The sequence below is a fragment of the Streptomyces sp. NPDC088157 genome (assembly GCF_044741545.1).
In the GTDB taxonomy this organism is placed as follows: domain Bacteria; phylum Actinomycetota; class Actinomycetes; order Streptomycetales; family Streptomycetaceae; genus Streptomyces.
The window spans coordinates 266,013-322,427 of sequence record NZ_JBIUSU010000007.1 but is presented as its reverse complement, the minus strand read 5'-3'; the positions used below and the strand labels follow the sequence as shown (position 1 = coordinate 322,427).

Sequence of the window (56,415 nt, the reverse complement as noted above, 5' to 3'; positions counted from 1 at the left end):
ATCGACGGCACGGCGCAGTCCGCTGCCCGTCTGCTGCTGCCGCGCGCACGCGAGGAGGCACTGCGCCTCCGCGAAGAGCCAGTCGAGGGCCTGTGTCCGCTCACCGAAGGAGAGACCCCGGTACGACGTGGGCTCCAGGTGGACGACCGTGCGGTCGCCGGGCCGTTCGATCGCGTAGACCCCGGCCGCCGTCGCCAGATAGAAGTCCAGCAACCGCGACAGCGCAGCCCCGCGCTCGGTGGGTGGCCACTCGTCCCGCTCCGCGCACGCACGCGCGTAGAGCCGTACGAGATCGTGGAACCGGTAGCGGCCGGGGGCCGCCGACTCCAGCAGGGAGGTGTCCACCAGGGACTCCAGCAGGTCCTCGGTGTCCTCCACCGGCAGGTCCAGGACCGCCGCGGCCGCCGCCAGCGAGGTGTCCGGGCCGTCCGCCAGGCCCAGCAGCCGGAACGCGCGGGCCTGGGCGGGCTCCAGGGCGCCGTAACCGAGTTCGAACGTGGCCTTCACCGCCAGGTCGCCCGCCTGGAGCTCGTCCAGCCGGCGCCGTTCGTCCGCCAGCTTGGCGGCGAGGACGGAGACCGTCCACGTCCGCCGGGCCGCCAGCCGGGAGGCCGCGATACGGATGGCCAGCGGCAGGAAACCGCACGCGGCCACCACGTCCAGCGCGGCCTTGCGCTCCGACGCCACCCGTTCCTCGCCGACGATCCGGGTGAAGAGGGCGAGAGCCTCGTCGGGGGACATCACGTCCAGGTCGACGAGATGCGCTCCCGCCAGGTCCACCATCCGCACCCGCGAGGTGACCAGCGCCGCGCAGCCCTCGGTGCCCGGCAGCAGAGGGCGTATCTGGGCCGCGTCCTTCGCGTTGTCCAGCAGCACCAGCACCCGGCGGCCGTCCAGCACCGAGCGGTACAGCGCCGCCCGTTCCTCCAGCGAGTCGGGGATCGCCGAGTCCGCCGTGCCGAGGGCGCGCAGGAACGACCCGAGGACCGTCTCCGGCTCGGCCGACCGCGGTCCGGCGCCCTGCAGGTCGACGTACAGCTGGCCGTCGGGGAAGGCCGGACGCGCCTGGTGGGCCACGTGCACGGCGAGGGTCGTCTTGCCCACGCCCCCGATGCCCGCGAGCGCGGACACCGCCATCACCCGGCCGCCCACGCCGGTGCCGTCACCGGCTCCCGCCAGCACCTCGCCCAGTTCCCGCACGAAGGCCGAGCGGCCCGTGAAGTCGGGCACCGTGGCGGGGAGTTGGGCGGGACGCACCTGCACCATCGCCGGTTGCGCCGACGGCGCCGACGGCTCCGCCAGCTCCGGGTCGGCCTGGAGGATGCGGCGCTGCAACTGCCGCAGCCCGGCCCGCGGATCCACCCCCAGCTCCTCCGCCAGCAGCCGCCGGGTGTCCGCGTACACCGCGAGCGCCTCCGCCTGCCGGCCGCTGCGGTACAGCGCCAGCATCAGCAGTTCGCGCAGCCTCTCGCGCAGCGGGTACGCCGCGGTGAGCGCGGTGAGTTCGGAGACCGCCTCCGCGTGGCAGCCCTGCTCCAGGTCCATGTCCAGCCGGGATTCCAGCAGCCCCAGCCGCCACTCCTCCAGCCGGACGCGCTGCGCCTCCGCGTACGGCCCGGGGACGCCGGCCAGGGCCTCCCCGTCCCACAGCCCCAGCGTCCGGTTCAGGACCTCGCGGGCGTGGGACAGGTCCCCGGCGGACCGTGCCTTCTCCGCCTCCGCCGTCCATTCCTGCGCCACCGCCAGATCCAGCGCGCCGTCGGCCGGCACCCGCACCGCGTAGCCGCCCGACTCGCTCACCAGGACGCCCGGGTCCAGCACCTTGCGCAGCCGGGAGGCGTACGTCCGTACCGCCGCCAGCGCCTGCGACGGAGGTTCCTCGCCCCACAGCGCGTCGATCAGCTCGGCGGCCGTGGCCGTACGGCCCTCGCGCAGCAACAGAGCTGCCAGCAGGGCGCGTTGCTGAGGTGAACCGGTGGCCAGCCGCTCGTCGCCGCGACATGCGCGCACCGGCCCGAGCACGTCGAAGCGCAGCGCCGCCGGCTCCTCGGGGGAACCGGGACGCCTCTGCTCCGGCACACGCGGGTCGCGGTGTCCTACCCGGTCGTCCATCAGGGCTCCCCTTAGGCATCCGAATTACCTGTTCAGTTTGCCCTGTCCATGCCGGAACCGTCAGCCTGCCCGGGAGGTGCGCGGGAGTCCACACGTCCCACACATCCGATCCGCACACATCCCCACAGAGCCGATCGGCCCCGGCCCGCACCGGTAGCTGACGATCCGTCAGATCAGCGCTACCGTGCCCCCATGGAGAACTCATTGGAGACCGCGAAGGCCACAGAGAACCTCCCGCTGATCATCTCCGTCGACGACCACACCGTGGAGCCGAGCACCGTCTGGCAGGACCGCCTGCCGAAGAAGTACCTCGACACCGGGCCCCGGGTCGTCCGCGCCCCGCTGAAGGAGATGACCTTCCTCGGCGGCCGCTTCAAACCCGTGATGGGCGAGCCCGGCGACGACGGCCCCATCGGCGACTGGTGGGTCTACGAGGACCTGCACCGCCCCCTCACCCGGCTGGACACCGCCGTCGGCTTCAGCCGGGACGAGATCAAGCTGGAGGTCATCACCTACGAGCAGATGCGCCCCGGCTCCTACGACGTCCCGTCCCGCCTCGCCGACATGGACGTCAACCACGTCCAGTCCGCCGTCTGCTTCCCCACCTTCCCCCGCTTCTGCGGCCAGACCTTCACCGAGGCCGCCGACCACGACCTGGGCCTGCTGTGCGTGCGCGCCTACAACGACTGGACGGTGGAGGAGTGGTGCGGCCCGCAGGCGCGGGGCCGGCTGATCCCGCTCACCCTCATCCCGCTCTGGGACGCCGAGCTGGCGGCGGCGGAGGTCCGGCGCAACGCGGCCCGCGGGGTACGGGCGGTCGCGTTCTCCGAGATACCCCCGCACCTCGGCCTGCCCTCCGTCCACACCGACTACTGGGACCCCTTCCTCGCGGCCTGCGACGAGACCGGCACGGTCGTGGCCATGCACATCGGCTCCTCGAGCCGGATGCCCTCCACCTCCGCCGACGCCCCGCCCGCCGTCGGCTCCACCATCACCTTCGCCAACTGCTGCTTCTCGATGGTCGACTGGCTGATGAGCGGCAAGTTCGAGCGCTTCCCCAACCTCAGGGTGATGTACGCGGAGGGCCAGATCGGCTGGATCCCCTACATCCTGGAGCGGGCCGACGTGGTGTGGGAGGAGAACCGGGGGTGGGGCGGGGTCGCGGACAAGGTCCACCGCCCCCCGTCCGAGCTGTTCGCCGACCATGTCTACGGCTGCTTCTTCGACGACGCCTTCGGCCTGCGCAACCTCGACTCCATCGGCGTCGGGAACGTCCTCTACGAGACCGACTACCCGCACTCCGACTCCACCTGGCCGAAGTCGCGGGAGGTCGGCGAGGCGCAGATGGGCCACCTGACACCGGACGTGGTGGAGCGGATCGTACGGGGCAACGCGATCGAGCTGCTGGGGCTGACCCCGGACGGCCTCTGGAGCCCGCGGTGAGGCTCGACTACGGCATCCAGCTCCCGGTCCAGTCCCAGTCCACGATCTACGCCGAACCCTGGGAGGCGGACGCGGGCCCCGCCGACCTCGTCGCGGTCGCCCGCGCCGCCGACCGCGCGGGATTCGCCTACGTGGCCGCCTGCGACCACGTGGCGATCCCGCACCGGCTGGCGGACGCCATGAGCACGGTCTGGTACGACCCCGTGGCCACCCTCGCCCACCTCGCCGCCGTGACCCAACGCGTCCGGCTGCTCGCGCACGTCGCCGTCGTCGGCCTGCGCCACCCCCTTCTCACCGCCAAGCAGTACGCCACCCTCGACCACCTCAGCGGGGGCCGGCTGATCCTCGGGGTGGGCGCCGGGCACGTACGGGAGGAGTTCGAGGCGCTGGGGGTGGACTTCGAGCGGCGCGGGGCGGTCCTGGACGAGACGATCGACGCGCTGCGCGCCGCGCTCGGGCCGGACGAATACCCGTCCCACCACGGCAAGTCGTTCGACTTCGAGGGCCTCGGGCAGCGGCCGAGACCGGCCCAGGCGCAGGTGCCGCTCTGGGTCGGCGGATCCTCCCCGGCCGCCGTCCGCCGGGCCGCCCTCAAGGGGGACGGCTGGCTGCCCCAGGGCGACCCGAGGGACCGGCTGCCCGCGCAGATCGAGATCCTCCGGCGGCTGCGCGGCGACGCACCCGCGCTCACGATCGGCGCCATCACCGAGCCGCTCTACGTCGGCACCCCCGGCTGGGACGTCGGCCGACGGACCCTCACCGGGCCGCCGGAGGCCCTCGCCGAGTCGCTGAGCGCCTACGGGGCGATGGGCGTGCACCAGATCCAGGTCCGCTTCCGCTGCCGGAGCCTCGGCGAACTCAGCGACCAGATCGAGAAGTTCGGAACGGAGGTGGGTCCGCTGCTGGCCGCTTCACGGGACAATTCTTCTTGAAGGTTTGAACAAGTCCCCGCCGGGCCGCGTACGTACGGACGTACGGACGTGATGGTGCTCCGGCGGAAGGACCCCGTAAGTGCGATCCTCCCAGCGACTCTCCGTCGCCCTCGCCTGCGCCGAGGGCGACTGGCCGCACGACGGCTGGCCGGCCCCGGACGACCCCTACGTGGGCCGGATCGTGCCGCTGTCCCCGCCCTTCCGCCTTCCCAAGACCGAATCCGTGGACGTGGTCGTCCTGCGCTGCGAGGACCCCGCGACGGTGCTCAAGGACCTGGCGGGGCTCGGCGCCCCGGTGATCGTCATCAGCCCCCGCCGGGACACCGACACGGTGGTCGAGGTGTTCCGTAGCGGGGCCGGCTACCTGGTCGAGGGCGACTACTGCTCCCACATGCTGTCCTCGGCGGCGATGGCGGCCACCGTGGGGCACACCTATCTCTCGCCGACCGCGTGCGCCGCCCTGCGGGAGGGCGCCCGGCGGATGCCGGTGGCCGGCGACGCGATCGAGCGGCTGCGCGCGCTGCTCTCGCCCCGCGAGCGGGAGGTCATGGAACTGCTGTCCACCGGGCTGGGCGCGCAGGAGATCGGGCTGCGATTACGGCTGAGCGAGAAGACCGTCCGCAACAACCTCAGCAACATCTACGCCAAGCTGGACGCCCGGGGCGGCACGGACGCGGTCCTGCGGTGGCTGGGTGCCACCCCGGCCGCGCCCGTGCTTCGCACCTGAGAAGGCGTCGGAGCGCTGTCAGGGCGCGGGCACCTCGGAGAGCGGGACTTCCACGTCGGTGACGTTGCCTCCGCCCTCATCGAATCCCGGTTCGGCGCGCACGCTGTTACCCGAATTCAGAATTCCGTTGGCCTGGGGCGTCCCGCATTTCACGTTGCGCAGCCACAGCCGGCCGTCGGGCGTGCCGTTCTTCAGGATCTGCGGATAGAAGACGTGCACGGTCGTGGCGCCCTCGCTCGGCGCGAAGAACACCTTCTGGCCGTCCTGCGCCTCCTTGTAGGTCGCCCGCAGGAATCCGCTCACGTCGGTGCGCTTGGCGGACCACATGAAGAAACCGATGCTGTCCGGCTGGACCGTGTCGGAGCGGCTGAACGCCAGGCCGGTCGCCTTGTCGTCACGGGTGATGTTGAATTCCGTGCTGTTGAACTTGATGCCGATCTCGAAGAACGAGCTGCCCAGCTTCGTGTCGGCGGCGGCGGTGAATCCGTCCTCCAGCTGGATGGTCCGGGTGACGGACGTGCTCACCGCGAAGGTGTTCGTCGCCCCGGTCGTCGATCCGCAGTTCTCCGTCACCGGTGAGACGCGCTGGTTGGGGCCGAGGCTGTTCGCCTTGAACTGGACGTCGACGAATTCGCAGTTCTCCAGTTTGTCCGAGTCGGCGGAACAGTCGGCGGTCACCTCGGAAGGGGTGGCGGCGCCCGCCTGGTTCATCAGCGGGACGATGACCGCGAGGGCCGCCACGGGGGCCAGGACGAGGGTGACACGCCTCTTCCTGCTGCGGTGTCCTCTGGCGCGGGGGGTGCGGGTGGTCATGGGTTCTCCTGTGGGGGAATGTGTGATGAGCTGGGGTTCTCTGTCGCCGCTACCGGTCAGCAGTCCTCCAGGACCGCCTTGGACGTGCCGTCCACGACGCCCGGCGCGCCCGCCGCGCCCGGCAGGATCACGGGACCCTCGACGACGTCCGGCGCCACGAAGTTCTGCTCGGGGGAGGGGTTCACGGCGAAGCTTCCTTCGCTGGCGTCGATACGGACCCGCCATTCGCCGGTCATGCGCTGCAGTTTCGGCGTGAACTCCATGTGGAGCACCTTGCCGACCGGCACCTCCCGCTGTTCCGTGGCGCCGGCCGTGGCCGACTTCACGGTCATGTCGAGGGTGCCCTTGTGCTTGAGCCAGGATCCGCTGAGGAATCCGAAGAGGCCACCGCCGCCGCCCTGCTGGGTCGCCTTGTAGGTGCCCTCGCCCTGGGCCGCCGTGGCCGACCAGGTGACGGATACCTTCGCCGGGTCGGTGGCGTTCGGCTCGCAGTTCGGGAAATCGATGGACGCCTTCTCGACGGGGCCGTCGAAGGTCTCGAAATTCGTCTCGACGTAGTCGCAGTTGTCGGCCTCGAAGCCGTCCGCGAAGGCGCCGCCGAAGTCGCGGACCGAGCGCTGCTTGCCGCTGACGACCGCCGACCTCTCGCACAACCTCATGATCTGGTCCGGCGTCTTCGCGTCCGCGGCGTTGGCCGAGGGAAGCAGGGCGACGATTCCCCCACAGGTAGCCAGCGCCGCCCCGATCGCCACGTACCGGACTTTCCTGTTCCGCAGTCTCCGCTTGGCCATTCCGGACTCCGTTTCTTGGTGGGGAATTTACCTGGCTGTGAAGGATTATTGGGGTCGCTTACAGCCGGTGGACAGAGTCAAATGTCCCTACTTACCAGTCACTTGATGTGTGCTTGTGCAATCGCGACTCGCTGCCTGACGCATCGTCAGATACGGCGCTACGATGCGGAGTCCCAGCGATGCGAGGCGACTTCGACGCGATGGAGGCCGGCATGGGCAAGCTCGACGGACGGGTGGTCCTCGTCACCGGATCGGCGCGCGGCCAGGGCGAACAGGAGGCGCGGCTGTTCCGGGAGGAGGGCGCCGAGGTGGTCGTCGCCGACGTGCTCGACGAACAGGGCCGGGCGCTCGCGGAGGAGATCGACGCGCTGTACGTCCATCTCGACGTCGGCCGCGAGGAGGAGTGGACCGCCGCCGTCCGCGCCGCCAAGCAGGCGTACGGCCATCTCGACGGCCTCGTCAACAACGCCGGCATCCTGCGCTTCAACGCCCTCGTCGACACCCCCCTCGACGAGTTCATGCAGGTCGTGCAGGTCAACCAGGTCGGCTGCTTCCTGGGGATCCGGACCGTCGCGCCGCAGCTGTCCGACGGCGGCACCATCGTCAACACGGCGTCCTACACCGGGCTCACCGGCATGGCGGCCGTCGGCGCCTACGCGGCGAGCAAGCACGCCGTACTCGGTCTCACCCGGGTCGCCGCCCTGGAGCTGGCGCCCCGCCGTATCCGGGTCAACGCGGTGTGCCCCGGAGCCATCGACACCGCGATGTCCAACCCGGCCCGGCTGGACCCGGACACCGACCCCGAGGAGACGACCCGCGCCCTCGACTCCCTCTACCGCAAGCTGGTCCCGCTGGGCCGGATCGGCCGCGCGGACGAGGTGGCCCGGCTCGCCCTCTTCCTCACCTCCGAGGACTCGTCGTACATCACCGGGCAGCCGTTCGTGATCGACGGCGGCTGGCTGGCGGGCGTTTCGGTCATCTGACTGACCGTCAGCTATTGACCATCCAGGTGGCCGGTGCCACAGTCGGCGGCATCCGCTGAACCTGACGATCCGTCAGTTAATCGCGATCCAAGGAACCGGGACGGTGAACCTCCGTGGAATTCGGGCTCTTTGTACAGGGATACGTGGGCAAGCGCGCCGAGACCGACCCGCTCGCCGAGCACAAGGCGCTGATGGAGGAGACCGAGTACGTCATCCAGGCGGACAAGTCCGGCTTCAAGTACGCCTGGGCGTCCGAGCACCACTTCCTGGAGGAGTACTCGCACCTCTCCGCCAACGACGTCTTCCTCGGCTACCTCGCCCACGCCACCGACCGCATCCATCTCGGCTCGGGCATCTTCAACCCGCTGGCCCAGGTCAACCACCCGGTGAAGGTCGCCGAGAAGGTCGCCATGCTCGACCATCTCACCGAGAACCGCTTCGAGTTCGGCAGCGGACGCGGCGCCGGCTCGCACGAGATCCTCGGCTTCCTCCCCGGCATCACCGACATGAACTTCACGAAGGAGATCTGGGAGGAGACCATCGCCGAGTTCCCGAAGATGTGGCTCCAGGACGAATACGTCGGCTTCCAGGGCAAGCACTGGCAGCTGCCGCCGCGCAAGATCCTGCCGAAGCCGTACGGGAAGTCGCACCCGGCGATGTGGTACGCGGCCGGTTCGCCGCCCTCGTACGCGATGGCCGCCCGCAAGGGCCTCGGGGTACTGGGCTTCAGCATCCAGAAGGTGTCCGACATGGAGTGGGTGCTGGAGCAGTACAAGACGGCGGTGGTGAACGCCGAGCCGATCGGGGACTTCGTCAACGACAACGTGATGGTGACGACGACGGCGATCTGCGCGCCGACGCACGACGAGGCGATCCGGATCGCCGTCGAGGGCGAGCTGCACTATCTGCCGTCGCTGGTGTTCCGGTACCACGACACCTTCCCGCGGCCCGAGGGCTTCCCCGTCTGGCCGGAGACGCTGCCCGAGTACAACGCCGAGTTCGTCGAACTCCTCGTCGAGGAGGAGCTGCTGATCTGCGGCGACCCGGACGAGGTGACGCGGCAGTGCAAGCGGTGGGAGCAGGCGGGAGCGGATCAGTTGTCCTTCGGACTGCCGGTGGGGGTGCCGAAGGAGGAGACGCTGCAGACGATCCGGCTGATCGGCGAGCACGTGATCCCGAAGATCGACACGGATCCCGTGCATCGCACCACGCGGTTCCGCCAGGGCGCGTAGTCGCTGTCGCGGACTCGCGGTTGCGTAATCACCGTAGAGATGAGGGTTGTTCGGCGACTGCGGGTCCGTGGGGGCTGGTCGCGCAGTTCCCCGCGCCCCTTTGGGCGCGCCCTGCGCACCGGAACTTGAGGAGGCAAGGTCCATGCTCGATCACGTCATCAAAGGGGCGACCGTCGTCGACGGGACCGGCGCGCCCGGCCACACCGCCGATGTCGGTATCCGGGACGGGCGGATAGCCGTGGTGGGGTCGGTCACCGAGGAGTCCCGTACCGCCGAGGACGCCGCCGGGCTCGTCCTCGCCCCCGGGTTCGTCGATCCGCATACGCACTACGATGCCCAGCTCTTCTGGGATCCGTACGCCACGCCCTCGCTGAACCACGGGGTGACCACGGTCGCGGGCGGGAACTGCGGGTTCACCCTCGCGCCCCTCAACCCCGCCCGCCCCGAGGACGCCGACTACACCCGTCGGATGATGTCCAAGGTGGAGGGGATGTCCCTGGTCGCGCTGGAGGAGGGGGCGCCCTGGAGCTGGCACGGCTTCGGGGAGTACCTGGACGCGCTGGAGGGGCGGATCGCCGTCAACGCGGGCTTCATGGTCGGGCACTGCGCGCTGCGGCGGTACGTGATGGGGCCGGACGCGGTGGGCGGACAGCCGAGTGAGGAGCAACTGGCCGAGATCGTCGGGCTGCTGCACGAGGCCATGGACGCCGGCGCCTGGGGATTCTCCACGACGCAGTCCTCGACCCACTCCGACGGGGACGGCCGGCCCGTCGCCTCCCGGCACGCCCGCCCGGAGGAACTGCTCGCGCTGTCGCGGGCCGTCGGCGAACACGAGGGCACCCAGATCGAGGCGATCGTGGCGGGCTGCCTGGACCAGTTCAGCGACGCCGAGATCGACCTGTTCGTGGAGATGAGCGCGGCCGCCGGACGCCCCCTGAACTGGAACGTCCTCACCATCGACGCGGCCGTCCCGGAACGCGTGCCCCGGCAGCTGATGGCGAGCGAACGGGCGCGGAAGGCCGGCGGCCGGGTCGTCGCGCTGACCATGCCGATCCTCACGCCGATGAACATGTCCCTGGGCACGTTCTGCGCGCTGAACCTGATCCCGGGATGGGGGCCGGTCCTCGCCCTGCCGGTTCCGGAGCGGATCGAGCGGCTCCGGGACGCGGAGGTGCGGGCGGAACTGCTGAGGCGGGCGCACTCCAAGGAGGCGGGCGTCTTCCGGCGGCTGACGAACTTCGGGCGGTACGTCATCGGCGACACCTACAGCGCGGCGAACGAGGGCCTCACCGGGCGCGTCGTACGGGACATCGCCGCCGAACGCGGCCTGGACCCCTTCGGCTGCTTGGTCGAGATCTGCGCGGCGGACGACCTGCGTACGGTCCTGTGGCCGATGCCGACGGACAACGACCCGGACTCCTGGGCCCTGCGGGCGGACACCTGGACCCACGAGGACGTCCTGCTCGGCGGCTCCGACGCCGGCGCGCACCTGGACCGGATGTGCGGGGCGCCGTACACCACGCGGTTCCTCGGCGACTGTCTGCGCGGCCGGAAACTGGTCGGCCTGGAGCAGGCGGTGAAGATGCTGACGGACGACCCGGCACGGCTGTTCGGCCTCCGGGAGCGGGGCCGGATCCAGGAGGGATGGCATGCCGACCTGGTCCTGTTCGACCCGGAGCGCATCGCCGCCGACAAGGCCACCCTGGTGCACGACCTGCCAGGTGACAGCCCGCGGCTGGACTCGAAGGCGCTCGGCGTGCGGGCGGTCTGGGTCAACGGGGTGGCGGCCATCCGGGACGACGTGGTGACGGGAGCCATCCCGGGCCGGGTACTGCGCTCGGGTCGGGACACCAGGACGGTGAGCACCAGGTGACGGACGGGGCCGACGGGGCCGACATGGCCGGTGGGATCCATGGCTCCCATGCGACCGATGGGACCCATGCGACCGGCGGTGCTGGTGAGACCGGCGTGACCAAAGGGACTGGCGGGATCGACGGGACTGGCGCGATCAGCAGGGCCGGCAGGGCCGGGATGACTGAGGGGACCGACAGGGCCGGTGCGGCCGGTGGGGTCAGTGCGGCCGACAGGGCCCGCGCGGCTGGGAAGTCTCATGTGGCCGACGGGCAGAAGCTGTTCGTCGGGGGTGCCTGGGTGGAGCCCGACGGCGGACACTACGAGGTCGTCGATCCGGCGACCGAGGGGACCGTCGGCTGGGCGCCGGAGGCGTCCCGGGATCAGGTGCGGGCGGCCTGCGCGGCGGCCCGGGAGGCGTTCGGGCCGTGGTCGCGCACCCCGCCGGAGGAACGGGCCGCGACGCTGGCCCGGGCGGCCGACATCATGCGCGCCCGGCTGCTGCCGTACGCCGAGCTGGCCCAGGCGGAGACCGGCGCCACGACCGGGACCGCGCGCGGGATGCAGGTCGGGGTGGGCGTGGCCCGCTTCCGGCGCTACGCGCGGGTGGAGCCCGCCGAGTGGCCGATCGCGCCGCAGATCAACGAGGCCGGACCGATGGGGCGGGCGGGGGTGATGGGTGCGGTCGCCGTACGGCAGCCGGTCGGGGTCGTCACCTGCGTCACCTCCTACAACAACCCGTGGGCGAATCCGGCCGGAAAGGTCGCCCCCGCCCTCGCCATGGGCAACACCGTGGTCGTGAAACCGGCCCCGCAGGACCCCCTGTCCGTCTACCGGATGGCGGAGGCACTGGAGGCGGCCGGCGTGCCGCGCGGGGTGGTGAACATCGTCTCCGGGCGCGCCGTCGGGATCGGCGAGACGGCGGTGTCGTCGCCGGACGTCGACATGGTGAGCTTCACGGGCTCGACGGCGGTCGGACAGCGCATCGCCGAGGTGTGCGGCCGGGACATGCGGCGCCAGCTGATGGAGCTGGGCGGCAAGGGCGCGGCGGTCGTCCTCGACGACGCGGACCTCGCCTCGGCGGTGGCCGGCATCGGCACCACCTTCTCCTTCTACAGCGGCCAGATCTGCACGGCCCCGACGCGGGTGCTGGCGCAGCGCGGGGCGTACGACCGGCTGGTGGAGCAACTGGCCGCCTACGCCCGCCGGTTGAAGGTGGGCGACCCGCGGGAGCCGGACACGGTGGTGGGCCCGGTGATCTCGTCCGCCCACCGGGACCGGGTGGAGTCGTACGTCGAACTCGGCAGGAAGGAAGGGGCGGTGGTCGTCGCGGGCGGCGAACGCCCCTCCCTGGAAAGGGGGTTTTATGTCGCCCCCACGCTCCTCGCCGACTGCACGAACGACATGCGGGTGGCGCGGGAGGAGATCTTCGGCCCGGTGGTGACGGTCACCCCCTTCGACGAGGAGGAAGAGGGAGTCGCCCTGGCCAACGACAGCGACTACGGCCTGATCGACTATGTGTGGTCCGGGGATGTGGCGAGGGCGTTCCGGGTGGCGCGGCAGTTGCGGGCCGGGGGCGTCGGGATCAACACCGTCGGCCGCAACATGGAGGCGCCGTTCGGCGGGTTCAAGAAGAGCGGCGTGGGCCGGGACGTGGGGTCGTACGCGCTGCACGCCTACAGCGAGGTGCAGGCGATCGTCTGGCCGGGCTGAGGTGCCCTTCGGCACCACGGGCACCGTCCTCGGCGTGCAGACCGTGCGGTGCCGGAGGCCCAAAACCGGCCCACCGCCCTTGAATCGGCGGGGACTGCCCGTAGCGTCCGGGCGCAGGGAGACACGGACATCGGTTCCGTCGACCCGCGAAAGACACCCGGAAACGTTCTGGAGACCAACTTGAAGCTCGCCAAGCGTCTCGTCCTCACCACGGCGGCCCTCGCCACCGCCACCGCCGGCACGCTCCTGACCACGACGGTCGGTCATGCGACGCCCGCCCAGTCGGCCCCCACCCACGTCGACGCGCCCGCCACCCTCAAGGTGCCCGACGGCAACCGCCTCACCGGCGTCTTCGACGCCCGCGGCGTCCAGACCTACACCTGCGCCGACGGTGCCTGGAAGCTCCTGGAGCCCGCCGCCACCCTCTCGTACAAGAGAGACCGGGCCCACCGGCCCGTCGCCCTGCACTCCCGCGGCCCGGTCTGGGTCTCCACGGTGGACGGCAGCGCGGTGAACGCCGCCGCGCTCGTCACCTCTCCCAGGACCGGCACGATCCCCGAGCTGCTCCTGAAGACCACCGCCACCCGCGGCACCGGCGTCTTCGCGGACGTCTCCTACATCCAGCGCCTGAAGACCTCCGGCGGCGTCGCGCCCACCACCGCGTGCACCGGAGCCGACCAGGTCGGCGTCCCCTACTCCGCGACCTACGCCTTCTACAAGCCCGCCAAGTGAGCGGAGCCGAGCGGTAGGCGGGACGGCGGCGGCCCCCGGACGATCCCGAGGGGCCGCCGCGATGCCCCGCCTCCACCGTGCTCCGGCCGACGTGCTGTCTGACCGACGCGCTCCGTGACTGACGTGCTGTGCGGCCGAGGTGCTGCGTGACTGACGCGCTCCGTGACTGACGTGCTGTGTGACTGACGTGCAGTACCGCTCGTGTGACCCGAGGTCCGTGTGGTCGGGGGCCGTCCGTCAGTCGGCCAGGTCCACCCGGATGGTGAGCAGCCCCGTCCCCAGTGCCCTCACGGCAACGCTGTTGCCCCGGGGGAGGGTGCGCAGACGGGCGACCGGGTCGTCGTCGGGCATCAGGTGGGCCGTACCGGAGTGCCACCGCCCGCCGAGCCGCACCCGCACCCGCGGATCGGCCTGGATGTTGCGGACGTACTGCGACCGTTCGCCGAACTCCGAGACCAGCCAGAAGGCGTCGCCGACCCGGCGGCCGCCCAACGGGGTGCGCCGGGGCAGTCCGGAGACGCGGCCGGTGGTCTCCAGGAGCGTGTGGAAGGGCAGACGGCGCATGAGCGGATTGGCGACGTACCGCTGCAAGGCGGTCGTCGCGCGGAAACGGAGGTCGGTGGGGCGGGACTCGGCGGGGCGGGACATCGTCCGCAAGGCTCCTTCGATCCAGGCGCTGTTGCTTCAATGGTCCCCTGACGCCTTGGGCGGGACGAGAGCGGGTGCAGCACATGCGCGTGGTGACGTGGAACCTGTGGTGGCGGTTCGGCCCCTGGCGCGAACGCCAGAAAGCGATCCTCACGGTGCTGCGCGAACTGGACCCCGATGTGGTCGGCCTCCAGGAGGTGTGGGCGGCCGGCGCCGAGAACCTCGCCGAGTGGCTGGCCGACGAACTGGGCCTGCACCGCGTATGGGCCCCGTCACCGGCCCCCGAACGCTGGCGGAAGCGGATCACGGACCCCGACGCCGGCTCGGTCGACATCGGCAACGCGGTGCTGAGCCGCTGGCCGGTCGTGGAACAGGAGGCGCTGCTGCTGCCCGCGCCCCCCGAACTGGCCGACGGCCGCGCGGCCCTCTACGCCCGAGTGGCCGCGCCCGCCTTCGACATACCCTTCTTCACCACCCACCTCACCTCGGCCCCGCACGCCTCGGCGGTGCGCCGCGCCCAGGTCACCGCCCTCGCGGAACTCGTCGACCGGCACCGCGACGGCACCCCCTTCCCGCCCGTCGTCACCGGCGACTTCAACGCCTGGCCGGACTCCGACGAGATCCGCCTCTTCGGCGGGACGAGGACCGCGCCCGCCGTCCCCGGCCTGGTCCTCCACGACGCCTGGGACTACGCCGACCCGACCGCCCCCGCCGCCACCTGGACCCCCGAGAACCCGTACGCGGCCCGCGTGCTGGAACCCGCCGCCCGCATCGACTACATCCACGTGGGCCCGCCGGGCCCGATCGGCGAGGGGCACGTCCGGCAGATCAGCCGGGCGGGCCACGGTCCCGTGGACGGGGTCTGGCCCTCGGACCACGCGGCGGTGGTCGCGGACCTGGCGGAGGAGGAGACGGCGATCATCTAGGCCGTGCCGAACGCAGAGCCGGAATCCGTGCCGGAACCCGTGCCGGATGGCGTGCCGGATGCCGGGGCGAACGCCCGGGCGACGGCGAGGCTGTCCTCGTACACGTGGTGCCGGGTGACCAGGCCGCCCTCGACCGTGAGGTGCAGGGCGAACCTGGCGCGATAGGCCCGCCCGGTGGAGCGGGCGGTCTCGCGGATCTCGCCGAACACGACCGCGTCGTCGCCGTCGACGAGGACGCGCTCGATCTCGGTGGCCGCCTCCCCGGGGACGTGGTGCCCGGCCAGCTCGCGGAAGTGGGCGGCCGCGTCGGCACGGGTGGCACGGTGGCGGATCCACGGGGTGGCGCCGCGCCCACGCCCGTGCTCGTCCTCGGGCCAGGCCAGCTTCCAGTCGCTCGGTTCGGCGTACAGCTCCGCGATGCGCTCGGGGTCGCCTTCGCCGATCCGGCGCAGCAGTTCCCGCACCACGGCGAGGGTGGTCGGGCGACCGGCTGAGGACTGCGCGGCCGAGGACGGTGTGGCTGACCGCATGACCGGTCCCTCCGTTCAGGAGGCCGCGTCCCGCTGACGCGACGAGGCCGCCATTCTCGGCGGCGGCGACCGGTCCGCGCGATTACCTCTCAGGTAACCACCGCTCCAGCAAAGGGAGTTGCGTGTGCTCCCGGATGGCCCGGCCGGGTACGAGTGCGGCAACAAAGGCCGCCGAAGGCGACGTTCCAGCCCCCACCCGTGCGCGTCGGTATCGGCGGCACCCTGTTCCTCCCCCTTCGCCGGAACGGTGCCAACTCGGCGCGTCGGCAGCCTGGTTGGCGACCCGCCGAGTATGCCGTGCCCGCGTCGGCGATCCACCGGGATGTCACGGGCCGGCTTGAACGGACGTGGTCCGCACATGGATTCGTCGCCGCCTCCGCCCGAGCCGACAGGTGGCCGCTGGACACGCCGGGCGCGTTCTGGCGGCGTGCGCGGAAGGGGAGGGAAGCGCGCCGACCGTCCGCCGTAACCCAGGCCAACCGGTCGGTATGGACACCTGTCCCTTCTGCCGGTACAGATGAGGGCGTCACCCGCGACGACGCGGTCGAAGCCGTACGCAGCGAAAGGCCCCCGCCCATGCGCATCGCCGTCACGATCTTCCTCACCGACGAGACGATCACCCCCATCCGCCTCGCCCGTGAGCTGGAGCAGCGCGGCTTCGCCGGGCTCTATCTGCCCGAGCACACGCACATCCCGGTCGAGCGGACCAGCCCCTACCCGGCCGGCGGCGACCTGCCCCGCGAGTACGGCCGCACCCTCGACCCCTTCGTCGCCCTGGGACAGGCGGCGGCCGTGACGCAGACGCTGGGCCTCGGCACCGGCATCACGCTCGTCGCCCAGCACGACCCGATCGACCTCGCCAAGCAGATCGCCACCGTCGATCATCTGTCGGGCGGCCGCCTCACCCTTGGTCTCGGCTACGGCTGGAACGTGGAGGAGGCCGCCGACCACGGCGTCGAGTGGCGTACCCGTCGCGAGCTGGTCCGGGACCGGATGCGGCTGATGCAGGCCCTGTGGGCGGAGGAACCGACGGCGTACGAGGGCGAGTACGGCAGCGTCCGCGCCAGCACGGCGTATCCCAAGCCCGTGCAGAAGCCGCGCGGACCGGTCGTCGGCCCCCGCACGCTCGTCGGCGGTGCCGCCGGGCCGAAGCTGTTCTCGCACATCTGCGAGTACGCCGACGGCTGGCTGCCGATCGGCGGCCGCGGCCTCTCCGAGGCGCTTCCCGTGCTGCGCTCCGCGTGGGCGGACGCGGGCCGCGAGCCGGACGCCCTCCAGATCGTGCCGTACGCCGTCCAGCCGTCCCCCGGCAAGCTCGCGTACTACGCCGAGCTGGGCGTCGAGGAGGTCGTGGTGCAGTTGCCGCCGGCCGGTGAGACGGAGGTGCTGGGCCTGCTCGACGGGTACGGCGCGTACCTGACCGGCGCCGCTGACACCGTGTAACGACCCCGCGGGAGGGACGAACAGGGCGTCCCGTCGGCTCTGATCAGCCCGAACGTATGCTCAAAGGATGACGACCTCCGGCACCGGCCCCGGCCCGATCACCGGCCCCACCGAGAACTCCATGCGTCGCGCTCTCAAACGGGCCCGTGACGGCGTCGCCCTGGACGTCGGCGAGGCGGCCGTCCTGCTCCAGGCGCGCGGTGAGGCGCTCGAAGACCTCGCCGCCTCCGCAGGCCGGGTGCGGGACGCCGGCCTGGAGGCGGCCGGCCGGCCCGGTGTCATCACGTACTCCAAGAGCGTCTTCATCCCCCTGACCCGGCTGTGCCGGGACAAGTGCCACTACTGCACCTTCGTCACCGTCCCCGGCAAACTCCGCCGGGCGGGACACGGGATGTTCATGTCGCCCGACGAGGTGCTCGACATCGCCCGGCGCGGTGCCGCCCTCGGCTGCAAGGAAGCCCTCATCACCCTCGGCGACAAGCCGGAGGAGCGGTGGCCCGAGGCCAGGGAATGGCTCGACGCGCACGGTTACGACGACACCATCGCCTACGTCCGGGCCATCTCCATCCGCATCCTCGAGGAGACCGGGCTGCTGCCGCACCTCAACCCCGGGGTGATGAGCTGGACCGACTTCCAGCGGCTGAAGCCCGTCGCGCCCAGCATGGGCATGATGCTGGAGACCACCGCCACCCGCCTGTGGTCCGAGCCCGGCGGCCCGCACCACGGCTCCCCGGACAAGGAGCCCGCCGTCCGCCTCCGCGTCCTGGAGGACGCCGGCCGCTCGTCCGTCCCCTTCACCTCCGGGATCCTCATCGGCATCGGCGAGACGTACGAGGAGCGCGCCGAGTCGCTGTTCGCCCTCCGCAAGATCTCCCGCGCCTACCACGGCATCCAGGAACTGATCATCCAGAACTTCCGTGCCAAGCCGGACACGGCGATGCGCGGCATGCCGGACGCGGAACTCGACGAACTGGTCGCGACCGTGGCCGTCGCCCGCCACATCATGGGCCCGTCCGCCTGCCTCCAGGCTCCGCCCAACCTCGTCGACAGCGAGTACGAGCGGCTGATCGGGGCCGGTATCGACGACTGGGGCGGGGTGTCCCCGCTCACCATCGACCACGTCAACCCCGAGCGTCCCTGGCCGCAGATCGACGAGCTCGCCGAGAAGTCCGCCGCCGTCGGTTTCCGTCTGCGGGAACGTCTCTGCGTCTACCCGGAGTTCGTGGGGCGCGGCGAGCCCTGGCTCGACCCGCGGCTGCTCCCGCACGTTCGCGCGCTGGCCGACCCGGAGACGGGCCTGGCCGTGCCGGACGCCGTCGTCGAGGGACACCCCTGGCAGGAGCCGGAGGAGGTGTTCGTGCCGTCCGGCCGTACCGACCTCCACCGCACCATCGACACCGACGGCCGTACCTCCGACCGCCGGGACGACTTCGACGAGGTGTACGGCGACTGGGGCGCCCTGCGGGAGGCGGCCGCCCCCGGCATGGTGCCGGAGCGCATCGACACCGACGTACGGCAGGCTCTGGCGACGGCCGCCGACGACCCGACGAAGCTCACCGACGACGAGGCCCTCGCCCTGCTCCACGCGGACGGCCCGGCCCTGGACGCCCTGACCCGCATCGCGGACGACGTGCGCCGCTCGACGGTCGGTGACGACGTCACGTACATCGTCACGCGGAACATCAACTTCACCAACGTCTGCTACACGGGCTGCCGTTTCTGCGCCTTCGCGCAGCGCCGCACCGACGCCGACGCGTACACGCTCTCCCTCGACCAGGTCGCCGACCGCGCCCAGCAGGCCTGGGAACTGGGGGCAGTGGAGGTCTGCATGCAGGGCGGCATCCACCCGGACCTGCCCGGCACGGCGTACTTCGACATCGCCAAGGCGGTGAAGTCCCGGGTCCCCGGCATGCATGTGCACGCCTTCTCGCCGATGGAGGTGGTGAACGGCGCGACCCGCACCGGCATGTCGATCCGCGAGTGGCTGACGGCGGCGAAGGAGGCGGGGCTCGACTCCATCCCCGGCACGGCGGCCGAGATCCTGGACGACGAGGTCCGCTGGGTCCTGACCAAGGGCAAGCTGCCGACGGCCACCTGGATCGAGGTCGTCACGACGGCGCACGAGGTCGGGATCCGGTCGTCCTCGACGATGATGTACGGCCATGTCGACCAGCCGAGGCACTGGCTGGGCCATCTGCGGACCCTGGCCGGGATCCAGCAGCGGACCGGCGGCTTCACGGAGTTCGTCACGCTCCCCTTCATCCACACGAACGCGCCGGTGTACCTGGCGGGGATCTCCCGTCCCGGCCCGACCATGCGGGACAACCGGGCGGTGACGGCGATGGCCCGTCTGCTCCTGCACCCGCACATCCCCAACATCCAGACCAGCTGGGTGAAGCTGGGCTCGGAGGGGGCGGCGGAGATGCTCCGCTCGGGGGCGAACGACCTGGGCGGCACGCTGATGGAGGAGACGATCTCGCGGATGGCGGGCTCGTCCTACGGCTCCTACAAGTCCGTCAAGGACCTGATCGCGGTCGCGGACGCGGCGGGCCGCCCGGCGAGGCCGCGCACGACGCTGTACGGCGAGGTGCCCGAGGAGCGGCAGCGGGCGGCCACGGCGTCGGACGGGCACCTGCCGGAACTGCTGCCGGTGCTGGACTGAGGAACCACGGTGGGACCGGGCAGCGGGCCCCTCGCAGTACGATGATCGGGCCCCGATCGCAGGGGTCCCACAACTGAGGAGATGCGTGCCCGTGCCTGCCCGACGGCTTCCCTCCTGGGTCTGGGTCACAAGCCTGACAGCCGGCGCGATCGCCGCGGTCGTCGTCCTGACGGCGCAGGCCGAGAAGGGCCCGCACCCGACGGCGTCGGCGGCGAACCGCCCGAGCGCCTCGGCGTCGGCGGGCACGCGCCCCTCGGCCTCGCCGAAGCCGTCGGCCACCCCCAAGGCGGCCGAGGTGCCCGACGCCTCGGGCACCGGCCGCCGGATCGTCTACTCGCTGGGGCAGCACCGGGTCTGGCTGGTCGACGCCGACGACACCGCCCGCCGCACCTTCACGGTCTGGCCCGGCACGGTGAACCCGGCCGTCGGCAGCTTCACGGTGTCGCTCCGCAAGGACGCGACCACGGGCTCCGACGGCGTGGCGATCGAGCACATCGTCTACTTCTCCGCCACGTCGGGCGTCAACATCGCCTTCTCCAACGCCGTCGACGGCTCCTCCCCGCCCCCGGCCGCCGCCGGTACACAGACCGGCGGCATCAGGATGGCCAAGGCGGACGGCACGGCCCTGTGGGCGTTCGGCGAGACGGGGACGAAGGTCAGGGTCGTCGAATAACCTCCGGACGCCCGCAGGCTCGGACGCCCGCAGGCTCGGACGCCTGCGGGCCCGGACGCCTGCGGGCCCGCTACGGGAGCCCGCAGGCCCGCTACGGAAATCCGGGAGTCACGCCCGGGAGTCGTCCCGCGCCTGTCCGAGCGGCAGGTGGTTCACGATCAGCACCACCCCGCCGAACAGGAACGCCCGGGTCGCCGCGTCCAGCCCGTTCCAGTTCTCCGACTGCCACATGGCGAACCACTCTCCGCCGATCGCGATGAACCCGGCGCCGAACAGCAGCATCACCATGACCAGCCCGTACGTGGACAGCGCCCGACCGCGTATGCTGTCCCGCCGCGCCCAGAACCAGGTCCCGGCGGCCAGCACCAGCCCGGCGACCGTCTCCCACACGATGATCGCGACGTAGGCGGCGTCCTGGAACCCCTTCCCCGTCACCGCCCGCCACATCAGGTCGTCGTCCTTGAACGTCGTGTCCATCGCCAGCACATGCCGCACGAACTGCTGGTTCGTGCCGAAGTCGGTGATGTTCCCGAAGGCGACGAGAAGCATGTAGAGCGCGACCGTCCCGGTGAGGAGGGTGGCGGTGAGGGGAAGCACGCGTGAGGCGTGTGGGATTTGTGAGTTGGGGGTGGTCATGCCGGTGTCCTTACCCCGCCAAGTGCCGTGCGTCCCCTCCGAATTGAGTCCGAGATGGTCGAGGGGTCCGTCGGGGGAATGGCCACCGCCGCGTGAACCGTGGGAGGCGGCCCGCCACCGGGTGCGGTGTGGTCGTCCCGTCGGCCTCCCGCCGACTTCCCGCCCGGGTTCGCACCGGCTCTCCACCATCTCTCCACCGCGAGGCCGGGGCACAGAGCGGGTGCAGCTCGGGCATATGCCACGCTCGGCACCTCTCTCCCGGCGCTCGTCCCGTGTCCCCTTGCGCCTGTTCGATTACAGTGACGAACGTCGTGCGTACGGACGGTGCGGGAGGACTTGGTGGGTGCGACTGCCGGGCCCGTCTGGGGCCGTGCCGAACAGCAGGACTTCCGCAGCCGGGTGCGTGGCACGTTGCTGGGCGCGGCCGTCGGGGACGCGCTCGGAGCGCCCGTGGACACCCTCGGGATCGAGGAGATCCGGCAGGGCCACGGACCCGAGGGGGTCGTGGACCTGGCTCCCGCCTACGGGCGGCGCGGCGCGGTCACGCATCTCACCCAGCTGACCCTGTTCACCGTGGACGGGCTGATCCGCGCCCAGGTACGACGGGACACCGGCGCCTGGCATCCGCCGACCGATCTGCACCGGGCGTATCTGAGATGGGCCGCCACCCAACGGGACTGGGGTCCCGACCTGCGCCGCAAGGACGACGGCTGGCTGGCCCGCGAGGAGTGGCTGTACGCCCGGCGCGATCCGACCCGCACGCTGCTGCTCGGGCTCGGCGACGAGGTGATGGGAACCCTGGACTCGCCCAAGAGCCCCGGCGCGGCGGGGCCCGAGGTGGTTCCCCGTTCGGTGCCCGTGGGGCTGCTCGTCGGCTGGGAGCCGCAACTCGTCGCGCAGCTCGCCGTCGAGTGCGCCGCCCAGACCCACGGCCACCCCACGGCGTGTCTTTCGGCGGGCGCGTACGCCGTCACCGTGCACGCGCTGGCCTGCGGCGAGAGTCTGGACGGCGCGGTGCAGCGGGCGCTCGCCCTGCTGGTCGCGCGGCCGGGCCACGAGGCGGTGTCGGAGGCGTTGCAGCGCGCGCTGGGCGCCGTACGGCAGGGGCTGCCGGGCCCGGCCAGGGTGGAGGAGCTGGCGGGGGCGGGGACGGCGGAAGCCGTGCTGTCCGGTGCCGTCTACTGCGCCCTCGTCGCGGAGGACGTCCGGCACGGGCTGCGGCTCGCGGTGAACCACGGCGCGCCCTCGGCGCCGACCGCCGCCCTCACCGGCGGCCTGCTCGGCGCCCTGCACGGCGAGACGGCCCTCCCGCCGGCCTGGCTGGCCGAGCTGGAGGGCCGTCCCACGATCCTGGAACTGGCCGACGACTTCGCCATGGAGATGACCCAGGGGCCGGCCCTGCATGGTCCCGCCGGGGCTTCACCGGGATGGATGGCCAGATATCCGAGGGGGTTGCCGAGTTGAGCTGCGGGGGCCCGGGGCTGCCGCCCCCGGGCCCCGCCTCTGCCCTGAAGGGGCCTCGTCCTCAGACGCCGGTCGGGCTGGCCGGCTGCCCCCCGACCGCGTCCCTGGGCTCGGGCACCGCCGCAGCCGCACCGGCGGAGTCCCCGTCCCCGTCCGTGTTGATCCGTTCGATGATCGCGAGACGTTCCGGGGTGTCCTCGGGCTTGATGAACCCGACGACGATGTAGAGGACCAGCGACACAGCCAGCGGGATGGACACCTGGTACTGGAGCGGCACTCCGCCGTCGACCTTCCAGTTGATCGGGTAGTTGACCAGCCAGAAGGCCAGCAGACCCATCGACCAGCTGGTCAGCGCGGCCGTCGGACCGGAGCGGCGGAACGGGCGCAGCAGGCCCAGCATCATCGGGATCGCCATCGGGCCCATCAGTCCGGCCACCCACTTGATGACGACCGTGATGATGTCCTTGAAGGCGGGGGAGTTGACCTGCGTGGCCGCCGCCATGGAAAGACCGAGGAAGACGACGGTCGCCACGCGCGCCGCGATCAGCCCCGACCGCTGGTTCCACTCCCGCGCCCGAGCCCAGATGACGGGCGCGCAGTCCCGGGTGAAGACGGCGGCGATGGCGTTGGCGTCGGACGAGCACATGGCCATCGTGTGCGAGAAGAATCCGACGATGACGAGCCCCAGCAGGCCGTGCGGCAGAAGCTGTTCGGTCATCAGGGCGTAGGAGTCGGAGCCGTCCGGCTTGTTCGACGTGACCAGCAGCGGCGACATCCACATCGGGAAGAACAGCACCAGCGGCCAGACCAGCCACAGCACCGCCGACAGCCGCGCCGACCGCTCGGCGTCCTTCGGGCTGCCGGTGGCCATGTACCGCTGGGCCTGGTTGAGCATGCCACCGTTGTACTCGAAGAGCTTGATGAAGAGGAACGCGAGCAGGAACACCGTGCCGTACTGGGCCACCAGGGGTTTGTCGTGGCCCTGGAGCGCGGGCTGGTCCCAGGCGTCCAGGAACCCGATGCCCTTGTCGTTCAGCTTCAGCACGACGGCGACGAACATCGCGACGCCGGCCAGCAACTGGATGACGAACTGGCCGAGTTCGGTCAGCGCGTCCGCCCAGAGTCCGCCGATGGTGCAGTACACGGCGGTGATCGCGCCGGTGATGAGGATGCCCTGGTTGAGGGAGATCCCGGTGAAGACGGACAACAGGGTCGCGATGGCGGCCCACTTGGCGCCGACGTCCACGATCTTCAGCAGCATCCCGGACCAGGCGAGTGCCTGCTGGGTCTTCAGGTCGTAGCGGTTCTTCAGATACTCCAGCGGGGACGCCACGTGGAGTCGCGACCGGAGGCGGTTGATGCGCGGCGCGAACAGCTTCGAGCCGATGGCGATGCCCAGCGCGATGGGGAAGGACCAGGTGATGAAGGACGTCACGCCGTAGGTGTAGGCGATGCCCGCGTACCCGGTGAACATCACCGCGCTGTAGCCCGACATGTGGTGCGAGATGCCGGACAGCCACCAGGGCATCTTGCCGCCGGCGGTGAAGAAGTCGCTCACATTGTCGACGCGCTTGTGCGACCAGACGCCGATGGCGACCATCACGCCGAAATAGCCGATGAGCACGGTCCAGTCGAGACCGTTCATGTGACCTCCCATGGTTCAGCCCGGCGTTCAGCCCGGCGCTCATCGTGGGCGCTGCTGCGTGAACACGACAAGTAACCGTAAGGTCAAGGGAGGGTAAAGGAATTCGGTATGGTGGCCTGCGTTCATCTATGTGAACTCAATGCATCAGCTCCCCCGCGTTGACCAGCAACGACTGTCCCGTGATCGCCCGCGCCCGGTCCGACGCCAGGAACACCGCCGCGTCCGCCACATCCCCGTCCGTCGCCAGCTCGGGCAGCGCCATCCGCCCGGTGAGCCGCCCCAGCACCTCCTCCTCCGTCACTCCCTCCGTCTGCGCGGTGAACTGGACGTAGGCCTGCACCGGCGGCCCCCACATCCAGCCCGGCAGCACGGTGTTGACCCGGATCCGGTGCGGCCCCCACTCCCGCGCGAGCGAGTACATGGCGCTGGTCAGCGCTCCCTTGGAGGCCGCGTACGCCGCCTGGCGCACCTGCGAGGGCGCCGCCACGGCGGACTGCGTCCCGATGAACACCACCGACCCGCCCCTCGCCCTCAGCCCGGCCAGACACGCCCGCGTCATCCGCAGCGTCCCCAGCAGGTTCACGTCGATCACCGACTGCCAGGTCGTGAAGTCGGCGTCCTCGACCCCGCCGAAGTAGGAGTCCCAGGCCGCCACGTTCACCACGGCGTCGATCCCCCCGAACCGCTCCAGCGCCAGCCCCGCCAGCGCCTCGCACTGCCGCTCGTCGGTGATGTCGGTGACCCGGTACGCCGTACGCGCTCCCTCGGGATCGATCTCGGCGGCGCTCTTCACGAGATTCGCCTCGGTCCGCGCCCCCAGCACGGCGTTCCCGCCGTCCCTCACGACCGCGGCGGCGATCCGGTGACCGAGCCCGGCGCCGACCCCCGAGACGACGACGGTCTTGCCGTTGAGCGGTGACATGGGGCCCCCTTGCCTCTGGCGGATTACCTGACGGAGCGTCAGAGTATGGGCCAGTCGCCGAGGATGGGGAAGAGCATGAGCGAGGAGACGCACCGCGACACACACCGCGGGACACGCGGTGACACGCGCAGCGAGACGTACGCCGAACTGGCCGCCGTGGGCCCTTACGGGGTGCGCCCCGGCCATGCCCTGATCACCATGGTCGAACCGCACCCCGGCCACGAGTACGCCTACAACCGCTGGTACGAGGACGACCACTACTACGCCGGCGCGATGGCGATGCCCTGGATGTACGCGGGCCGCAGGTGGGTGGCGACCCGCGACCTCCAACTCCTGCGCCGGCCGGAGAAGTCGGCGATCGCCCAGCCGGTCACCGCCGGCTGCTACCTCTCCACCTACTGGATCACCGCCGGGCGCTACGACGACCACATGAAGTGGACGGTCGCCATCAACAAACGCCTCAACCGGGACGCCCGCGTCTACCAGGACCGCACCCACGTCTTCACGGCGTTCCAGGACCACGAGACCACCGTGTACCGGGACGGCGCCGCCGGTCCCCGCGACTTCCACGCCCTGGACCACCCGTACGCGGGCCTGGTGGCCCAGGTCGTCGACACCGACTCGGCGCAGCAGCGCACCGAACTCCTGGAGTGGCTGCGCGCCCGCCACCTCCCCAAGCGGGTGGCCGGCTCCCCGACGGCCATGGTCACCGTCTTCCGCCCCACACCCCTGCCCGGCGACCGCATGACCTACGTGAAACAGGTCGAGGGCGTCGACACCCGCCTGACCCTGCTCTGGTTCCTGGAGAGCGACCCGAGGGACTGCTGGGAGCAGCACTTCACGGGCCTGGAGGAGGCGGTGGCGGAGTCGGGACTGGGGCGGGTGGAACTGGTCGCGCCGTTCATCCCCACGGTGCCGGGAACGGACCGGTACGTGGGCCAACTCCGCTGATCACGGCAACTCCACCGAGTACGGCAGCACCACCGAGCAGGGCAGCACCACCGGTCACGGCTGCTCCTTCAGCTCGTCCGGGCACGGCGTGCCCCGGGGCAGCTGGTAGGGCGCGGCCAGCCGGTAGGTCCCCGCCTTCGGCGCGAGCAACACCGTCCACTTGTCGCCCTCCGCGTCCTCCTCCGTCTCGAACAGGCAGCCGTTGACGTTCTCGTACGTCTTCGGCTCCCCTTCGACCCGGTCCTTGGACGCCTCCGTCTCCTGCGGCGGCTTCAGACTCTTGCCCTCCGCGTCCACGACGCTCAGCCACGGCGAGTAAGGGATCCGGATCAGGATCCGCCCGGCCTTCTTCACGTCGATCGTCATCTCACCCTGCTCGGCCCGCTGCACCACCGCGTTCGGCTCGGCGAGCGAGGCCGGGTCGGTGACCTTGAACAGCTGCCAGTTGGCGTCGCCCCAGATCTGCTCCAGATACGGCAGTCCGCGCTGCACCAGCTCCCGCTCCCGCTCGCCCCCGTCCCCGTCCAGGGCCTCCTTCGGGACGACGACGAAGTGCACGGCCCACCGCTGGAGCCACTCGTGGTAGTTCGCGGAGTTGAGGGTGTCGTCGTAGAAGAGCGGGTTGCGCTCCATGTCGGCCTGGCGGTTCCAGCCCCGGGCGAGATTGACGTACGGCGCGAGGGCGGACGCCTCGCGGTGCGAGCGGGCCGGTACGACCTCCACCCGCCCCTTCTCCGCGCCGACCCCCTGGAGTTCGTTGACGAGCGGCGCCAGCTCACGCGCCCAGGAGGCCGCCGGGGTCGTCCGGACGACGTCGTCGACCGACTTGAAGCCGATCCAGCCCACGAACCCGAGGAACGCCACGACGATCACGTACCACTTGCGGGTGCGCGGCGCGGCGAACGGCAGCGCGGCCATCAGCACCACGCCCGTGAACAGCATCGCGAGCCGCGTGATGTTGGACCCGATCTGCGAGCTGATCAGCCACACCAGCAGCACGCCGAGCCCGTACACCGCCGAGGTGATCCGCACGGTCTTCCAGTCGCGCGGGACGACCGCGAAGACGACCACCGAGCACAGCAGCGGCAGGGACGCCGATCCGAAGGACATCGGCTGGGTGCCGGAGAAGGGGAACAGCCAGGCGGACAGGGCGACCACGGCCGTCGGGGCGAGCCCCAGCGCCCACGCGCCCGGCCGCCGCTTCTGGAGGAACAGCGCGGCGGCGACGAGCCCCACGAAGAGCCCCGCCACCGGTGAGCCCATCGTGGCGAGCGCGGCGAGCGGCGCGGCGCACAGCGCCTTCGCCCACCGTTTGTAGCGCCAGCGGTGCGGCCAGCAGAACACGACGGCGACGGCGCCCAGCGCGAACATGTTGCCGAGCCCGAACGTCACCCGTCCGGAAGCCGCGTTGCACAGCAGGGCGAAGATCCCGGCCAGCGCCGGCCACACCGGGTCCTTCACGGGCCGGCAGCGCAGCAGGATCAGGGTGAGCAGACCCGCCGAGAGCGTCCCGGCGATCATCATCGTCGTCCGGACGCCGAGCAGGGACATCAGATACGGCGACACCATGCTGTACGACACCGGGTGCATGCCGCCGTACCAGGCGAGGTTGTACGCGGAGTCGGGGTGCCGGCCGACGAACTCGGCCCAGGCGTCCTGCGCCGCGAGGTCGCCGCCACTGTTCGCGAACGTGAAGAACCAGACGAGGTGCAGGATGCCGGACAGCCCCGTCATGGACAGCACGAGGTGGCGTCGCAGCCAGCCGGCCGACCGGTCCAGCGTGGCTCTCGCCCGGGATGCCTCGCGCGCGGGGCCCGTGGCGTCCGTGCGGCCGCCCGGGGGCGAACCGTCCGGGACAGGACCCTGCTCGAGGTCTACCACCTCGGCACGGCCGTCATGATCACGGCCATCACGGCCATCGCCACCACGGCCGTCGTGGGCGGTGCGGTCGTCATGATCGTCGTGGGCGGCGCGGTCGTGGGCGCCCGACTGGGGGGCGGGCACCCTTGGTCGCGGGCCGACGTCCGGGCCCGGACCGGTTTCGTCGGCGCGTGTCGGCTCCGCAGTGGCCACCTGAAGGCACTCCCCGTGTCCCGTCTTCCGCTCTCGGCCGCGTGCCGTTCGCGTCCGCTTCACGGCTGCGTCCCTGCGACCGGCGACCTGTCCCGTTTCGTGACGCTAGCACGCACCCCGCCGGGCGGCTGCCCGACGGGGTGACGGAGGCGTACGAGCGGGTGCGCGGGTCAGCCGATGCGTGTCAGCTTGTCCGAGAAGCCCGGCTCGGTCAGGTCGGACTGCAGGGCGACCGGCACCTTCACGGCACTGCTGGAGCCGTCCCCGACGGTGAGCGTGCCCACCTGGGTGCCGGCCTTCGCCGTGTGCGGCACCTCGTCGGCGGTGAAGGACAGCTTCACCGTCATGCCCGCCCAGCCGACCGCCGGGACGTCCTTGGTGATGACGACGGGCGTGTGGCCGCCCAGCTTGTCGTCGACATACCCGACGACGTCGCCCTTCTTGAGGATCTTCGCCGAGGTGACCGCGTCCTCGGCGGCGAGCAGCGCCGTCTGGCTGACCGCGTTGACCGTTTCGAGGATCCTCGGCTTGTGCTGGCCGAGGATCGCGCCGACGAGGGTCACCGTCTGCCCGCCCACCTCCTTGCGGGAGGCGAAGAGCAGGTTGCCGCCGGCCGCCGTGGTGCTGCCGGTCTTGATGCCGATCGCGCCCATCTTGAACGGCAGCACGTTGTAGTTGGGCCAGTTCTTGCCGGACGGGTCGTCCCAGCTGGCCGCGCTGGAGATGGAGACCAGGGCCGGGACCTTCACGAACGCGCGGCCGAGCTTCACCTGGTCCTCGGCCGTGGAGACGGTGGTCTCCTTCAGGCCCGAGGGATCGGTGTAGGTCGTGGCGGACATCCCCAGCTGCTTGGCGGTGGCGTTCATCTTCTTCACGAACGCCGCCTCCGAGCCCGCGTCCCAGCGCGCGAGCAGGCGCGCGATGTTGTTGGCGGAGGGGATCAGGACGGCCGACAGGGCCTGCTTCTCGGTGAGCCGGTCGCCGGCCTTGACGGTGTTGAGCGTCGACTCGTCGCCGGTGACGTCGTAGCCGCCCTCCTTCTCCGCCGTCGCGTCGACCTCGATCTCCGGACCTTCCTCCCCGGCCTTCATCGGGTGGTCCTTGAGGATGATGTACGCCGTCATGGTCTTGGCGACCGAGCCGATGGCCACGGGCGTCTGCTTGCCGAAGCTGCCCATCGTGCCGACGCCGTCGGCGTCCATCCAGCCCTGCCCCTCACCCGGCCAGGGCAGCTGCGTCTTGCCGCCTTCGAAGGTGTAGCTGTCCTTCGCGGTGAGGGTCAGCGCGGTGGCCGGCAGCGGCCGCGCGGCCTGCGCGATCGCAAACACGACCATCAGCAGGATGACCAGTGGCGTCCAGATCTTGAGCCGCCGTCCGAGCGTGCGCAGCGGGGTCGGCGGGGGCGGCGGGGTGTTCGTCAGCTCCGCCAGCAGGTCCAGCGGCGGCTTCGGCGGCAGCGGCTGCTGGGTCGTGCGCTCAGGACCGACCTGCGGGACGAGCGCGGTGACGTCGGCGGACGGCTTCAGCGGGCGGGGCTCGTCGAGCGGCTTGAGCGCGACGAACTTGCTGGTCCGCTCGGCGGGGGCCTCGGCCGGGGTCTCGCGCTCGGCCTCGGTCCTGGCGGCCGGGGCCTTCTCGTCGGCCTTGTCCTCGGCCTCGTCCTTGGCCGGCTCGGGCTTGGTGGCGCCGCCCAGCTTCAGCATGGTGGTCGGCTGGTCGACGGCGGGTTTGGGCCGGGGGGTCTTGAAGACGGCGGTGGGCTGGTCGACGGGGGACTCGTCGGGCCTGTCGGCGTCGGCGTCGGCGTCGGCGTCGGCGTCGGTGTCCTGGGCGGTGTCGGCCTGCCCGGCCCCGCCGTCCGGAGCGGCTTCGTCGTCGGCCTCGTCGGCGTTCGACGCCCACTTCGGCGCGGGCTTGGAGGCGAGCGCGGCGGCGGACTTGGCGCCGGACTTGGCGGCGGGCTCGGCCTTGGCCTCCGGCTCGGCGTCGTGCGGCCCGTCGGCTTCGGCTTCCTCGGCGTCGCTCCCGGAACGTTCCTCCGCCTCGGCGTCGGTGTCCCCGTCGGAGGGTTCCGTGTCCGTGGGCCTGGCGTCCGAGGGTTCCTCGAGCGAGGGTTCCTCGTCCGCGGGTTCCCCGGCCGAGGAGCTCGCGTCCGCCGGCGAGTCCGCCGCGGGCTCCTTCGGGGAGCCCTTGTCGTCCGCGGAGGCCACCCACTGGGCCACGGCCTCGCGCAGACGCTCGTCACCGCCCTCGGAGGCGCCCTCGGCGGCCTCGGAGGCGCTCCCGGCCGCCCCGGCGCCCTCTGGGCCGTCCGGAGCGGTCCTGGCGGCGTTCTGGCCGTCCTCCGCGCTTTCGGCGCCCTCGGCCGTGTCCTCGTCGGCCACGGCCCCCGCGTCGGCGTCCTCGGGCTTGATGGCCCCGTCCGCGTCGCCGTCCGCGTCGCCGTCCGCGTCGCCCCCGTCCGCGTCGGTCTCGGCGCCCCCCTCGGCGGTGCGGGTCGCCGTGGACTCCCCGGCGGCCTTCCCGGCGGTGCCGGTCTCGGCGGGCTCCGCCGGCTTCCCGGCTCCCGTGGGCTCGGCGCCCTCCTCGACGTCCTCGGGCCTCTCCGCTCCCTCGGGCTCCGAGGGCTTCTCGGACTCCGTGGTCTTCAGGTCCCGTACCGAGAACACTCGGGTCGCCGTGTCCACGCCGCCCCGTGTCGCGGACGGTTCGGCATCGCGTGCCACCGCGACCCGCGGATCGCGGACCTCGCGGGACTCACGTGCTTCGGGAACCGTGCCCGCGCTCCCCGACGTCGGTTCTGCCGACGACTCGCGCTGCTTCGACCTGTCGGGGGACTCGCCCGCCACCGATGCCTCCTCCATGTGCCGCACGCCCACCGCGCGCATGTGCCGAACCGTGAACCGCCCGCCCGGGACCCGCCGTACGGCGTGTCCGAACCATGTACCAGTGTCCTGTGTAGATGGCTTGGCTCCTGCGGTAGACGAGAACGACATACCTACTGGTTCCACTACAAACAGGTCACGCACCCTCGACAGACCATTGTGAGAGGGGTCACCCTGTCATTCATCCACGCGGGGAGGCATGGATGGGCAGGAGCCGCAGAACAATTCCGGAAGAGCTTTTGTTGCTGGCGCTGGACCCGACCACGGGTACCACCGCACAGCCGCAGTCGCTCGACCTCGGTCTGGCCGGAGCACAGCTAGTGGAGCTGGCGCTGGCCGGACGGATAGCCCCTGACGGGGATCGTATCGCCGTGGTGTCCCCACGGCCGACTGGAGACCCAACGCTGGACTGCGCGTTGGAGTTGCTGCGAAGGCGTGGCGCTCCTGTACGGGCCGTCCATTGGATCGGCGGGCCGCGTCTCGGGCTACGCCAGATTTACCTCTCGCATCTGGAGCGGTGCGGCATGGTTCATGCCGTGGCGGGCCAGATGTGCGGAGTGCTGCCGACGACTCGCTACCAGGCGACGGACACCGACATCAGCCGGGAGATCAAGGCCCGGCTGGACTCCGCGATCCGCACCGGCGTTCCGCCGGACCCGCGGACCGCGGCGCTCGCCGCACTGGCGCACGCGGTCGGCCTCGGCAAGCACCTGTACCCGGGCAACGAGGGACGTTCGTCCCGCTCCCGGTTGCGGGACCTGATCAGGCACGACCCCATGGGCGGCCTCGTGGCGCACGCCGTGATGGACGTCCAGAACGGCGCGGTGGCACAGCCGCGCCGCAACCAGGCACCACCCGGCCGCCAGGCCGGACCCGGTGCCAGGCCTGTTCCGGAGCCGGCCCGTGGCGTTCCGGCGCAGCCGCACCGCGGTCCGATGGCACGTGTCGTGGCGCACTGAGCCGCAGTCCCACGACAGCGCGCCGGCCGGACCGGGGAACCGAAAGACGTAGTACCGCAAGACCGTTGGACCCGTGGGACACAGGACCCTTCCGGGAGCCGCCGCGGCCGCGCGGGGTGGTGGGACGTATCGACCCGCCACCCCGCGCGGACGCATGTCGGGGGGCAGACCCGAACTGGCGTGTAGCCGCCGCATATCCACCGTTTTCCAGCGGTAGAAAGCACCTTGGTGGCAGTCTGCTCAACAGCGGATACACAAAGTGTCAGTTACAGGCACGCAGCCGGAGGTGCACGTCCAGTGGCGTCCAATGTCAATCCCACCGTCAGGCGACGCCGGCTGGGTCAGGAGCTGCGTCGGCTCCGTGAGCTCAAGGGCATGACGGCCGAAGAGGTGGCCGAACGCCTGCTGGTGTCCCAGTCGAAGATCAGCCGGCTGGAGAACGGCCGGCGCAGCATCAGCCAGCGCGACGTCCGCGACCTGTGCGGGGTGTACGAGGTCGAGGACCAGCGGATGGTCGACTCGCTGATGGAGATGGCCAAGGACTCCCGCCAGCAGGGCTGGTGGCACGCCTTCGGCGACGTTCCGTACAGCGTCTACATCGGCCTGGAGACGGACGCGGCGAGTCTGCGCGTGTACGACCCGCAGGTCGTGCCCGGGCTGCTCCAGACCCGTCAGTACGCGGAGGCGCTGATCTCGGGCGCGCTTCCGGAGGCGCCGCCGGCGGACATCGAGAAGCGGATCCAGGTGCGCCTGCGCCGACAGGAACGTATTTCCACCGCCGACAACCCGTTGCGCCTGTGGGCGGTTCTGGACGAGGCGGCCCTGCGCCGCGAGGTCGGCAACCGGCAGGTGATGATCGAGCAACTGGAGTACCTGCTGGAGATGTCCCAGCTGCCGCACGTCACCGTGCAGTTGATCCCGTTCACCATGGGCGCGCATCCGGGGGTGAGCGGGCAGTACGCGATCCTCGAGTTCCCGGACGCCGCCGACTCCAGCGTGGTCTACATCGAGGGCGTCACCAGCGACCTGTACCTGGAGAAGCCGCAGGACGTGCAGAAGTACAGCGTGATGTACGAGCACCTGCGGGCCCAGGCCCTGAACGCCGACCAGACACGCGAGTTCATCGCGAAGGTGGCGAAGGACTATGCCAGGGAGGGCGCTTCGTGAAGTGAAGCGTCGCAAAGTACACCTTCAGCCGGGCCGAGGGGAAGTCCCTACGGAATATGCCATCCGGTCGGGTGAATAGTCGCTCCGCTTCGCGATGTTGGCGAGTAGCGTCGATCACGCCATCAAGCAACAACGATGGCGCAAACCGTGCCGTGCAGACGGAGACCTGCGCGCGGCGCGGTGACAGCAACTCGGCAACTGACTACCGGAGCGAACATGGCAATGCAGCAGGGCGCCGCGAACGAGTGGGTCAAGTCCTCCTACTCCCAGGGCAACGGCGCGTGCGTCGAGATCAAGTCCCCCGTCCGTGCGGCCATGGCCGTCCGTGACTCCAAGGTCACCGAGGGCCCGACCCTGGCCTTCCCCGCCGACGCGTGGAACACCTTCGTGGCATCGGTCAAGGCGTAAGGGGACGATCCCCTGAGACAGCACGACCAGCACGACCAGCGTCACAGGCACGATCAGCACGACCAGCACCACCAGCACGACCCAGGAGCCCCCTCGACCAGATCGCCGTCCTAGCCGAGGGGGCTCGGCACATCCCCGGCGCGGGCCGTCGGCCCCGCCGGCCTTCCGCTAGCCCCGCTTCACCGGGAACGCCACGTCGCACACCGGGTCCTCGGCCCCCGCCGCGTCCCAGTCGGCGAAGTAGACCTCCCGGCAGGGCCCGTCGTAGTCCCAGCCCTCCCGCTTCATCCAGGCCTCCACCGCCTCGTACGGAGCGAGGATCTGGGGGTGTGCCACCTGGGCCTTGGTGATCCTCGTGTACGCGAGCCGCCGGGCGGGCTCGACCCGGGCCCGGAACTGCCGTCCCCGGCCCTGCGCGGCGGCCGCCCAGGCCCTGGCCCCCGCCTCGTCGGCGACCGGCACACACGACTCGACCGGCCCGTCGCTCTCCATGGACACCGCGGAGTAGTACACGACGTACGGCGCCCCGACCACGCCCCCGCACTCCCCGGCCGCCTCCTCCAGCCGCCCCAGCGAGGCGGGGATCCACACGGGCAGCTCGTCCGCGAGGGTGTGCCGTGTCTCGGTGACGACCACCCGCTCGGGCACGTCCACCAACTGGACCTCGAACTTCTCGTACATCTCGGAGCTCCTCCCCGACAACCGTGCACGGAGGTAGGCGGCGAGGGTGCGCTGGGCGGCGAACCGGGTCTCGACATCGCCCCAGTAGGCGGCGAGCAGGTCCCCGGACTCGGGCCCGTCAGTGGTCTCCACCACTTCGGCGATCCGCGCGAGCGGCATGTCGAGCTGGCGCAGCATGGCCACCAGCCGGGCGCGTTCCACCTGGCCGGCGCGGTAATAGCGGTAGCCGCTGGCCTCGTCGATGTGCGCCGGGGCGAGCAGCCCGAGCCGGTCGTACAGCCGCAGTGCCTTGGCCGAGAGCCGGGCCCGTGCGGCGAACGCGCCGATGGTGAGCAGCTCGCCGTCATCCCTCACGTCCACCACGCGCCCCCGTCGTCCTCCGTCGCCGGACGGCCTTTCCGCCCGACGCCGAGGAGGCTCCGCCCTGCCCCAGGGACAAGGTCAAGCCGGACCGTCCGTCCGGCTAACCCAGCTGGCTCTCGATGGCCGCGACGACCTCGGCGGACTCGGGCTCGGTCTGCGGGGAGAAGCGGGCGACGACCGTCCCGTCCCGTCCGATCAGGAACTTCTCGAAGTTCCAGCGGATGTCGCCGTCGTGGCCCTCGCCGTCCGCGAACCCGACGAGCCGCTCGTACAGCGGGTGCCGCTCCGCACCGTTGACCTCGACCTTCTCGGTCAGCGGGAAGGACACGCCGTACGTGGCCGAGCAGAACTCGGCGATCTCCTCGGCGGTGCCGGGCTCCTGCCCGAGGAACTGGTTGCAGGGCACGCCGAGCACGGTGAAGCCCTGAGCGGCGTACCGCTCCTGGAGCTTCTCCAGGCCCGTGTACTGCGGGGTCAGACCGCACTTGGAGGCCACGTTCACCACCAGCACGGCCTTGCCGGTGTACTGCGAGAGCTCCGCGGAACCGCCCTTGAGGGCATCGATCTGGACGTTGAGGGGAGAGGCGCCGGCATCAGTAGTCATGCTGCGGATGCTAGCCCCGGACGGTGAACCCACCCCTTCCGGGGCCGTCCCCCGCTTCCGGTCCCGGCCCGTCCGCCCCGGCCTGCCGCCCCCTCGCACGGGCTCGCGGCTCGCCGCCCCTCCCCGTTCCGCCGGCTCCCCTACCCTTCGGCGGCCCTGGTCAGGACCTCTCCCGCCGCGGACCGCGAGTACAGCACCGACCGCCCCGCGCGCCGTCGCTCCACCAGCCCCGCGTCCAGCAGCACCCGCAGATGGCGGCCGACCGAACCGAGACCCTGGCCGGTCAGTGCGACCAGCTGGGTGGTGCTCAGGGGGCTCGAGAGGAGGATCAGCACCGTGGCCCGGCCGGGTCCCAGCAGGGAGCCCAGCGCCGCCGGTACGTCCCGGGCACGGTCCCGGTGGTCCTCGGCGAGCACCCCGGCGCAGGAATAGACGACGGCGTACCGTTCCCGCCCCTCCCACGACACCCACCCGGACTTCGGGGTGACCGGCACGAACACCAGCTCGGCGCCGGAGATCTCGCGGGGCGGATACTCGTGCAGGTTGACCTGAAACCGACTCTCGCCGAGCCACCGCGTCCCCGGCCGCAGCGAGTCCAGTACGGCGGCCCAGCCGCCCCGGGCGGCCTGCGTGGTCCGCGCGACGACGTCGGCCTCCAGGACGCGCCGCCGCCGCTCCCAGTGCGGCCGTACGCCCGCCTCCCACACGTACTCCAGCAGCCCGGCCGCCCGCTCCGGCAGGTCGTCCCGTTCCAGGACGGCGGGGAGCGGGCCGGCCAGGGACATCCTCAGATGGGCGCGGGCCTGCGCCGGGCAGGCCGCCCGTACCCGGGCCACGCCCTCCTCGAAGCTCTCGCCGTCCCTCGGCGTGGGGGTGAGGAAGTCGGCGATCCAACTCCGGCCGAGCCCGGCGCGCACCAGCTGCGCGGTCACCGCGTCGGCCGCCAGGAGGGCGCGGTAGCCGGGGAGACGGGCGTGCAGCCAGTCGCGCTCGCCGGGATGCGTGCCCACGCCCGCGTGCAGCAGTTTCAGACTCGCGAAGGTCTCGGCGAGCGGTGAGATCACGAACCGGCTGCGCGCCAGGGTGTCCGCGTTCACCTGCCACCAGCCCATACCCCAGCACCTCTCATCCCATAGAGCACAACGCCCATGCACCACACCCGTGCACCGCGCCCCATGAGGCACGGCGCCACACCATGCACCGCGCCGCATCGGGCACGGCGCCACACCATGCACCGCGCTCATGTACCGCGGCGCATCACGCACTGCGCTGATGTACCGCACCGCATCACGTACCGCGCTCACGCACCATGCCCACGCAATACGCGTCCCTCCACGCGGACCGCGTGACGCACGCGCGCGTGCGTGTGAGGCGGGCGGCGAGCCGCTCGACGACGTTTCGCGGCTGCGCGAAACAATAACCACCCCGCTCCGGGCCGCCACAGACTCCGCTCATGACCGGCCACACATACCGACAGCTCTTCCGCGTCCCCGAGTTCACCCCTCTCTTTCTCTCCGCCGCCGCCCACGCCGCCGCCGGCACGGTGAGCGGGCTCGCCCTCGCCACGCTCGTCTACCGGGCCACCGACTCCCCGCTGCTGTCGGCGGTGAGCATGTTCGGCCCGTCGCTCGCGCAGGTGCTGGGCGCGACCTTCTTCCTCTCGGGCGCCGACCGGCTGCCCCCGAGGTCGGCGCTGACCGGCCTCGCCCTCGCCTTCGCCGCCGCGACGGCCGTCCTGGCGCTGCCGGGGCTGCCGGTATGGGGCGTCTTCGCGGTCGTGCTCCTCCAGGGGCTTATCGCCTCGCTCGGCGGAGGCGTCCGCTGGGGCCTGCTGAACGAGATCCTCAGCAAGGACGGCTATCTGCCGGGGCGTTCGCTCTTCAACATGCTGAACGGGCTCATGCAGATCATCGGATTCGCCGTCGGCGGCGCGCTCGTGACCACGCTCTCCCCGCGCCCGGTCCTGCTGCTCGCCACCCTGCTCTACACGGCCGCCGCGGTGGTCACCCGGCTCGGTCTGACCGCCCGTCCGCCACGGGCCTCCGGCCGGCCCTCGGTCGCGGTGACCCGCCGTACGAACGCCCTCCTGTGGTCCTCCCGTCCCCGCCGCCTCACCTATCTGGGCCTGTGGCTCCCCAACGGCCTGGTCGTCGGCTGCGAGGCCCTCTACGTGTCCTACGACCCCGATGCGGCGGGCACGTTGTTCGCCTGCGGTGCGCTCGGCATGCTGGTCGGGGACGTGACCGTGGGCCGCCTCGTCCCGGCGGCCGTGCGTCCCCGCCTGGTCACCCCCCTCCTGCTGCTCCTGGCCACCCCCTACGTCTTCTTCGCCCTGCGCCCCGCGCTCCCGCTCGCCGCGGCCTGCGCCACCCTCGCCTCCGTCGGCTTCGGCGCGAGCCTCGTCCAGCAGGAGCGGCTGATGGCCCTCACCCCGCCCGAACTCAGCGGCCACGCACTGGGGTTGCACTCGGCCGGAATGCTCACGATGCAGGGCGTGAGCGCGGCCCTGGCCGGAGGCGTGGCCCAACTCACCTCGCCCGCGACCGCGATGACGGTGATGGCGCTGACGTCCATCGCGGTGACCTTGACGCTGAAGGCCGCCGCACGAACCGAGGCGGTGCGCGAAGCACACGACTTCGACCGGGCGGGCAAGGAATGACCGCCGGGCCGGCCAGGCGCCAGGGCCGGTCGTCCGTCGAAGCCGGTCGGAGATCGGGCCGGTCAGAGGTCGCTGCCGGCAAGACGCCTCGGCCGGTCAGAGGTCGGGGCCGGTGAGACGCCGGGGGGCAGAGGTTGGGGTCGGTCACACGTCGGGGTCGGTGAAGACCTCGGGCACCCGGTTGTCGATGACGACGCGGGCGAGAAGCGCGGCGAGCCGGTCGCGCTCGTTCGTGTTCAGCCCCGAGGGCAGGTTGTCGACGCGGCGGCACGTCTCGTCGTAGAACCCCTGCGCGAGCCGCTCGCCTTCCTCGGTGAGGCCTACGCGGACGGCACGCCCGTCCCGCGGATCCGGCTCGCGCCGGACCAGCCCGCGCTGGACGGTGCGGTCCACGAGCCCCGTCAGGCTCGACTTGGCGAGCCCGAGCATCTCGCCGAGTTCGCTCATGCCGTACGGCTGCGGCATCAGCACGCACAGCAGTTGGCCCTGCTGCGGAGTGAGGCCGTGGGCGCGGCTCGACTCGGCGTACACGGCGTTCACGAGAAACGCCGACCGCACCAACGCGCTCACGACCGCCATCTGACCGCCTGCGGTTTTCCCCATGAGGGGAAAGACTAGTGCGGGAGTTGGCGTTCAGCAGGCCGAGAGCGAAGCCGGGCGGGAGCCGAGAGCGGGGGCCGTCAGGCGTGCGCGGAGTGGGCGACGGCGTGGCCCTTGCCGCGGCCGATCATCCACTTGTTCACGGGCGTGGTGATCAGGAAGGCGACCGCGAAGCCGCCCAGCAGGGCCGCCCAGAAGAGACCGTCCGACAACTGGGCCTCCATCGCGCCCGGGGTGAGGGCGACGATGGTGTTGTCGACCAGCTCCATCACGGCGATCGACACGGTGTCGGCGGCCAGCGCCACCTTGACGGCGGCCCGGAGGTCAAGTCCGGCCCGGCGTACCGCGAACAGGGTGAAGGAGTAGCCGAACAGGAACGCGAGAACGATCGCGACGACCATGGTTGGCGCATTGCCCCAGCCGAGGGCGGTACCGACGACCATCCCGAGGATCTCTCCGATGGCGCAGCCGGTCAGGCAGTGCAGCGTCGCCTTCCCGGCCATCGCCCAGGAAGCGTCCCCGTGTCCGACGGGGGACCCGTGCTCGTGGTGTCGGTCAGGGTGCCGACCGTGGTGCTCGGTGTGGTGCTGGTCGTGAGCCATGCCTCCTGTATACCCCCCAGGGGTATGCAGGGCAAGGGGAGAGGCGACGTCGGCTCCGCGTGGTCGGCTGCCAGTGGTCTATACGATGTCGGACCGGGAAACGGACGGCGGCGCGGAGGAGACGGGGCGTGACGGATCACCGGCAACCTCGCCGGCGGCGGAGACAGGGCGAGCTGGAGGCGCTGGTCCTGTCGGCACTGCGGGAGGCGGACGGTCCGGCCACCGCCGGGTGGGTGCGGGAGCGTCTGGGCGGCGGTCTCGCCTATACGACGGTGATCACGGTCCTCACCAGGATGCTGGCCAAGGGCGCGGTCACCCGCGAGCGCGGCGGGCGGTCGTTCGCGTGGCTGCCCGCGTCGGACGAGGCGGGTCTCGCCGCCCACCGCATGCGCAGGGTGCTCGACGCCGAGCGGGACCGCGAGGCCGTGCTGGCCAGCTTCGTCACCGGCCTCGGCCCCGACGACGAACGGCTGCTGCGTGAACTGTTGGGTCACTCCCGCGACGAAGGCGAAGACAGGAACAGGGACAGGAACGACGACAGGGACAGGGGCGAAGGCACGGCCACGGCCACGGACACGGCCACGGACACGGAAGGCTGACGCCTCTCCCGCCGAGCCCATGCTTCCGCTCCTGCGCGCGGCGACGCCCCTCTGATCGTGTCGGGAGGGTTTACCCGACCGAAAGGCGGTAAGCAGGGCACCGGTAAAGGTGTCGGAGCTTCCCCCCTCAGCGGCTCGAGCGGGTCATGGGGCCAGGAGCACGGTTCGTGTGAGAGGTGTTCTGGTCTGTCCGGGTTGCGCCAGGAGGGCATCGGGCAGGCCACGCTGCCCTCTACGAGTACCGAGCCGACAAGGGCGGAGGCAGCACAGGCGGCAGCGGCACAGGCAGAGGCAGTGCAGACAGCACAGGCAGCGGTCATGAGGGCCGTGGAGGCCGCGCCGGTACAGGCAGCGGCGACACGGGGCGGGCCCGCACAGGGCGCGGCTGCGGGGAAGCGCGACGCGTTCTTCGACAACGCCAAGTACCTGGCGATCCTGCTGGTGGCCGTGGGCCACGCCTGGGAACCCCTGCGTGAGGGCAGCCGTACCGTCACCGCGCTGTACACGCTCGTGTACGCCTTCCACATGCCGGCGTTCATCGTCGTCTCCGGCCACTTCTCACGCGGCTTCGACGGCAGCCCGCGGCGCGTCAAGCGCCTGATCACCGGCGTGGTCGTGCCGTACGTGGTCTTCGAGGTGGCCTACACCCTCGTCACGCGATGGACGGACGACGTCCCCGACCGGGACATCAGCCTGCTGGACCCCCTCTACCTGACCTGGTTCCTGGCCGCCCTGTTCATCTGGCGGCTGACCACGCCGGTCTGGCGCCTCGTGCGGTGGCCGTTGCCGCTCGCCCTGGTCATCGCGATGCTCGCGACCCTCTCGTCCGCCATCGGCGACGACCTCGCCCTCCAGCGGGTCCTTCAGTTCCTGCCCTACTTCGTCCTGGGCCTGCTGCTGAAGCCGGAGCACTTCCGGCTGGTGCGCCGCCGCGCGGTCCGGGTCCTGTCGGTGCCAGTCCTCGCGGCCGCCCTGGCCGTGGCGTACTGGGCGGCCCCGCGCCGGATCTACCCCTGGTTCTTCCACGACGACAGCGCCGCACAACTCGGGGCGCCCGCCCGGTACGGCCCCCTGATGACCCTGGCCACCTTCGGCTGCTCCGTCGTCCTGGTCGCCTGCTTCCTGGCCTGGGTGCCGGGGCGCCGCACCTGGTTCACCGCCCTGGGCGCGGCCACCCTCTACGGCTACCTGCTCCACGGCTTCGTCAAGCAGGCCGCCGGGCCCGCCCACTGGTACGACCACCCCTGGATCCACCAGCCGCTCGGCGCCCTCACCGTCACTCTGGTCGCCGCACTGGCCGTCACCCTGCTGTGCACACCGCCCGTCCGGCGGGCCTTCCGGTGGGTGGTGGAGCCGCGGGCGGAGTGGGCGTTCAGGAGCGACGGCGAGGGCGGACGCACGGCCGCGTAGGGCCGACTTCCACGGTCACTCGGTGCGCAGGGCGGTCGCGGTGGTCGTCCTGGCGGCCCAGCCGGCCGGGAGCAGGGCCCCCGCCACCGCGATGACCAGCCCGCCCAGGGCGAGCAGGGCCAGCTCGGGAGCGTCGTAGACGGCGATGTTCGAGGCGGGCAGGGTCATGCCGACGGCATCGCCCATGAGCGGCGTGACGTACCGGTGCAGGGCCACCCCGGCCGGGACCGCCACCGCGCCGGCCACCAGGCCGATTCCGGCGACCGAGGTGACGACCATGGTCACGGTCTGGCGGGGTGCCATGCCGAGGGCCTTGAGGACGCCGAGGTCGTGGACCCGGTCGCGGGTGTCGAGGACGACCGTGTTGAGCACACCCAGGCCGGCGACCACGACGAGCATCAGGGTGAGCGTCCCGATCAGCGCGTCCATGGCGGCGATCACACTGGAGGTGTCGGCGGTGTTGGCCAGGGCGACGGCGCCGAGCGGGTCGAGCGCGTCGTTGAGCGAGGCCAGGTAGCCCGTCGGGTCCGTGCCCGGTTCCGTCTCCACGCTGTACCGGCCCGGCGTCGCGTCGAGTCCCAGCGCGGTCAGGGTCGAGGTCCCGGTCAGGAGCTCCATGCCCTCGCCCTGCGTGAAGAACGCCTCGCCGACGATGCGCACCGGGACGTGCCGTCCCCGCTCGGTCAGGGTCACCGTGTCCCCGACCCGGATCCCGGCGGCCTTCAGGAACCGGGTGGTGACCACGGCCTGGCCCGGCCCGTCGAGCCAGTCGCCCGAGACCATCTGCGGGGCGCCCCACGACGCGTCGCCGTCGTACGCCACGACCGTGGTGGCCCCGGTGACGCCGGACGCGCTCACCTCCGCCTGGGCCGTGCCGTAGAAGCGGCTGGTCCCCCGCTGCGCACGGAGCGCGGCGGCGATCTCGGCCGGGTCGGCCTTCGGCTCGTCGGGCCCGCCGCCCACGTGGACCGCCCGCGCGCCGGGCGGCGCCTGCCCGCCGCCCGTCTCCACGACGACCGATCCGCCCGAGTCGAGCATGCGGCCCGACTGAACGGCCCCGAGCGTGAGGGCGAGCCCGACCCCGAAGGTGACGGAGGCGGCGCCGAAGACGACCGCCGCGGCCATCGTCGCCGAACGCGCCGGGCGCGCGAAGGGGCCCGCCAGCCCGAGACCGACCGCGCGCGGTACCGGCAGCCGTCCCGCCAGCCGCCGCGCCAGGCGCCCCCGGCCGGTGCCGGGCGTGCGCCCGGCGGTGATCGCCGCCACGGTGCGCAGCCGTCCGGCGCGCAGCGCGGGCACCAGAGCGGCGCAGGCGACCAGGGCGAGCGCGGCGGCGGGCACGGCGAGGTCGATCCACAGGGGAATCGACGCCGACGGACCGTCGAAGGCCTCGCCCACCTCGTCCAGCACGGGGACGGCCAGCAGGTTGCCCACCACCAGCCCCAGGGCACAGCCGACGGCCGCGGGGATCAGCGCCTGTCCGACATAGGCGCGCACGACCTGCGCCGGGGTGAAGCCGAGGGACTTGAGGATGCCGATGCGCCGGGTCGCGGCGCCCACCGCGCCGCTGACGACGATGCCGATGACCAGGACCGACAGGAGCAGCCCGAGGACACCGAACGCGGCCAGGAACGGCACGAACGCCAGCGCGTTGGCGGTCTCCTGCTGTTTGACGGTCAGATAGGACTGCGATCCGGTCAGCGCGCCCTTGGGCACCGTGGCGGTGATCGCGGCGCGGCCGGCGGCCACCTGGGCGTCGGTACCGGCGTCACGGAAGCGGTAGAGCATCTCGTACGACGGTGTGCCGCCCGGCGCGGCCAGCGACTCGGCCCGTGCGGGAGTCACCCAGGCATCCGCGGTGCCAGTCACCGACCGGGCGACGCCGACGACGGTCAGCGTCGGGCTGCCCGGGGCGGTCGGGAACGTCAGCCGCGCGCCCGGTTCGACGGGCATCTCGTCCTTGGCCACCACGATCTGGCCGGGGCCGGTGAGCCAGGTGCCGGCGACGAGATCGACCCTGTCGACGCCGCCCGCGGCCTCCGCCCGGCCGGCGACCGTCATCGGCGGCAGATCGACGCCCGCCGGCAGGAAGTCCGAGGGCGAGGCGGTACGCGCGCGTACCGAAATGGTGCGGAAGGGCCCGGCGGTGGCGGTCACGCCCGACGCGCGGGCGGTCGCCGTGAGCTTCGGGGCCGTCACCTTCGTACCGTCGAACGACGCGGTCAGATGAGCGCCGTGCCGCTGGGCGAAGGCATGGTCGAAGGGAGCCCGGGACGCGACGAGCAGGCCGGCGGCCAGCACCGACGCGGTGACGGCCATCAGGGTCGTCATGGTCATCACCGCGGTCTGCACCCGCCGCCGTCCGACCCCGGCGCGCACCACCCGGCCGAGGGCGCTCACCGGTTCACCGCCGTGGCGCCCATGGCGCCCGTCGCGCCCGTGGCGCCTGTGGGGTGCCTGGTGTCCCGGACGACGCGTCCGTCGACCAGCTCGACGGTCCGGGTCGCGCAGGCGGTGGCGAGGCCCAGGTCGTGGGTGACCAGGACGATCGTCTGCCCCGAGTCGTTGAGTTCCGTCAGCAGTTCCCTGACGTCCTCGCCGGAGGCGGTGTCCAGCGCGCCGGTGGGCTCGTCGGCCAGCAGCAGAGCCGGACGGTTCATCAGGGCCCGGGCCACCGCGACCCTTTGCCGCTCCCCGCCGGACAGCCTGCCGGGGTAGGCGCCCGCGTGCCGGTCGATGCGGAGGTCCGCGAGCAGTCCGGCGGCCCGGGCGCGGGCCTCGGCCCGGGGCGCGCCCGCCAACTGGGCGGGCAGCAGCACGTTGTCGGTGACCGTCAGGTCGTCCAGAAGATTGAAGAACTGGAAGACCATGCCGACCTTCGTCCGCCGGTACCGCGCCGACCCGGCCTCGCTCAGCTCGTCCACCCGCAGCCCGTCCACCGTGACGCTGCCCGTGCTCGGCCGGTCGAGTCCGGCGATCAGGTTGAGCAGCGTGGACTTCCCGCTGCCCGACGGCCCGAGAACCGCGAGCGCCTCTCCCGCGCCCACGCTCAGCGTCACGTCGGCGAGGGCCGGCGGCCCTTCCCCGTACGTCCTGCTCACAGCCCGCATGTCGATGACGGGCGCGGTCGGTGCCACGGTGCCTCCAGGGTCGGCGGTCGACGGTTCGGTCCGAAGCTAGGGGCCGGCCCGGGCCCGGGGCGTCGCCCGTGACGGCGAGACCGGCTGCCGTCCCGGGATGACCCGCCGGGCACGTCATCCCTGCGATGTACGCGGGTGATGCAGCCCGCCGCGCCGCCGTCCGCAGCGGGACGGATGTGGGCGGACACGGGGCTTGCCACACTGTGCCCATGGGCGGGGCGAGCGGCACGGGCGGTACGGGCGGGGCCGTCCGGCCGCGCGGCGTGGAGCGGGCGTGGACGGTGGAGCGGGCGCGGATCGTGGAGCGGTGGAGAACGGGTGCCGCGGCGCTGCTGCGCCGGAGCCCGCTGCCGCGCCCGTCCCGGTGGATGTGGACCGCCGACGCGATCCTCGCCTTCGTCCTCGCCGCCTGCACGGTGGGCACCGCCTACCGGCAGGGCGACAGCGCCCTGCCGGTTCCGCCGGTCCTGGTTCCGGCGGCGCCGGTGCCGCCGTCGCTGCCGACGCCGGGTGTCCCGCCGACCGGCCAGTTCCCACTCCCGGGTGTCCCGCCGACCGGTCAGTTCCCGTTCCCGGGCATGGGCGGGGACTTCACGGCGTACGGCGAGGCCGTCCACCCGTGGCAGCTGGTACTGGCGGCGCTGACCGCGTTGCCCCTGGTGGCGCGACGCCGGTTCCCGCTGTCCGCGTTCTGGGCGGTGACCGTCGCGAGCCTGGCGTTCAACCAGCACCTGCGTGGCGGCGACCCGACCCTGTACACGTTCCTCTCCTGCGTGGTCGCCGCCTACAGCGCGGCCGTGTACAGCCCCTACCGGGCGGGGGCGCTCACCAGTCTGGTGGCCGGCGCCGGTCTGCTCGCCGTGCTGCACGACGAGAACTTCCCGTCGTTCGCTCCCGGTCTGGTGCCGTTCCTCGCGCTGCTCGGGGTGGGACTGGGGGCCAACGCGGTGCACACCTGGAAGCAGCGGCTGCGCGCTCTGGAGGAGGAGCACGAGGCCGCCATGCGGCTGGCGGTCGACCGGGAACGTTCCCGGATCGCGCGCGAACTGCACGACGTCGTCACCCACAATGTGAGCGTGATGGTGATCCAGGCGGGCGCGGCCCGCAAGGTAATGGACACCGCGCCCGACCGGGCCCGCCAGGCCCTGCTGGCCGTCGAGGCGAGCGGGCGCACGGCGATGGCCGAACTGCGCCATGTCATGGGCCTGCTCACCATGGCCGGCGACGGGCCGGGAGAGGGGCCCGGGGACGGGCTCGGGTACGTGCGCGCCGACGGGTACGGACACGTGCCCGGCGACGGATACCAGCCCGGTGACGGACACGGACAAGGACACGGCGACGGGCCCGGGGGATACGGGTACGGGCGAGGCGACGGCCTCGATCCGGCCGCCGGGCCCGATCTGGCGCCGCAACCGGGTCTCGCCCAGGTGCCCGCCCTCGTCGACCGGATCCGCGAGACCGGCGTCCCCGTCGAGCTGACCGTCACCGGCACCCCGGCCCCCCTCGTCGTCGGCGCCGACCTGGCCGCGTACCGCGTGGTGCAGGAGGCGCTGACCAACACCGTCAAGCACGCCGTCGGCAGCCGGGTGCGGATCGCCGTCGACCACGTCCCCGGCGCGGTGCGCATCGAGGTGTCCGACACCGGCGGCACGTCCGCGACACCGGACGGTCCCGGCGGCGGCCGCGGGCTGATCGGCCTCCACGAACGTCTCGCCGTCTACGGAGCCACCCTCCGCGCGGGCGAACGACCCACGGGCGGCTTCGAGGTCCGCGCCGTCATACCGGTCGAGGAGCTCGGATGACCGAGCCGCCGCCGCGCGTGGTGATCGCCGACGACCAGGCACTGGTCCGCACCGGCTTCGGCATGATCCTGGCGGCGGACGGCATCGACGTCGTCGCCGAGGCCGCCGACGGGGACCAGGCCGTCGAAGCGGTCCGCCGCACCCGCCCCGACCTGGTCCTCATGGACATCCGGATGCCCGGGACCGACGGCCTGGAAGCCACCCGGCACATCCTCTCCGGCGCGGTGCTGCCCGACCCGCCCCGCGTCATCATGCTGACCACCTTCGATCTCGACCGCTACGTCTACGCGGCCCTCGCCGCCGGCGCGAGCGGCTTCCTCCTCAAGGACGTCACCCCGGAGCACCTGGTCGCCGCCGTCCGCCTCGCCCGCACCGGGGACGCGCTGCTCGCCCCGGCCATCACCCGGCGCCTGGTCGAACGGTTCGTGGCGAGTGAGGCACCGGCTTCCGCCGTCCTGCACCGGGACCTGGCGGTGCTGACCCCGCGCGAGCTCGAAGTCCTCCGCTCGCTCGGCAGCGGCCTGAGCAACGCCGAACTCGCCGCGCGCTTCCGGCTGAGCGAGGCCACCGTGAAGACCCACGTGGCCCGCATCCTCGCCAAGCTCCGCCTGCGGGACCGCGCCCAGGCCGTCGTCGTCGCCTACGAGACCGGTCTGATCACCCCGGGAACGTCCGCGAGGCATGAGTGACCGCTCCCGGGGGTGGGTGACGGACGAGGGCGCACGTCGCTGTGGACGCACGCCTGCCGGCCGACGACCGTCGCTCGTACTCACCCCGCTCCGAACACCGCGGGGGCGGACCCCGGCAGCGGGCCGCGGAGAGCATGACGGCCGAGTGCGTCCGCGGCGGCGAGGCCGTCGGCCGCCGTACGGGCCGTTGCCGACCGATGTGTTGCCGACCGATGTGTTGCCCACCGATGGTGTGCCCGGCTCAGATCCAGGTGTCGAGCCACATCCTGGCGTGCCAGTCGGCGTACGGGATCGTCTGCCCGGTGTATATCGGGAAGAAGTAGACGAAGTTCCAGACGATGAGCAGCACCAGCACGCCCGCGGCCACCGCGCCCAGGGCACGCCGTCGGTCGTCCGCCCCCGGCGGACCCAGCAGCGCGCCCAGCGCCATCGCCACGGCCAGGCACAGGTACGGCACGAAGGCCACCGCGTAGAAGGAGAAGATCGTGCGGTCCTGGTAGAGGAACCAGGGTAGGTATCCGGCGGCCACCGCGCACAGCACGGCGCCGGCGCGCCAGTCGCGGCGCAGTGCCCATCGGTAGAGCAGATAGACGAGCGCGCAGCACGCCGTCCACCACAGGAGCGGTGTCCCCAGCGCGAGGACCGCCTGCGAGCACGCACCCGACGAGTGACACCCGTCCCGCCCCGGTCGGGGAGACTCGTAGTGGAACAGCACGGGGCGGCCGAGAACCAGCCAACTCCAGGGATTGGACTCGTACTTGTGCGGAGTGTGCAGCCCCACGTTGAACTCGTACACCCCGTACTCGTAGTGCCAGAGGCTGCGCAGCGCGGCCGGAACCCACGACCACGCGCCACCGCGGCCGTCCGCCCAGTGCCGCCCGTAGCCGTCGTCGGACAGGAACCACCCCGTCCACGTCGTCAGATAGGTCACCACCGCGACCGGAACGACGGACAGCACCGACCGGCCGAGGTCCTTGCGCAGCACCGCCCGGTACGGGCGGCCGGCCCCCGCCACGCGGCGGGAACCGACGTCCCACAGCAGGGTGAGGACCATGAAGAAGGCGAGGAAGTACAGGCCGTTCCACTTGGTCGAGGCCGCCAGTCCCAGGAAGAACCCGGCTGCGAGCCGCCACGGACGCACTCCCGTCCCGGCGCGGTCGCCGGTGACCCGGTCCGGGCGCGCATGGCCGTCCGCGCCGACCGGAAGGGCTGCCGCGAGCCGGGCCCGCGCGTGGTCCCGGTCGATCAACAGGGAACCGAACGCCGCCAGCACGAAGAACATGACGACGAGGTCCAGCAGGGCGGAGCGGCTCATCACCACGTGCAGACCGTCCACCGCCAGCAGCGCGCCGGCCAGGCAGCCCAGGGCCGTCGACCGGAACAGGCGGCGACCGGTCCGGCACAGCATGAGCACCGACAGCGTGCCGAGGACCGCGGTCATGAAGCGCCAGCCGAACGGCGTGAGGCCGAACATCCACTCGCCGAGCGCGATCACCCACTTGCCCGTCGGCGGGTGTGCGACGAAGGCCCCGGTGTCGGAGAACGGGATCACCTGAGGGTGCGCGAGGATCTGCGGGTCGGCGATCTTGCGGTCCGGCCAGGTGCCCTCGTAACCGAGCCTCAGCAGCGCCCAGGCGTCCTTGGCGTAGTAGGTCTCGTCGAAGATCAGGTCCCGCGGCCGGCCGAGGCGCCAGAAGCGGATCGCTCCGGCCAGGACGGCGACGAGTACCGGCCCCAGCCAGTCCATCGCCCTCGCGACGCGATACGCCCGTGCCCGATCGAGGCGGGTGAGTTCCCAGAGGCGGGTCGACGGCTCGGGAAACGGCGGAACCAGGCGCTCGCGGACGTCGGTCCTGGGGCGTCCGGCATATCCGAACCGGCGCAGACGGTCCTGTCGGCCGCGGGGCTCCGCAGCCGGAGGGGCGCTGTCGAGGACAGGGGAGCGCGGCACGCTGCTACTCGTCACCGGACGACCCTAAACGGTGACGTGTTGCCCCAAGTCGGCGGCGTAGCAGGGGAGTCGGCTCGAAAGCGCTGCCGCCGGGGGCCGTTTCGCACGGCGGGGCCACAGTGTGGGGCGAGGCACTCCCCGCGTCGCTCCATTCGGCCCGTTCACGCCGTTGACCAGCGAAGACGCGAAAGTCCCGCCGACTGATCCGGCCGCCGCGACCACGGTCCCGTCGGAGATGGAAAGCGATCTCCATCACCTTCTGGAGCCGTTTCTGTTCGCACCGTTGACACCCCGGACACCCCCTTTTATTGTCACGCCACCATTCCGACCGCGTGACGATATTTCGAACGGCTGAAAGGCAAGTGGCGTGCGCGCCCCCGAAATCAGTACATACGTGGCAGGAGCGCATCGGCGCGGCCCGACGTATTTACAGGTGCGCACCGGCGACGCGATCCCGAGAGCCGACGAGGCCCGGGCGCAGGGCCGAACCGCCGCGCCGCCCGGCGATCTGCGGTGCACCGGGACCGGGACGCGCGAGCGCCGACCCGAGCGGCACGCCGCACGACCAAGACCTGACCGTTCGTCAGTTCCACGCGATCCCCCACTCGTTGACTGTCCCGGAGCGTGAGAGCCACCCCCCTCCGACGGGCTCGCCGACCGCATGCGGATCCACGAGGGTCGCATGCGGATCCACGAGGCTCACCAGGCCGCGTGTGGGTCCGTGCAATCAACGAGGCCGTGTGCAGATCCACGAGGCCACCGAGCGCATCCGCCGCTGGGCACACCGCTCCACAATGACGTCCGGCCCGTCCAGGGCGCCCGCCCGCACAACACCCCCCGGCGGGACGAGCCCCCGGCCCGGCCCACCGGCCCACCAGGCGACGGGGTCCGGACGCCATACGACGGACGCCATACGCCGGACACCGAGCGCAAGCGGACACAGATGGCCGACCCGCCCGTCCCCCCCAACTGCCCAGCCAGCTCCACCGGTCCCACCAGCTCGGTCCACCGGCCCCACCGGCCCCACCGGCCCCACCGGCCCCACGGGTCTCCCACCGACATCTGCGCCGCCGCAGTCCTCTCAACGACGAGAACGAGGAACGATCCCCATGCGCAACCGAAGAGCTGCCCTCGCCGCCACCGCCGGAGCCGCCTCTCTCGCCCTCACCCTGTCCGCCTGCGGCCAGAACGTCGGGGGCGGCTCCGAGGGCAGCACCAAGGGCGACACCATCGGTATCGCCATGCCGACCCAGGCCTCCGAGCGCTGGCTCACGGACGGCAAGAGCGTCGTCAACGACCTGAAGGCGGACGGCTACCAGACCAAGCTGGTCTACGGCCAGGACAACCCGAAGACCCAGGTCTCACAGATCGAGGCCCTGATCAAGCAGGGCGTCGACGCGCTGATCATCGCCGCCATCGACAACAGGTCGCTGAACGGCGTGCTCCAGAAGGCCGCCGACGCGGAGATCCCGGTGATCTCCTACGACCGGCTCATCCTCGGCACCCAGAACGTCGACTACTACGTCTCCTTCGACAACGAGCAGGTCGGCCGCTTCCAGGCCCGCTACATCATCGACAAGCTCGGCCTGGAGGACGGCGGGGGCCCGTTCAACGTCGAACTGTTCGCCGGCTCCCCCGACGACAACAACACCAAGTACTTCTTCGACGGCGCGATGCACCTCCTGCAGCCGTACATCGACACCAAGCAGGTGGTGGTCCGGTCCGGCCAGACCGACCTCAAGCAGGTCACCACCCTGCGCTGGGACGGGCCCACGGCGAAGAAGCGCATGGACGGCATCCTCGACGAGTCGTACGGCAGCAAGAGGGTCGACGCGGTCCTGTCGCCGTACGACGGCATCTCCATAGGCGTCCTGAACGCGCTGAAGGAGGACGGCTACGGCACCAACAGCAAGCCCCTTCCGATCATCACCGGTCAGGACGCCGAACTGGCCTCGGTGAAGTCGATCATCGCGGGTGAGCAGTCGCAGACCGTCTACAAGGATCTCCGCCAACTCGCCAGTGTCGCCGCCGAGATGGCCGACGACATACTCAACGGCAAGACCCCGAAGGTGAACAACAGAAGGGCCTACGACAACGGCGTCAAGGCGGTCCCCGCCTACCTGCTGCAACCGACGACCGTCGACAAGACCAACTACGAGTACGTCCTGGTCGCAGGCGGCTACTACACCGACGCCGAGCTCAAGTAACGGCCCGGCGCGACGGGCCCGCTCGCCGCGATCCCGGCGGCGGGCGTCGCGTTGCCCGTCCGCCCTCAGCCGTGCCTGCCTCAGCCGTGCCTGCCTCGGCCGTGCCTCAGCCGTGCCTGCCTCGGCCGTGCCTCAGCCGTGCCTGCCTCGGCCGTGCCTCAGCCGTGCCTGCCTCAGCCGGGTCCGCCTGCTGTCCGCAGGTCGGGAAGTGGCGGCGCGTTCCTCCTGAGGAGGGACGGACCTGCTCCCGTCCTCGGCCCGACCCGGGCGAACGCTCGACGTTGGGCCATGTGCCTCTCACCTGCGGTGGTGGTTCGCAGGCGTACGTGCTCGGACGTCCTCGACGGGCGCGGCCGGGGCCTGGCCCATATCTTTGGATGGTGAGTCGTCCCCTTGTTCCGCCCGAGCGCGCGGGCCATGCCGGCTCCTCCGTAGGACGCCGGACCGACTACAGCGGTGCCATCTACGGCTCGATCCTTGCCGCCTCCGTCGTGGCCACCGCCGGAACGACTGGGGAGTACCCGCGTCTCCAGCTCATGCTGCTGCTGGTCGTCACCGGTCTGGTCTTCTGGGCCACGCACGTCTACGCGCATCTTGCCGGGGAGCGACTGGTCGGTCAGCCCTGGTCCTGGCGGGAGATCCGCCGGATCGGCGTGCACGAATGGTCCATCGTCGAAGCTGCCGTCCTTCCCGCTGTCGCCGTGGCCATCAGCCCCCTGCTGGGGCTGAGCGTGGGCGCGGCCCTGTGGCTCGCTCTGTGCGTCGCGGTGGCCCAGCAGGTCGGGTGGGCGTGCCTCGGCGCTGCCCGCGCCGGTGCCTCCGCACGCTTGGTCATCGCCGAGGGCGTGGTCAACCTGACTCTCGGACTGGTCATCGTGGCCGCCAAGGTCGCGCTGAAGGACTGACGGCATCGCCGGCTTCAGTCCGGCGGTCTTCGGCCCCGGCCGTGACGATCGGTGCTCGATCGCTCGCTCACGCATCCTCATCCGTGCTCCCGCGGGGAACCCGTCCACCTCGGGGATCTCCCCTCGCGACCGCCGTCGACCCGTCAGCCGGCCGGCGACGTGGCGGACGCCGTCCGCTACGCGATGGAGGGTTTCCGGGAAGGCGGCGGTGCGGACGGTGGCTTCCAGCAGGGCGCGCGGTTCGTGGCCGAGGCGGGTGATGGCCGCCTTCCGGTGATCCAGTTCCTCGGCCGTCGCTCGCCTGGGTTCGGCGGCAGTGCCGGTGGGGGCGGGTCGGTGAGGGAGGTGCGCATCGGGTGTCTCGGTGCGCTGGTGGGCTGGTGGGGCCGGTGGGACCGAGCTGGTGGGCTGGTGCGCTGGTGGGGTGCGGGCCGGGTGGGGTCAGCCATCCGCCCGGACGAAGACGGGCTTGAGGTGTTTCTCCGGCAGCGCGGTCGGCAGGTCCTCCCAGTCGATGACGTGGGAGACCACCTTCTCGGGGGCGACCTTGCCGGAGGCGGCGAGTTCGAGGGCGTCGGGGATGTGGGCGCGCACGTTGTCGCGGGCGATGCGCAGGGTGACGCCGTTGAGGTACATGTCGAGCAGTGGCAGTTCACCGGCGCGGAAATGGTTGCCCGCCGACTCGCAGATCCCTTCCGGAGTCAGGGATTTGACGGCCAGGGCGAGCTGGTCGACGCGTCCGGTGGCCTCGACGGCGATGTCGTAGCCCTGGGGGATCGGTTCCAGGGTCTCGGCGGTGGCGGCCCCGAAAGCGCGAGCCAGGGTGCGGTGTTCGGGGTCGGGGTCGACGTAGAGCACGTCGGAGGCGCCGAGCGCGCGGGCGATGTCGCACACGTACAGGCCGATGCTGCCGCGGGCGACGACCAGGACGCGTGCTCCGGGCCGCGCCTTCAGGTGGGGGGCGACCAGGCGCCAGGCCAGGGACCAGTTGTCGCTGGCCGAGGCCATGGCGACCGGGTCGAGGCCGGCCGGCAGCGGGACGAGCATGGCGTCGGCGTAGGGCACGCGGACCAGGTCGGAGAAGAGCCCGCCCCAAGTGCCGCCGATCGGTGCGCCGTACATCGCCATGTAAGGGACGGTCGCGCAGTGCGCGGTCAGCCCGGCCCGGCAGCGCTCGCAGGTACCGCAGTTGATGGACCAGGGAACGACGACGAGGTCGCCGGGGGCGACGGTGGTCACGGCGTCGCCGGTCTCGACGACCCGGGCGACGCACTCGTGGCCGAGGGCGAACGGCGGGTCGATGAAGCCGTGACCGGCCAGGATGGAGGAGTCGACGTCGCAGGAGGTGGAGGCCACCGGTGCGACGATCGCCGCCTGGTCGGACCGGAGTTTCGGGTCGGGTGCCTCGCGCCACTCGACGGTGCGCCGGGCGACGTAGGTCAGTTCACGCATCGGTGCGCTGTCCCTTCGCCAGTGCCACCAGGTCGGCGTAGCGGACGACGGAGCCGCCCGCGCCCCAGGTGCCGTCGGGCTGCTCGTGGACGAGCACCCACACCCGCGGGGCGTCGTCCTGGCCGAGGCCGGCTGCGGCCAGGACGGTCTTCGTCGCCTCCTCGACCAGGCCCGCCTTACGGCGCTCGGACAAGGCCCCCTGCGGGACGGTGACCTCCACCAGGAAGCGCGGCGCGTCGTCCTCGGCGGTGATCTGGGCGTCTTCCGGCAGTTCTACGAGGTAGCTCCATGCCTGGGCGCGGAAGAACGCCGTGTCGGGTGCGCCCTCCCAGCGCAGCAGTACGGCGGCGAGGTCGCGCTGGATGCTCAGACGGCCCTGTTCGGGCAGGGTGGCGGCGGGGACTGTGAGCCGGATCATCGGCATGGGCATACCTCTCTTCGTCGCGTTCGTCTTCGGTTCGTTCGACGACCAGGTTTATGACGGTCGTTATAAACGACGGACACGCTAGACTATGACGGCTGTTATAGCCAGTGGGGTCGAAGGGATCGGGTACGTGGCCAAGTCAAGTCCGGCGGCGCGCGAGCGGATCGTGGCCGGCGCGGCCGACATGATCAGTCGACGCGGCCTGAACGCGACGAGCATCCGCGAGACGGCCAAGCACGCCAGAGCGCCGCTCGGCTCGACCTACCACTACTTCCCCGAAGGCAAGCAGCAGTTGGCCACCGAGGCCGTCCGCTACACGGGTGAGTGGGTCGCGCGCAGGCTGCGCAGTGAGTTGGAGGCGGGGCCGGTCGCCGGCCTGCGCGCCTTCCTCGCGCTGTGGCGCAAGATCGTCGTCGACAGTGACTTCCGGGCGGGCTGCCCGGTTCTCGCCGTCTCCATCGAGGAGCCACCCGCTGACGAGACGCCGGCCGCCCTGGTGGCCGCAGCTGACGTCTTCGATGCCTGGGAAAGCCTGCTGGCCGACTCGCTGCGCGCGCACGGCGCCGAGCGTGAGCAGGCGGCCCAGCTCGCCACCCTCGTCGTCGCGGCCGTCGAGGGGACCGTGGCCATGTGCCGCGCCAAGCGCAACGCTCAGCCCTTGGACCACGCCGCAGAGCAGTTGCAGGCGCTCGTCCTCGCCGCGATCAAGGGCTGAGTGGGCGGGGGCAGGGCTCCGTGCATACCCGGAAGCCAGTCGCTGTCGACTTCAGGCGCCCAGCGCGGCACGGACGGCTTTGGCCCTCTCCTCCGTGAACACACCGCTCTCAAGCAGCGGAAGGACGGACAGCACGCCCCCGGACGAGCCCCAGCTGCCCTCGTCGATCACGCGGAAGTTGACCCACCACGTCGGTGACGGCTTCTCCAGTCCGCAGGACTCCGCCAGCGCGGCCAGGACACGCTCGATGACCTGGCCCCGTACGTCCGGCTGCCAGGCGGCGTCCATGACCGCGATGTCGATCACCATCACGTCGAGTTCCTGACCGGCGTCCGAAAGCAGCCGTCCGCCGATCGCCATCATGTCCGGCTCGCGCTCGGCGAAGTGCACCTGGAACCCGACGCGGGCGGCCGGAGCGGGCTGCCCCACCTCGGGCACCAGTACCGCGTCCGTCAGCGTCTCGGCCAGCTCACGGCGCTGCTCGAGGTCGAGGCGTCCCTTGGGGGCGTTCACGGTAATGATCGTCACGGCGTTCTCCTATGACAGACGTTATAGAGCACGAGGTTACACCCCCCTATAACGACTGTCATAGTCGGAGGGTGGACACTCAGTCCGAAATCACGGCGGCGCGGTTGATCCACTCCCTGCCGTGTGCTGCCTGGTGCATGAAGGCGGCGACGTCCGCGCGGCTGATCGTCGGGTTGCCCTTCATCGGCAGCCGGTCGTCCGCGCGGTACGTACCCATGGCCGGGCCGTGGGTCAGCCTGGTCGGGTAGACCACGGTCCAGTCCAGCCCGCTGGAGCGGATGCTCTCGTCCGCGATCTCCTTGTCGGCGTAGATCGACCGCAACAGCGTGCTGTAGATCAGCTTCTGTGTGGTGCTCGACCAGTCGAAGGTGCCGCCGACACCGAACGACGACAGCCACACCAGGCGGGAGACGCCCGCTTCCGCGGCCGCGCCGAGCACGGCCGCCGAGGCGCGCGTGAAGAGGCCGTCGGCGCGCACCGAGTTGCCCCTGCCGAGCGCGGAGACGATCGCGTCGTGCCCGGCCGCCGCGGCGGCGAGGTCGCGGTGTGAGGTGGCGTCGCCGGTGACCGGCGTGACCCGCTCGGCCAGGTCACCCAGGGCCGCCGGGTTACGGACGAAGGCCGTGACCGAGTCGCCGGATCGCAGGGCCAAGTCGACCACATGACGACCGGTGGGACCGGTCGCACCGAGGACCAGCAGCTTCATGGCAGGGGCTCCTTTCGTGTGCGACGTCAGGAGAGGTCGGCAAGGTCGTCGTCGGTGAGGGTGATCGCGGCGGCGGCCATGTTGTCCTCCAGGTGGGAGAGAGACCCCGTGCCCGGGATGGCCAGGGCCACCGGGGAGAAGGCCAGCAGCCGGGCGAGGCCGATCTGAGGGACGGTGGCGCCGTGCCGGGCCGCCACCTTGGCAAGACGCTCGTCGTCGGGTTCCCGACCGCCGCCCACCGGGAAGAAGGGCACGAAAGCGATGCCGGACTCCTGGCAGGCGGCGAGGAAGTCCGCTTCGTCACGCTGGGCGGCGTGGTTCTGTACGGCGGCGACGGGCGCGATGGCGCGAGCCTCCGCGAGATGGCCGGTGTCGACGTTGCTGAGGCCGAGGTGCCGGATCAGGCCCTCCTCGCGCAGCGCGGCGAGCGCCTCGAAGCGTTCGGCGAGCGACTCGCCGTGCGGGGGCGTCATCGCCCCGATGCGCAGGTAGACGAGATCGAGTCGGTCCACGCCCAGGCCATCGAGGTTGGCTTCGACAAAGCCGCGCATGTCGGCCGCGGTCCCGTGGTGGAGGCCGTCGGGGCGGAAGACGGGCCCGACCTTGGTGGCGATGACCAGGTTGGACGGGTAGGGGTACAGGGCCTCGCGAATCAGGGTGTTCGCACGCACCGCACCGCCGTGGCTGAGGTAGAAGTCGGCGGTGTCGATGTGGTCGACCCCGAGTTCGACGGCGCGCCGCAGCACGGCACGGCCGGCCTCCGGGTCGCGGGCGGGGCCGCCCATACCGTCCTTGGAGGGCAGGCGCATGGCGCCGAAGCCGAGCCTGTTGACGTCAAGGTCGCCACCGAGGCGGAATCTGTTGCTCATGGCCTCCAGCCTGCAAGGCCCGGCACCAGCCGACGAGCCCGTGGCATGTTGCTGCCACCCGGCACAATGGACGCATGCCACAGGTCGTGACGCTTCGCAGTGATCTTGAGTTCTGGGCGCGCATCAGGCCCTTGGCGGAGTCGGACGAGACGGAATGGGTCAACGTCGCCCGCGACCTCGACACCTGG

Annotated in this window: 49 protein-coding genes (2 of these 49 running past the window's edge); 26 read left to right on the top strand and 23 right to left on the bottom strand. The window is 71.6% G+C overall.

What is annotated here, in order from left to right:
• A protein-coding gene (locus ACIPFH_RS28360; RefSeq protein WP_401830717.1) for an AfsR/SARP family transcriptional regulator crosses the window boundary here: on the bottom strand, positions 1–2,112 show its 5' portion. 870 nt of this gene lie to the left of the window's left edge; the window shows 2,112 of its 2,982 coding nt (coding positions 1–2,112); it begins with the start codon at positions 2,110–2,112; its stop codon lies off the left edge, out of view.
• A gap of 192 nt (positions 2,113–2,304) precedes the next feature.
• Between ACIPFH_RS28360 and ACIPFH_RS28355 the strand changes: the two genes are divergently transcribed.
• The 3 genes from ACIPFH_RS28355 to ACIPFH_RS28345 all read left to right on the top strand — a co-directional run bounded on the left by ACIPFH_RS28355 (position 2,305) and on the right by ACIPFH_RS28345 (position 5,214).
• Positions 2,305–3,555 carry an amidohydrolase family protein gene (locus ACIPFH_RS28355; protein WP_401830715.1) on the top strand — a complete coding sequence of 417 codons (1,251 nt, stop codon included), beginning with the start codon at positions 2,305–2,307 and terminating at the stop codon, positions 3,553–3,555.
• The gene (locus tag ACIPFH_RS28350) at positions 3,552–4,487 is read left to right on the top strand and encodes an LLM class F420-dependent oxidoreductase (protein WP_401830712.1); all 936 of its coding nucleotides are present in this window, start codon (positions 3,552–3,554) and stop codon (positions 4,485–4,487) included. Before ACIPFH_RS28355 ends, ACIPFH_RS28350 begins: the two co-directional genes overlap by 4 nt.
• A gap of 79 nt (positions 4,488–4,566) precedes the next feature.
• On the top strand, positions 4,567–5,214 hold the full coding sequence (locus tag ACIPFH_RS28345; RefSeq protein WP_401830711.1) for a response regulator transcription factor: 648 nt from the start codon (positions 4,567–4,569) through the stop codon (positions 5,212–5,214).
• 18 nt (positions 5,215–5,232) lie between these two features.
• Here ACIPFH_RS28345 and ACIPFH_RS28340 read toward each other — a convergent pair whose 3' ends face one another.
• Positions 5,233–6,027: a hypothetical protein gene (locus ACIPFH_RS28340; RefSeq protein ID WP_401830708.1), complete on the bottom strand. Its 795-nt coding sequence runs from the start codon at positions 6,025–6,027 to the stop codon at positions 5,233–5,235.
• A gap of 56 nt (positions 6,028–6,083) precedes the next feature.
• Positions 6,084–6,818 (bottom strand): hypothetical protein, encoded by a 735-nt coding sequence (locus ACIPFH_RS28335; protein ID WP_401830706.1) that lies wholly within the window; start codon positions 6,816–6,818, stop codon positions 6,084–6,086.
• A 212-nt stretch (positions 6,819–7,030) separates the two neighbouring features.
• Here ACIPFH_RS28335 and ACIPFH_RS28330 point away from each other — a divergent pair, with 212 nt between their 5' ends.
• The 5 genes from ACIPFH_RS28330 (at position 7,031) to ACIPFH_RS28310 (ending at position 13,329) form a co-directional block, all read left to right on the top strand.
• A complete protein-coding gene (locus ACIPFH_RS28330; protein WP_401831144.1) occupies positions 7,031–7,801 on the top strand; it encodes an SDR family NAD(P)-dependent oxidoreductase in 771 nt (256 codons plus the stop codon).
• Between the two features lie 113 nt (positions 7,802–7,914).
• Entirely contained in the window at positions 7,915–9,033 is a 1,119-nt protein-coding gene (locus ACIPFH_RS28325; RefSeq protein ID WP_356248720.1) for an LLM class flavin-dependent oxidoreductase, read from the top strand.
• Positions 9,034–9,175: 142 nt separating this feature from the next.
• Entirely contained in the window at positions 9,176–10,906 is a 1,731-nt protein-coding gene (locus tag ACIPFH_RS28320) for an amidohydrolase family protein (protein ID WP_401830703.1), read from the top strand.
• Between the two features lie 158 nt (positions 10,907–11,064).
• Positions 11,065–12,597 (top strand): aldehyde dehydrogenase family protein, encoded by a 1,533-nt coding sequence (locus ACIPFH_RS28315; RefSeq protein ID WP_401830700.1) that lies wholly within the window; start codon positions 11,065–11,067, stop codon positions 12,595–12,597.
• Between the two features lie 180 nt (positions 12,598–12,777).
• On the top strand, positions 12,778–13,329 hold the full coding sequence (locus tag ACIPFH_RS28310) for a DUF3455 domain-containing protein (protein WP_401830697.1): 552 nt from the start codon (positions 12,778–12,780) through the stop codon (positions 13,327–13,329).
• Between the two features lie 237 nt (positions 13,330–13,566).
• Here ACIPFH_RS28310 and ACIPFH_RS28305 read toward each other — a convergent pair whose 3' ends face one another.
• A complete protein-coding gene (locus ACIPFH_RS28305) occupies positions 13,567–13,977 on the bottom strand; it encodes a nitroreductase/quinone reductase family protein (RefSeq protein WP_401830695.1) in 411 nt (136 codons plus the stop codon).
• A gap of 83 nt (positions 13,978–14,060) precedes the next feature.
• Between ACIPFH_RS28305 and ACIPFH_RS28300 the strand changes: the two genes are divergently transcribed.
• Positions 14,061–14,903, top strand: a complete 843-nt coding sequence (locus tag ACIPFH_RS28300; protein WP_401830692.1) for an endonuclease/exonuclease/phosphatase family protein — start codon at positions 14,061–14,063, stop codon at positions 14,901–14,903.
• On the opposite strand, the gene ACIPFH_RS28295 is transcribed toward ACIPFH_RS28300, so the two are convergent.
• Entirely contained in the window at positions 14,900–15,433 is a 534-nt protein-coding gene (locus ACIPFH_RS28295; protein ID WP_401830689.1) for a nuclear transport factor 2 family protein, read from the bottom strand. The two genes, ACIPFH_RS28300 and ACIPFH_RS28295, sit on opposite strands and share 4 nt — an antisense overlap.
• A gap of 576 nt (positions 15,434–16,009) precedes the next feature.
• On the opposite strand from ACIPFH_RS28295, the gene ACIPFH_RS28290 reads away from it, so the two are divergent.
• From ACIPFH_RS28290 to ACIPFH_RS28280, 3 genes are all read left to right on the top strand, one after another.
• Entirely contained in the window at positions 16,010–16,876 is an 867-nt protein-coding gene (locus ACIPFH_RS28290; RefSeq protein ID WP_401830687.1) for an LLM class F420-dependent oxidoreductase, read from the top strand.
• A 67-nt stretch (positions 16,877–16,943) separates the two neighbouring features.
• Positions 16,944–19,538: a bifunctional FO biosynthesis protein CofGH gene (locus ACIPFH_RS28285; protein WP_401830685.1), complete on the top strand. Its 2,595-nt coding sequence runs from the start codon at positions 16,944–16,946 to the stop codon at positions 19,536–19,538.
• Between the two features lie 85 nt (positions 19,539–19,623).
• Positions 19,624–20,211, top strand: a complete 588-nt coding sequence (locus tag ACIPFH_RS28280; RefSeq protein ID WP_356248698.1) for a hypothetical protein — start codon at positions 19,624–19,626, stop codon at positions 20,209–20,211.
• 108 nt (positions 20,212–20,319) lie between these two features.
• Here the strand turns inward: ACIPFH_RS28280 and ACIPFH_RS28275 are convergent, their stop codons facing one another.
• Positions 20,320–20,847 (bottom strand): DUF2165 domain-containing protein, encoded by a 528-nt coding sequence (locus tag ACIPFH_RS28275; protein ID WP_401830682.1) that lies wholly within the window; start codon positions 20,845–20,847, stop codon positions 20,320–20,322.
• Positions 20,848–21,186: 339 nt separating this feature from the next.
• On the opposite strand from ACIPFH_RS28275, the gene ACIPFH_RS28270 reads away from it, so the two are divergent.
• On the top strand, positions 21,187–22,311 hold the full coding sequence (locus ACIPFH_RS28270) for an ADP-ribosylglycohydrolase family protein (protein WP_401830680.1): 1,125 nt from the start codon (positions 21,187–21,189) through the stop codon (positions 22,309–22,311).
• A 61-nt stretch (positions 22,312–22,372) separates the two neighbouring features.
• Here ACIPFH_RS28270 and ACIPFH_RS28265 read toward each other — a convergent pair whose 3' ends face one another.
• Together ACIPFH_RS28265 and ACIPFH_RS28260 are read right to left on the bottom strand one after the other, a co-directional pair.
• Positions 22,373–23,956: a sodium:solute symporter family protein gene (locus ACIPFH_RS28265; protein WP_356248692.1), complete on the bottom strand. Its 1,584-nt coding sequence runs from the start codon at positions 23,954–23,956 to the stop codon at positions 22,373–22,375.
• 136 nt (positions 23,957–24,092) lie between these two features.
• Complete coding sequence (locus ACIPFH_RS28260) at positions 24,093–24,878, bottom strand: SDR family oxidoreductase (RefSeq protein ID WP_401830677.1); 786 nt, start codon at positions 24,876–24,878, stop codon at positions 24,093–24,095.
• Positions 24,879–24,953: 75 nt separating this feature from the next.
• Here ACIPFH_RS28260 and ACIPFH_RS28255 point away from each other — a divergent pair, with 75 nt between their 5' ends.
• Complete coding sequence (locus ACIPFH_RS28255; RefSeq protein ID WP_401830675.1) at positions 24,954–25,829, top strand: hypothetical protein; 876 nt, start codon at positions 24,954–24,956, stop codon at positions 25,827–25,829.
• A gap of 54 nt (positions 25,830–25,883) precedes the next feature.
• Here ACIPFH_RS28255 and ACIPFH_RS28250 read toward each other — a convergent pair whose 3' ends face one another.
• Positions 25,884–27,902 carry an MFS transporter gene (locus tag ACIPFH_RS28250; protein ID WP_401830674.1) on the bottom strand — a complete coding sequence of 673 codons (2,019 nt, stop codon included), beginning with the start codon at positions 27,900–27,902 and terminating at the stop codon, positions 25,884–25,886.
• A gap of 170 nt (positions 27,903–28,072) precedes the next feature.
• Positions 28,073–30,790 (bottom strand): D-alanyl-D-alanine carboxypeptidase, encoded by a 2,718-nt coding sequence (locus ACIPFH_RS28245; RefSeq protein ID WP_401830672.1) that lies wholly within the window; start codon positions 30,788–30,790, stop codon positions 28,073–28,075.
• A 200-nt stretch (positions 30,791–30,990) separates the two neighbouring features.
• Between ACIPFH_RS28245 and ACIPFH_RS28240 the strand changes: the two genes are divergently transcribed.
• The 3 genes from ACIPFH_RS28240 (at position 30,991) to ACIPFH_RS28230 (ending at position 33,321) form a co-directional block, all read left to right on the top strand.
• Positions 30,991–31,746 carry a GPP34 family phosphoprotein gene (locus tag ACIPFH_RS28240; protein WP_356248682.1) on the top strand — a complete coding sequence of 252 codons (756 nt, stop codon included), beginning with the start codon at positions 30,991–30,993 and terminating at the stop codon, positions 31,744–31,746.
• A gap of 297 nt (positions 31,747–32,043) precedes the next feature.
• Positions 32,044–32,913, top strand: a complete 870-nt coding sequence (locus ACIPFH_RS28235; RefSeq protein WP_356248680.1) for a helix-turn-helix transcriptional regulator — start codon at positions 32,044–32,046, stop codon at positions 32,911–32,913.
• A 216-nt stretch (positions 32,914–33,129) separates the two neighbouring features.
• Positions 33,130–33,321: a DUF397 domain-containing protein gene (locus ACIPFH_RS28230; RefSeq protein WP_189920944.1), complete on the top strand. Its 192-nt coding sequence runs from the start codon at positions 33,130–33,132 to the stop codon at positions 33,319–33,321.
• A gap of 168 nt (positions 33,322–33,489) precedes the next feature.
• Here ACIPFH_RS28230 and ACIPFH_RS28225 read toward each other — a convergent pair whose 3' ends face one another.
• The 3 genes from ACIPFH_RS28225 to ACIPFH_RS28215 all read right to left on the bottom strand — a co-directional run bounded on the left by ACIPFH_RS28225 (position 33,490) and on the right by ACIPFH_RS28215 (position 36,081).
• Positions 33,490–34,362 carry a MerR family transcriptional regulator gene (locus ACIPFH_RS28225; RefSeq protein WP_401831143.1) on the bottom strand — a complete coding sequence of 291 codons (873 nt, stop codon included), beginning with the start codon at positions 34,360–34,362 and terminating at the stop codon, positions 33,490–33,492.
• A gap of 103 nt (positions 34,363–34,465) precedes the next feature.
• Positions 34,466–34,969, bottom strand: a complete 504-nt coding sequence (locus tag ACIPFH_RS28220; RefSeq protein WP_401830669.1) for a glutathione peroxidase — start codon at positions 34,967–34,969, stop codon at positions 34,466–34,468.
• Between the two features lie 140 nt (positions 34,970–35,109).
• Positions 35,110–36,081 (bottom strand): ArsR family transcriptional regulator, encoded by a 972-nt coding sequence (locus ACIPFH_RS28215; protein ID WP_401830668.1) that lies wholly within the window; start codon positions 36,079–36,081, stop codon positions 35,110–35,112.
• A gap of 341 nt (positions 36,082–36,422) precedes the next feature.
• Between ACIPFH_RS28215 and ACIPFH_RS28210 the strand changes: the two genes are divergently transcribed.
• On the top strand, positions 36,423–37,628 hold the full coding sequence (locus ACIPFH_RS28210) for an MFS transporter (RefSeq protein WP_401830665.1): 1,206 nt from the start codon (positions 36,423–36,425) through the stop codon (positions 37,626–37,628).
• Between the two features lie 144 nt (positions 37,629–37,772).
• Here the strand turns inward: ACIPFH_RS28210 and ACIPFH_RS28205 are convergent, their stop codons facing one another.
• Positions 37,773–38,207, bottom strand: a complete 435-nt coding sequence (locus tag ACIPFH_RS28205) for a MarR family winged helix-turn-helix transcriptional regulator (RefSeq protein WP_401831140.1) — start codon at positions 38,205–38,207, stop codon at positions 37,773–37,775.
• Positions 38,208–38,308: 101 nt separating this feature from the next.
• Positions 38,309–38,830 (bottom strand): DUF4396 domain-containing protein, encoded by a 522-nt coding sequence (locus tag ACIPFH_RS28200; protein ID WP_401830663.1) that lies wholly within the window; start codon positions 38,828–38,830, stop codon positions 38,309–38,311.
• Between the two features lie 128 nt (positions 38,831–38,958).
• Here ACIPFH_RS28200 and ACIPFH_RS28195 point away from each other — a divergent pair, with 128 nt between their 5' ends.
• On the top strand, positions 38,959–39,429 hold the full coding sequence (locus ACIPFH_RS28195) for a BlaI/MecI/CopY family transcriptional regulator (protein ID WP_401830660.1): 471 nt from the start codon (positions 38,959–38,961) through the stop codon (positions 39,427–39,429).
• 318 nt (positions 39,430–39,747) lie between these two features.
• On the top strand, positions 39,748–40,839 hold the full coding sequence (locus tag ACIPFH_RS28190; RefSeq protein WP_401830658.1) for an acyltransferase family protein: 1,092 nt from the start codon (positions 39,748–39,750) through the stop codon (positions 40,837–40,839).
• A gap of 15 nt (positions 40,840–40,854) precedes the next feature.
• Here ACIPFH_RS28190 and ACIPFH_RS28185 read toward each other — a convergent pair whose 3' ends face one another.
• Positions 40,855–43,239, bottom strand: a complete 2,385-nt coding sequence (locus ACIPFH_RS28185; RefSeq protein WP_401830656.1) for an FtsX-like permease family protein — start codon at positions 43,237–43,239, stop codon at positions 40,855–40,857.
• Positions 43,236–43,949 (bottom strand): ABC transporter ATP-binding protein, encoded by a 714-nt coding sequence (locus ACIPFH_RS28180; RefSeq protein ID WP_401831138.1) that lies wholly within the window; start codon positions 43,947–43,949, stop codon positions 43,236–43,238. Before ACIPFH_RS28180 ends, ACIPFH_RS28185 begins: the two co-directional genes overlap by 4 nt.
• 239 nt (positions 43,950–44,188) lie before the next feature.
• Between ACIPFH_RS28180 and ACIPFH_RS28175 the strand changes: the two genes are divergently transcribed.
• Both ACIPFH_RS28175 and ACIPFH_RS28170 read left to right on the top strand, forming a co-directional pair.
• Positions 44,189–45,781, top strand: coding sequence for a sensor histidine kinase (locus tag ACIPFH_RS28175; protein WP_401830655.1), 1,593 nt, complete (start codon positions 44,189–44,191; stop codon positions 45,779–45,781).
• Positions 45,778–46,470: a response regulator gene (locus tag ACIPFH_RS28170; protein WP_401830654.1), complete on the top strand. Its 693-nt coding sequence runs from the start codon at positions 45,778–45,780 to the stop codon at positions 46,468–46,470. Before ACIPFH_RS28175 ends, ACIPFH_RS28170 begins: the two co-directional genes overlap by 4 nt.
• A 241-nt stretch (positions 46,471–46,711) precedes the next feature.
• On the opposite strand, the gene ACIPFH_RS28165 is transcribed toward ACIPFH_RS28170, so the two are convergent.
• The gene (locus ACIPFH_RS28165; protein ID WP_401830652.1) at positions 46,712–48,436 is read right to left on the bottom strand and encodes a dolichyl-phosphate-mannose--protein mannosyltransferase; all 1,725 of its coding nucleotides are present in this window, start codon (positions 48,434–48,436) and stop codon (positions 46,712–46,714) included.
• Between the two features lie 1,094 nt (positions 48,437–49,530).
• Here ACIPFH_RS28165 and chvE point away from each other — a divergent pair.
• The gene (gene chvE / locus ACIPFH_RS28160) at positions 49,531–50,628 is read left to right on the top strand and encodes a multiple monosaccharide ABC transporter substrate-binding protein (protein ID WP_401830650.1); all 1,098 of its coding nucleotides are present in this window, start codon (positions 49,531–49,533) and stop codon (positions 50,626–50,628) included.
• Between the two features lie 380 nt (positions 50,629–51,008).
• Positions 51,009–51,533 (top strand): hypothetical protein, encoded by a 525-nt coding sequence (locus ACIPFH_RS28155; RefSeq protein WP_401830649.1) that lies wholly within the window; start codon positions 51,009–51,011, stop codon positions 51,531–51,533.
• A gap of 441 nt (positions 51,534–51,974) precedes the next feature.
• Here the strand turns inward: ACIPFH_RS28155 and ACIPFH_RS28150 are convergent, their stop codons facing one another.
• Complete coding sequence (locus ACIPFH_RS28150; RefSeq protein ID WP_401830647.1) at positions 51,975–52,985, bottom strand: zinc-binding dehydrogenase; 1,011 nt, start codon at positions 52,983–52,985, stop codon at positions 51,975–51,977.
• On the bottom strand, positions 52,978–53,409 hold the full coding sequence (locus ACIPFH_RS28145; RefSeq protein WP_401831137.1) for a 4-oxalocrotonate tautomerase family protein: 432 nt from the start codon (positions 53,407–53,409) through the stop codon (positions 52,978–52,980). Before ACIPFH_RS28145 ends, ACIPFH_RS28150 begins: the two co-directional genes overlap by 8 nt.
• 130 nt (positions 53,410–53,539) lie before the next feature.
• Here ACIPFH_RS28145 and ACIPFH_RS28140 point away from each other — a divergent pair, with 130 nt between their 5' ends.
• A complete protein-coding gene (locus ACIPFH_RS28140) occupies positions 53,540–54,124 on the top strand; it encodes a TetR/AcrR family transcriptional regulator (protein WP_401830645.1) in 585 nt (194 codons plus the stop codon).
• 51 nt (positions 54,125–54,175) lie between these two features.
• On the opposite strand, the gene ACIPFH_RS28135 is transcribed toward ACIPFH_RS28140, so the two are convergent.
• The 3 genes from ACIPFH_RS28135 to ACIPFH_RS28125 all read right to left on the bottom strand — a co-directional run bounded on the left by ACIPFH_RS28135 (position 54,176) and on the right by ACIPFH_RS28125 (position 56,227).
• Entirely contained in the window at positions 54,176–54,652 is a 477-nt protein-coding gene (locus ACIPFH_RS28135) for a 4-oxalocrotonate tautomerase family protein (RefSeq protein ID WP_401830643.1), read from the bottom strand.
• 79 nt (positions 54,653–54,731) lie between these two features.
• On the bottom strand, positions 54,732–55,358 hold the full coding sequence (locus ACIPFH_RS28130; protein ID WP_401830641.1) for an NAD(P)-dependent oxidoreductase: 627 nt from the start codon (positions 55,356–55,358) through the stop codon (positions 54,732–54,734).
• A gap of 26 nt (positions 55,359–55,384) precedes the next feature.
• The gene (locus ACIPFH_RS28125) at positions 55,385–56,227 is read right to left on the bottom strand and encodes an aldo/keto reductase (protein WP_401830638.1); all 843 of its coding nucleotides are present in this window, start codon (positions 56,225–56,227) and stop codon (positions 55,385–55,387) included.
• 74 nt (positions 56,228–56,301) lie between these two features.
• Here ACIPFH_RS28125 and ACIPFH_RS28120 point away from each other — a divergent pair, with 74 nt between their 5' ends.
• Positions 56,302–56,415, top strand: partial view of a DNA-binding response regulator gene (locus ACIPFH_RS28120; RefSeq protein WP_401830636.1) — the 5' portion only. It continues 552 nt past the right edge of the window; 114 of the gene's 666 nt are visible here — the first part of the coding sequence; its start codon is at positions 56,302–56,304; its stop codon lies beyond the right edge, outside the window.

Coding starts and splice junctions, on each gene's coding strand:
- ACIPFH_RS28355 (WP_401830715.1), top strand. CDS start 2,305: ATGGAGAACTCATTGGAGACCGCGAAGGCCACAGAGAACCTCCCGCTG.
- ACIPFH_RS28340 (WP_401830708.1), bottom strand. CDS start 6,027: ATGACCACCCGCACCCCCCGCGCCAGAGGACACCGCAGCAGGAAGAGG.
- ACIPFH_RS28335 (WP_401830706.1), bottom strand. CDS start 6,818: ATGGCCAAGCGGAGACTGCGGAACAGGAAAGTCCGGTACGTGGCGATC.
- ACIPFH_RS28330 (WP_401831144.1), top strand. CDS start 7,031: ATGGGCAAGCTCGACGGACGGGTGGTCCTCGTCACCGGATCGGCGCGC.
- ACIPFH_RS28320 (WP_401830703.1), top strand. CDS start 9,176: ATGCTCGATCACGTCATCAAAGGGGCGACCGTCGTCGACGGGACCGGC.
- ACIPFH_RS28315 (WP_401830700.1), top strand. CDS start 11,065: ATGACTGAGGGGACCGACAGGGCCGGTGCGGCCGGTGGGGTCAGTGCG.
- ACIPFH_RS28305 (WP_401830695.1), bottom strand. CDS start 13,977: ATGTCCCGCCCCGCCGAGTCCCGCCCCACCGACCTCCGTTTCCGCGCG.
- ACIPFH_RS28300 (WP_401830692.1), top strand. CDS start 14,061: ATGCGCGTGGTGACGTGGAACCTGTGGTGGCGGTTCGGCCCCTGGCGC.
- ACIPFH_RS28295 (WP_401830689.1), bottom strand. CDS start 15,433: ATGCGGTCAGCCACACCGTCCTCGGCCGCGCAGTCCTCAGCCGGTCGC.
- ACIPFH_RS28290 (WP_401830687.1), top strand. CDS start 16,010: ATGCGCATCGCCGTCACGATCTTCCTCACCGACGAGACGATCACCCCC.
- ACIPFH_RS28285 (WP_401830685.1), top strand. CDS start 16,944: ATGACGACCTCCGGCACCGGCCCCGGCCCGATCACCGGCCCCACCGAG.
- ACIPFH_RS28275 (WP_401830682.1), bottom strand. CDS start 20,847: ATGACCACCCCCAACTCACAAATCCCACACGCCTCACGCGTGCTTCCC.
- ACIPFH_RS28265 (WP_356248692.1), bottom strand. CDS start 23,956: ATGAACGGTCTCGACTGGACCGTGCTCATCGGCTATTTCGGCGTGATG.
- ACIPFH_RS28260 (WP_401830677.1), bottom strand. CDS start 24,878: ATGTCACCGCTCAACGGCAAGACCGTCGTCGTCTCGGGGGTCGGCGCC.
- ACIPFH_RS28255 (WP_401830675.1), top strand. CDS start 24,954: ATGAGCGAGGAGACGCACCGCGACACACACCGCGGGACACGCGGTGAC.
- ACIPFH_RS28245 (WP_401830672.1), bottom strand. CDS start 30,790: ATGCGCGCGGTGGGCGTGCGGCACATGGAGGAGGCATCGGTGGCGGGC.
- ACIPFH_RS28240 (WP_356248682.1), top strand. CDS start 30,991: ATGGGCAGGAGCCGCAGAACAATTCCGGAAGAGCTTTTGTTGCTGGCG.
- ACIPFH_RS28230 (WP_189920944.1), top strand. CDS start 33,130: ATGGCAATGCAGCAGGGCGCCGCGAACGAGTGGGTCAAGTCCTCCTAC.
- ACIPFH_RS28220 (WP_401830669.1), bottom strand. CDS start 34,969: ATGACTACTGATGCCGGCGCCTCTCCCCTCAACGTCCAGATCGATGCC.
- ACIPFH_RS28215 (WP_401830668.1), bottom strand. CDS start 36,081: ATGGGCTGGTGGCAGGTGAACGCGGACACCCTGGCGCGCAGCCGGTTC.
- ACIPFH_RS28210 (WP_401830665.1), top strand. CDS start 36,423: ATGACCGGCCACACATACCGACAGCTCTTCCGCGTCCCCGAGTTCACC.
- ACIPFH_RS28205 (WP_401831140.1), bottom strand. CDS start 38,207: ATGGCGGTCGTGAGCGCGTTGGTGCGGTCGGCGTTTCTCGTGAACGCC.
- ACIPFH_RS28200 (WP_401830663.1), bottom strand. CDS start 38,830: ATGGCTCACGACCAGCACCACACCGAGCACCACGGTCGGCACCCTGAC.
- ACIPFH_RS28190 (WP_401830658.1), top strand. CDS start 39,748: ATGAGGGCCGTGGAGGCCGCGCCGGTACAGGCAGCGGCGACACGGGGC.
- ACIPFH_RS28180 (WP_401831138.1), bottom strand. CDS start 43,949: ATGCGGGCTGTGAGCAGGACGTACGGGGAAGGGCCGCCGGCCCTCGCC.
- ACIPFH_RS28175 (WP_401830655.1), top strand. CDS start 44,189: ATGGGCGGGGCGAGCGGCACGGGCGGTACGGGCGGGGCCGTCCGGCCG.
- ACIPFH_RS28170 (WP_401830654.1), top strand. CDS start 45,778: ATGACCGAGCCGCCGCCGCGCGTGGTGATCGCCGACGACCAGGCACTG.
- chvE (WP_401830650.1), top strand. CDS start 49,531: ATGCGCAACCGAAGAGCTGCCCTCGCCGCCACCGCCGGAGCCGCCTCT.
- ACIPFH_RS28150 (WP_401830647.1), bottom strand. CDS start 52,985: ATGCGTGAACTGACCTACGTCGCCCGGCGCACCGTCGAGTGGCGCGAG.
- ACIPFH_RS28145 (WP_401831137.1), bottom strand. CDS start 53,409: ATGCCGATGATCCGGCTCACAGTCCCCGCCGCCACCCTGCCCGAACAG.
- ACIPFH_RS28130 (WP_401830641.1), bottom strand. CDS start 55,358: ATGAAGCTGCTGGTCCTCGGTGCGACCGGTCCCACCGGTCGTCATGTG.
- ACIPFH_RS28125 (WP_401830638.1), bottom strand. CDS start 56,227: ATGAGCAACAGATTCCGCCTCGGTGGCGACCTTGACGTCAACAGGCTC.